The 56950-nt window shown below is 70.5% G+C and carries 54 protein-coding genes and 1 pseudogene (2 of these 55 running past the window's edge); 37 read left to right on the top strand and 18 right to left on the bottom strand.

The genetic code is table 11. From position 1 onward, the window contains the following. The 3 genes in view from AAME72_RS17470 to AAME72_RS17460 are tightly spaced (each overlapping or abutting the next) and all read left to right on the top strand, a layout consistent with a single transcriptional unit that may run on beyond the window. Positions 1 to 331, top strand: the end of a protein-coding gene (locus AAME72_RS17470) for an ABC transporter ATP-binding protein (RefSeq protein WP_348787803.1). The gene continues 866 nt to the left of window position 1, outside the view; only the last 331 of its 1197 coding nucleotides appear in the window; its start codon lies off the left edge, out of view; its stop codon occupies positions 329 to 331. Next, complete coding sequence (locus tag AAME72_RS17465; protein ID WP_348787802.1) at positions 331 to 1251, top strand: ABC transporter permease; 921 nt, start codon at positions 331 to 333, stop codon at positions 1249 to 1251. Before AAME72_RS17470 ends, AAME72_RS17465 begins: the two co-directional genes overlap by 1 nt. Beyond that, the gene (locus tag AAME72_RS17460; RefSeq protein ID WP_348787801.1) at positions 1248 to 2054 is read left to right on the top strand and encodes an ABC transporter permease; all 807 of its coding nucleotides are present in this window, start codon (positions 1248 to 1250) and stop codon (positions 2052 to 2054) included. Before AAME72_RS17465 ends, AAME72_RS17460 begins: the two co-directional genes overlap by 4 nt. Positions 2055 to 2057: 3 nt before the next feature. Here AAME72_RS17460 and AAME72_RS17455 read toward each other — a convergent pair whose 3' ends face one another. Then, the gene (locus tag AAME72_RS17455; protein WP_348787800.1) at positions 2058 to 3050 is read right to left on the bottom strand and encodes an asparaginase; all 993 of its coding nucleotides are present in this window, start codon (positions 3048 to 3050) and stop codon (positions 2058 to 2060) included. A gap of 14 nt (positions 3051 to 3064) precedes the next feature. Beyond that, a complete protein-coding gene (gene gabT / locus AAME72_RS17450; RefSeq protein ID WP_348787799.1) occupies positions 3065 to 4420 on the bottom strand; it encodes a 4-aminobutyrate--2-oxoglutarate transaminase in 1356 nt (451 codons plus the stop codon). Positions 4421 to 4457: 37 nt separating this feature from the next. Here gabT and AAME72_RS17445 point away from each other — a divergent pair, with 37 nt between their 5' ends. Further along, on the top strand, positions 4458 to 4931 hold the full coding sequence (locus AAME72_RS17445; RefSeq protein ID WP_348787798.1) for an OsmC family protein: 474 nt from the start codon (positions 4458 to 4460) through the stop codon (positions 4929 to 4931). Positions 4932 to 4948: 17 nt separating this feature from the next. Here AAME72_RS17445 and AAME72_RS17440 read toward each other — a convergent pair whose 3' ends face one another. Further along, positions 4949 to 5176 (bottom strand): hypothetical protein, encoded by a 228-nt coding sequence (locus tag AAME72_RS17440; RefSeq protein WP_348787797.1) that lies wholly within the window; start codon positions 5174 to 5176, stop codon positions 4949 to 4951. 70 nt (positions 5177 to 5246) lie between these two features. Here AAME72_RS17440 and AAME72_RS17435 point away from each other — a divergent pair, with 70 nt between their 5' ends. Continuing rightward, positions 5247 to 5714: a CGNR zinc finger domain-containing protein gene (locus tag AAME72_RS17435; protein ID WP_348787796.1), complete on the top strand. Its 468-nt coding sequence runs from the start codon at positions 5247 to 5249 to the stop codon at positions 5712 to 5714. A gap of 125 nt (positions 5715 to 5839) precedes the next feature. On the opposite strand, the gene AAME72_RS17430 is transcribed toward AAME72_RS17435, so the two are convergent. Genes AAME72_RS17430 through AAME72_RS17420 form a run of 3 tightly spaced genes read right to left on the bottom strand, consistent with a single transcriptional unit; the run spans position 5840 to position 8922 of the window. After that, positions 5840 to 6610, bottom strand: coding sequence for a lysophospholipid acyltransferase family protein (locus tag AAME72_RS17430; protein WP_348787795.1), 771 nt, complete (start codon positions 6608 to 6610; stop codon positions 5840 to 5842). Positions 6611 to 6656: 46 nt separating this feature from the next. Beyond that, positions 6657 to 7565 (bottom strand): hypothetical protein, encoded by a 909-nt coding sequence (locus AAME72_RS17425; RefSeq protein ID WP_348787794.1) that lies wholly within the window; start codon positions 7563 to 7565, stop codon positions 6657 to 6659. Between the two features lie 10 nt (positions 7566 to 7575). Next, a complete protein-coding gene (locus tag AAME72_RS17420) occupies positions 7576 to 8922 on the bottom strand; it encodes an aminotransferase class III-fold pyridoxal phosphate-dependent enzyme (protein ID WP_348787793.1) in 1347 nt (448 codons plus the stop codon). A gap of 75 nt (positions 8923 to 8997) precedes the next feature. Between AAME72_RS17420 and AAME72_RS17415 the strand changes: the two genes are divergently transcribed. From AAME72_RS17415 to AAME72_RS17395, 5 genes are all read left to right on the top strand, one after another. Then, positions 8998 to 9993 carry an FKBP-type peptidyl-prolyl cis-trans isomerase gene (locus AAME72_RS17415; protein WP_348787792.1) on the top strand — a complete coding sequence of 332 codons (996 nt, stop codon included), beginning with the start codon at positions 8998 to 9000 and terminating at the stop codon, positions 9991 to 9993. Then, a complete protein-coding gene (locus AAME72_RS17410; RefSeq protein WP_348787791.1) occupies positions 9993 to 11096 on the top strand; it encodes a 1-deoxy-D-xylulose-5-phosphate reductoisomerase in 1104 nt (367 codons plus the stop codon). The genes AAME72_RS17415 and AAME72_RS17410 overlap by 1 nt, the downstream gene beginning before the upstream one ends. A 75-nt stretch (positions 11097 to 11171) precedes the next feature. Then, positions 11172 to 12509: a site-2 protease family protein gene (locus AAME72_RS17405; protein WP_348787790.1), complete on the top strand. Its 1338-nt coding sequence runs from the start codon at positions 11172 to 11174 to the stop codon at positions 12507 to 12509. A 55-nt stretch (positions 12510 to 12564) separates the two neighbouring features. Beyond that, entirely contained in the window at positions 12565 to 13716 is a 1152-nt protein-coding gene (ispG, locus tag AAME72_RS17400; RefSeq protein WP_348787789.1) for a flavodoxin-dependent (E)-4-hydroxy-3-methylbut-2-enyl-diphosphate synthase, read from the top strand. 44 nt (positions 13717 to 13760) lie between these two features. Continuing rightward, a complete protein-coding gene (locus tag AAME72_RS17395; RefSeq protein WP_348787788.1) occupies positions 13761 to 15527 on the top strand; it encodes a proline--tRNA ligase in 1767 nt (588 codons plus the stop codon). A 41-nt stretch (positions 15528 to 15568) separates the two neighbouring features. On the opposite strand, the gene AAME72_RS17390 is transcribed toward AAME72_RS17395, so the two are convergent. The 3 genes from AAME72_RS17390 to AAME72_RS17380 are packed head-to-tail and all read right to left on the bottom strand — an operon-like array spanning position 15569 to position 18804. Next, complete coding sequence (locus AAME72_RS17390; RefSeq protein WP_348787787.1) at positions 15569 to 16645, bottom strand: FUSC family protein; 1077 nt, start codon at positions 16643 to 16645, stop codon at positions 15569 to 15571. 10 nt (positions 16646 to 16655) lie between these two features. Next, positions 16656 to 17735, bottom strand: coding sequence for a winged helix DNA-binding domain-containing protein (locus tag AAME72_RS17385; RefSeq protein ID WP_348787786.1), 1080 nt, complete (start codon positions 17733 to 17735; stop codon positions 16656 to 16658). A gap of 1 nt (position 17736) precedes the next feature. After that, the gene (locus AAME72_RS17380) at positions 17737 to 18804 is read right to left on the bottom strand and encodes a phosphatase domain-containing protein (RefSeq protein ID WP_348787785.1); all 1068 of its coding nucleotides are present in this window, start codon (positions 18802 to 18804) and stop codon (positions 17737 to 17739) included. 205 nt (positions 18805 to 19009) lie between these two features. Between AAME72_RS17380 and AAME72_RS17375 the strand changes: the two genes are divergently transcribed. The 5 genes from AAME72_RS17375 to AAME72_RS17355 all read left to right on the top strand — a co-directional run bounded on the left by AAME72_RS17375 (position 19010) and on the right by AAME72_RS17355 (position 23121). Continuing rightward, positions 19010 to 19666 carry a TetR family transcriptional regulator gene (locus tag AAME72_RS17375; RefSeq protein ID WP_348787784.1) on the top strand — a complete coding sequence of 219 codons (657 nt, stop codon included), beginning with the start codon at positions 19010 to 19012 and terminating at the stop codon, positions 19664 to 19666. A gap of 151 nt (positions 19667 to 19817) precedes the next feature. Next, positions 19818 to 20699 carry an ATP-binding cassette domain-containing protein gene (locus tag AAME72_RS17370; protein ID WP_348787783.1) on the top strand — a complete coding sequence of 294 codons (882 nt, stop codon included), beginning with the start codon at positions 19818 to 19820 and terminating at the stop codon, positions 20697 to 20699. Continuing rightward, positions 20696 to 21385: an ABC transporter permease subunit gene (locus tag AAME72_RS17365; protein ID WP_348787782.1), complete on the top strand. Its 690-nt coding sequence runs from the start codon at positions 20696 to 20698 to the stop codon at positions 21383 to 21385. Before AAME72_RS17370 ends, AAME72_RS17365 begins: the two co-directional genes overlap by 4 nt. Further along, positions 21382 to 22128 carry an ABC transporter permease gene (locus AAME72_RS17360; RefSeq protein ID WP_348787781.1) on the top strand — a complete coding sequence of 249 codons (747 nt, stop codon included), beginning with the start codon at positions 21382 to 21384 and terminating at the stop codon, positions 22126 to 22128. Before AAME72_RS17365 ends, AAME72_RS17360 begins: the two co-directional genes overlap by 4 nt. 54 nt (positions 22129 to 22182) lie before the next feature. Beyond that, positions 22183 to 23121 carry an ABC transporter substrate-binding protein gene (locus AAME72_RS17355; RefSeq protein ID WP_348787780.1) on the top strand — a complete coding sequence of 313 codons (939 nt, stop codon included), beginning with the start codon at positions 22183 to 22185 and terminating at the stop codon, positions 23119 to 23121. Between the two features lie 7 nt (positions 23122 to 23128). On the opposite strand, the gene AAME72_RS17350 is transcribed toward AAME72_RS17355, so the two are convergent. From AAME72_RS17350 to AAME72_RS17335, 4 genes are read right to left on the bottom strand one after another with little or no spacing between them, the layout of a single operon-like run. Beyond that, a complete protein-coding gene (locus AAME72_RS17350) occupies positions 23129 to 23806 on the bottom strand; it encodes a DedA family protein (protein WP_348787779.1) in 678 nt (225 codons plus the stop codon). Next, a complete protein-coding gene (locus tag AAME72_RS17345; RefSeq protein ID WP_348787778.1) occupies positions 23803 to 24393 on the bottom strand; it encodes a helix-turn-helix domain-containing protein in 591 nt (196 codons plus the stop codon). Before AAME72_RS17345 ends, AAME72_RS17350 begins: the two co-directional genes overlap by 4 nt. A gap of 28 nt (positions 24394 to 24421) precedes the next feature. Next, complete coding sequence (locus tag AAME72_RS17340) at positions 24422 to 25363, bottom strand: M56 family metallopeptidase (protein ID WP_348787777.1); 942 nt, start codon at positions 25361 to 25363, stop codon at positions 24422 to 24424. 5 nt (positions 25364 to 25368) lie between these two features. Continuing rightward, on the bottom strand, positions 25369 to 25734 hold the full coding sequence (locus AAME72_RS17335) for a BlaI/MecI/CopY family transcriptional regulator (RefSeq protein ID WP_348787776.1): 366 nt from the start codon (positions 25732 to 25734) through the stop codon (positions 25369 to 25371). A 98-nt stretch (positions 25735 to 25832) separates the two neighbouring features. Between AAME72_RS17335 and AAME72_RS17330 the strand changes: the two genes are divergently transcribed. From AAME72_RS17330 to cydC, 4 genes are read left to right on the top strand one after another with little or no spacing between them, the layout of a single operon-like run. Continuing rightward, entirely contained in the window at positions 25833 to 27245 is a 1413-nt protein-coding gene (locus AAME72_RS17330; RefSeq protein ID WP_348787775.1) for a cytochrome ubiquinol oxidase subunit I, read from the top strand. Between the two features lie 13 nt (positions 27246 to 27258). After that, complete coding sequence (gene cydB, locus AAME72_RS17325; protein WP_348787774.1) at positions 27259 to 28278, top strand: cytochrome d ubiquinol oxidase subunit II; 1020 nt, start codon at positions 27259 to 27261, stop codon at positions 28276 to 28278. 1 nt (position 28279) lies between these two features. Continuing rightward, positions 28280 to 29908, top strand: a complete 1629-nt coding sequence (gene cydD / locus AAME72_RS17320; RefSeq protein WP_348787773.1) for a thiol reductant ABC exporter subunit CydD — start codon at positions 28280 to 28282, stop codon at positions 29906 to 29908. Then, on the top strand, positions 29898 to 31577 hold the full coding sequence (cydC, locus tag AAME72_RS17315; protein WP_348787772.1) for a thiol reductant ABC exporter subunit CydC: 1680 nt from the start codon (positions 29898 to 29900) through the stop codon (positions 31575 to 31577). The genes cydD and cydC overlap by 11 nt, the downstream gene beginning before the upstream one ends. Positions 31578 to 31608: 31 nt before the next feature. Here cydC and AAME72_RS17310 read toward each other — a convergent pair whose 3' ends face one another. Then, a complete protein-coding gene (locus AAME72_RS17310; protein ID WP_348787771.1) occupies positions 31609 to 32394 on the bottom strand; it encodes an aminotransferase class IV in 786 nt (261 codons plus the stop codon). 17 nt (positions 32395 to 32411) lie between these two features. Between AAME72_RS17310 and pabB the strand changes: the two genes are divergently transcribed. The 5 genes and pseudogenes from pabB (at position 32412) to holA (ending at position 40602) form a co-directional block, all read left to right on the top strand. Next, entirely contained in the window at positions 32412 to 33755 is a 1344-nt protein-coding gene (pabB, locus tag AAME72_RS17305; RefSeq protein ID WP_348787770.1) for an aminodeoxychorismate synthase component I, read from the top strand. Between the two features lie 89 nt (positions 33756 to 33844). Next, on the top strand, positions 33845 to 36439 hold the full coding sequence (leuS, locus tag AAME72_RS17300) for a leucine--tRNA ligase (protein WP_348787769.1): 2595 nt from the start codon (positions 33845 to 33847) through the stop codon (positions 36437 to 36439). Positions 36440 to 36566: 127 nt separating this feature from the next. After that, positions 36567 to 37214, top strand: a complete 648-nt coding sequence (locus AAME72_RS17295; protein WP_348787768.1) for a helix-hairpin-helix domain-containing protein — start codon at positions 36567 to 36569, stop codon at positions 37212 to 37214. Then, positions 37214 to 38971 (top strand): annotated as a pseudogene (locus AAME72_RS17290) (ComEC/Rec2 family competence protein); the annotation flags it as partial. The gene AAME72_RS17295 and the pseudogene AAME72_RS17290, both read left to right, overlap by 1 nt. A gap of 593 nt (positions 38972 to 39564) precedes the next feature. Beyond that, a complete protein-coding gene (gene holA, locus AAME72_RS17285) occupies positions 39565 to 40602 on the top strand; it encodes a DNA polymerase III subunit delta (protein WP_348787767.1) in 1038 nt (345 codons plus the stop codon). A gap of 118 nt (positions 40603 to 40720) precedes the next feature. Here the strand turns inward: holA and rpsT are convergent, their stop codons facing one another. Together rpsT and AAME72_RS17275 are read right to left on the bottom strand one after the other, a co-directional pair. Then, positions 40721 to 40981 carry a 30S ribosomal protein S20 gene (rpsT, locus tag AAME72_RS17280; RefSeq protein WP_348787766.1) on the bottom strand — a complete coding sequence of 87 codons (261 nt, stop codon included), beginning with the start codon at positions 40979 to 40981 and terminating at the stop codon, positions 40721 to 40723. 185 nt (positions 40982 to 41166) lie between these two features. Then, positions 41167 to 42054 (bottom strand): NAD-dependent epimerase/dehydratase family protein, encoded by an 888-nt coding sequence (locus AAME72_RS17275; RefSeq protein ID WP_348787765.1) that lies wholly within the window; start codon positions 42052 to 42054, stop codon positions 41167 to 41169. A 65-nt stretch (positions 42055 to 42119) separates the two neighbouring features. On the opposite strand from AAME72_RS17275, the gene AAME72_RS17270 reads away from it, so the two are divergent. The 4 genes from AAME72_RS17270 to hemW all read left to right on the top strand — a co-directional run bounded on the left by AAME72_RS17270 (position 42120) and on the right by hemW (position 47317). After that, entirely contained in the window at positions 42120 to 43340 is a 1221-nt protein-coding gene (locus AAME72_RS17270; protein ID WP_348787764.1) for an amidohydrolase, read from the top strand. Positions 43341 to 43467: 127 nt separating this feature from the next. After that, a complete protein-coding gene (lepA, locus tag AAME72_RS17265; protein ID WP_348787763.1) occupies positions 43468 to 45318 on the top strand; it encodes a translation elongation factor 4 in 1851 nt (616 codons plus the stop codon). A 122-nt stretch (positions 45319 to 45440) separates the two neighbouring features. Beyond that, positions 45441 to 46088: a DUF1990 domain-containing protein gene (locus tag AAME72_RS17260; RefSeq protein ID WP_348787762.1), complete on the top strand. Its 648-nt coding sequence runs from the start codon at positions 45441 to 45443 to the stop codon at positions 46086 to 46088. Next, entirely contained in the window at positions 46088 to 47317 is a 1230-nt protein-coding gene (gene hemW, locus AAME72_RS17255; protein ID WP_348787761.1) for a radical SAM family heme chaperone HemW, read from the top strand. Before AAME72_RS17260 ends, hemW begins: the two co-directional genes overlap by 1 nt. A gap of 11 nt (positions 47318 to 47328) precedes the next feature. Here the strand turns inward: hemW and AAME72_RS17250 are convergent, their stop codons facing one another. Together AAME72_RS17250 and AAME72_RS17245 are read right to left on the bottom strand one after the other, a co-directional pair. Next, positions 47329 to 47709: a DUF4870 domain-containing protein gene (locus AAME72_RS17250; protein ID WP_348787760.1), complete on the bottom strand. Its 381-nt coding sequence runs from the start codon at positions 47707 to 47709 to the stop codon at positions 47329 to 47331. A gap of 87 nt (positions 47710 to 47796) precedes the next feature. Further along, positions 47797 to 48315, bottom strand: a complete 519-nt coding sequence (locus tag AAME72_RS17245; RefSeq protein ID WP_348787759.1) for a DUF4870 domain-containing protein — start codon at positions 48313 to 48315, stop codon at positions 47797 to 47799. 158 nt (positions 48316 to 48473) lie between these two features. On the opposite strand from AAME72_RS17245, the gene hrcA reads away from it, so the two are divergent. The 9 genes from hrcA to AAME72_RS17200 form a co-directional block, all read left to right on the top strand. Next, entirely contained in the window at positions 48474 to 49493 is a 1020-nt protein-coding gene (hrcA, locus tag AAME72_RS17240) for a heat-inducible transcriptional repressor HrcA (protein ID WP_348787758.1), read from the top strand. Positions 49494 to 49522: 29 nt separating this feature from the next. Beyond that, positions 49523 to 50635 carry a molecular chaperone DnaJ gene (gene dnaJ / locus AAME72_RS17235; protein WP_348787757.1) on the top strand — a complete coding sequence of 371 codons (1113 nt, stop codon included), beginning with the start codon at positions 49523 to 49525 and terminating at the stop codon, positions 50633 to 50635. A gap of 1 nt (position 50636) precedes the next feature. Then, the gene (locus AAME72_RS17230) at positions 50637 to 51365 is read left to right on the top strand and encodes a 16S rRNA (uracil(1498)-N(3))-methyltransferase (RefSeq protein ID WP_348787756.1); all 729 of its coding nucleotides are present in this window, start codon (positions 50637 to 50639) and stop codon (positions 51363 to 51365) included. A 72-nt stretch (positions 51366 to 51437) separates the two neighbouring features. Beyond that, positions 51438 to 51800: a histidine triad nucleotide-binding protein gene (locus AAME72_RS17225; RefSeq protein ID WP_348787755.1), complete on the top strand. Its 363-nt coding sequence runs from the start codon at positions 51438 to 51440 to the stop codon at positions 51798 to 51800. Positions 51801 to 51912: 112 nt separating this feature from the next. Beyond that, positions 51913 to 52923: a PhoH family protein gene (locus tag AAME72_RS17220; RefSeq protein ID WP_348790167.1), complete on the top strand. Its 1011-nt coding sequence runs from the start codon at positions 51913 to 51915 to the stop codon at positions 52921 to 52923. A 10-nt stretch (positions 52924 to 52933) separates the two neighbouring features. Next, positions 52934 to 53395 carry an rRNA maturation RNase YbeY gene (ybeY, locus tag AAME72_RS17215; protein WP_348787754.1) on the top strand — a complete coding sequence of 154 codons (462 nt, stop codon included), beginning with the start codon at positions 52934 to 52936 and terminating at the stop codon, positions 53393 to 53395. A gap of 8 nt (positions 53396 to 53403) precedes the next feature. After that, positions 53404 to 54807: a hemolysin family protein gene (locus AAME72_RS17210; RefSeq protein WP_348787753.1), complete on the top strand. Its 1404-nt coding sequence runs from the start codon at positions 53404 to 53406 to the stop codon at positions 54805 to 54807. Continuing rightward, positions 54804 to 55697, top strand: a complete 894-nt coding sequence (gene era, locus AAME72_RS17205) for a GTPase Era (RefSeq protein ID WP_348787752.1) — start codon at positions 54804 to 54806, stop codon at positions 55695 to 55697. The genes AAME72_RS17210 and era overlap by 4 nt, the downstream gene beginning before the upstream one ends. 95 nt (positions 55698 to 55792) lie before the next feature. Then, positions 55793 to 56950: the 5' portion of a histidine kinase gene (locus AAME72_RS17200; protein ID WP_348787751.1), read on the top strand. The gene runs 696 nt beyond the window's last position; 1158 of the gene's 1854 nt are visible here — the first part of the coding sequence; the start codon lies at positions 55793 to 55795; its stop codon lies beyond the right edge, outside the window.

Raw genomic sequence — 56950 nt, 5'->3', positions numbered from 1 at the left:
GCTCAGCCTGCACGCGTCGGCCGAGTCCGTCCCCTCCGGCGCGAACGCGCTCGGGCCGGGCCGGGTCACCGACGTGTCCTTCAGCGGGGTGAGCACGCAGTACCTCGTCGACGTCCCCGGCATCGGGACTGTGATCGTGTTCGCCCAGAACATGACGAGCGGCCCGGTCGCCGCGCTCGGCGCGGAGGTCTGGGTGTCGTGGGACGCCGACCACACCTTCGTGCTCGCCGACGAGCCTCCCGCGGACGGCCGCTTCGTCGACGACACCGACACCAGGGCGGTCGCCGCCCAGGCGAAGGAGCGGATGCTCTCCGAGCTGGAGGAGGCGTAATGGCGATCGCCGCCTTCACGGGCGCGCCGCCGACGCAGGACCAGGAGCCCGCTGTCCGGAGGAAGAGCGGGATCGCGCTGGTCCTGCTGCTGCCGGGCGTGCTGTACCTGGTGCTGTTCTTCCTCACGCCCCTGATCTCGCTCATCATTACCTCGTTCCAGGCGCCGGTGCCGGACGGCGACATCGGCCAGTACCAGGCCGCGTTCCAGTGGAGCAACTACACGGATTCCATCGCCGAGTACTGGCCGCAGATCATCCGCTCGTTCGTGTACGCGCTCATCGCGACCGCGGCCGCGCTCGTGATCAGCTACCCGCTGGCGTACTTCATCGGTGTGAAGATGCGGGGCAGGGCGGTGCTGCAGAACCTGCTGATGACGCTGGTGATCGCGCCGTTCTTCATCAGCTTCCTGCTGCGGACCCTCGCCTGGAAGTCCATCCTGAGCGATGACGCCTGGATCGCCAGCACCCTCAAGGGACTGTCGATCCTGCCACCGGACGCGCACATCACCGGCACGCCGTTCTCGGTGATCTTCGGTCTGACCTACAACTTCATCCCGTTCATGACGCTGCCCCTCTACTCCACGCTGGAGCGGCTCGACATCCGGCTGCTGGAGGCGGGGCAGGACCTGTACGCGAACGCGTGGACGACGTTCCGCAAGGTGACGGTGCCGCTGTCGATGCCGGGCATCGTGTCCGGGACGCTGCTCACGTTCATCCCGGCGGCAGGCGACTACATCAACGCGTCGCAGGACTTCCTGGGCGCGGCGGACACCTCGATGATGGGCAACGTCATCGAGTCGAACTTCCTGGTGCTGCAGAACTACCCGGCGGCGGCGTCGATGTCGGTCATCCTGATGGCCGTCATCCTCGTCATCGTCGGCGTCTATGTGCGGCGGAGCGGGACGGAGGATCTGCTGTGAAGCGCTTCCGGTTCACGGGCCTCGGCCTCAAGGTCTACGCGTTCCTCGCTCTCGCGTTCCTGCTCATCCCGATCGTGTACACGTTCGTGTTCTCGTTCAACGCGGCGATCAAGAACAACATCGCCTGGCGCGGCTTCACGCTGCGCAACTGGACGAACGTGTGCGATGCGGTCGGGATCTGCGACGCGTTCATGGCGAGCATCATCATCGGCATCATCTCGACGGTGATCGCGACCGTCCTCGGCACGATGATCGCGATCGCGCTGATGCGCTACCGGTTCCGGTTCCGCTCACAGACGAGCCTGCTGCTGTTCCTGCCGATGGCGAGTCCCGAGGTCGTGCTCGGCGCGGGTCTGGCCGCGCAGTTCCTCAGCCTCGGCGTGAACAAGGGCTTCGGGACGATCATCATCGCGCACGTGATGTTCTGCATCAGCTTCGTGGTGGTGACGGTGAAGGCGCGCGTCGCGTCCCTCGACCCGGCGCTGGAGGAGGCGGGCCGCGACCTGTACGGGTCGCCGAACGCGGTGTTCTGGCGGATCACGTTCCCGCTGCTGCTGCCGGGCATCCTGTCGGCAGCGCTGCTGTCGTTCTCGCTGAGCTTCGACGACTTCATCATCACGAACTTCAACGCCGGGGCGGTGACCACGTTCCCGATGTACATCTACATCGCGGCGTCGCGCGGCATCCCCGCGCAGGCGAACGTGATCGCGTCCGCGGTGTTCATCCTGACGATCCTCGTGGTGCTGATATCGCAGCTCACCGCGGCCGCCCGCGCCAAGCGGCTGGCGCGGGCGACGCAGTAGGGATCAGGCGTACGAAGCGCGGATCTCGCCGACCGGCTCGCCACGGCCGAGCACGGCGAGGTCCAGCTTCGGCGCGACATCGGCGACGGCAGAGCGGTCGACAGCGCCGGCGTCCGCGAGCAGCGAGAGCGCGACGATGGTGGCGGCGCGCAGGCTGCCGTCCAGCATCTTGAGCGTCACGGTCGTGCCGTTCGGCGCCGCCATCACCATGACGCCCTCGGCGCCGCCCTTGGCGAAGACGCCGAGCTCGTCGATCACGACGGTGTTGGCCCGGCGCGGGCCGTCGATCGCCCAGCCGTCGGCGAGCACCGCGTTCTTCAGGATGGCGGCGTTGCGGAACAGCGCGAACGGCGACGCGTCGGACGCGGTCGCGATGCGCTGGATGCCGCGGGCCAGCGCGAGCAGCGACATGGCGTGCACCGGAGCGCCGCAGCCGTCGACGCCGGTCGCGACGACCTTCTCACCCGTCAGGCGCTCCACCGTGTCGCGGATGTGGTGCTGCAGCGGATGCTGCGGGTCCAGGTAGCTCTCCAGCGGCCAGCCGTTGACCCGGCAGGCGAGGAGCATGGCGGCGTGCTTGCCGGAGCAGTTCATGAAGACGGGCGCCTTCTGCGAGCCCGCGCGGATGACCTCGTCGCGCGCCGCAGAGTCCAGCGGCCAGTCAGCCGGGCAGCGCAGCGCATCCTCGCCGACCTGCGCCTGCGCGAGCAGCTTCCTGACCACCGAGAGGTGGGCCGGGGTGCCCGCGTGGCTCGCGGTGGCGAGCACCGCGCTCGCGCCCTCGAGCGTGACGCCGGCGCCCATGATCGCCACGGCCTGGAACGGCTTCATGGTCGAGCGCGGGAAGACCGGCGCCTCCGGCGCGCCGAGCGACCGGACGATCTCGCCGTCCTGGCCGAGCACCACGGCGGAGCCGACGTGGCGGGACTCGACGAAGCCGCTGCGCTCCACGACGGCGAGCTCGACCGCCTGCGCTCCGCTGAAGACCTGGGGCATTCCGGTGTCCCCGCTCACAGGGCGGCGAACGCGTCGTCGAGCACCGAGACGGCGTCGGCGATCAGCGCGTCGGACACGGCGAGGCTCGGCAGGAAGCGGAGCACGTTGCCGTAGGTGCCGGCGTTGAGGAACAGGATGCCCTGCTGGGCGGCGGCGGCGACGATCGCGTTCACCGCTTCGGGGTTCGGCTCCTTGGTGGTGGAGGCGGTGCCCGGCTTGACGAGCTCGATGGCGACCATCGCGCCGATGCCGCGCACGTCGCCGATGATGTCGTACTTCTCCTGCAGCTTCTCGAGCGCCGGCTTCAGCGCGTTCTCGATGCGGGCGCCCTCGGCGAGCAGGTCGTTCGCCTCGATCTCCTCGAACACCGCGACAGCGGCGGCGGCGGCGACCGGGTTGCCGCCGAAGGTGCCGCCGAGGCCGCCGGGCTGGGCGGAGTCCATGATCTCGGCGCGACCGGTGACGGCCGCGAGCGGCAGGCCGCCCGCGATGCCCTTGGCGCTCAGCACCATGTCGGGCACGAGGCCGAAGTGCTCGCTGGCGTAGTAGGCGCCGGTGCGGGCCATCCCCGACTGGATCTCGTCGGCGATGAAGACGACGCCGTTGGCCGTGCACCACTCCTGGAGCGCGGCGAGGTAGCCCTCGGCGGGGACGATGAAGCCGCCCTCGCCCTGGATGGGCTCGGCGACGAGGCAGGCCAGGTCGGTCGCGCCGATGACCTTCTCGAGGTAGGCGATGGTGCGGGCCGCCGCCTCCTGGCCGGTGAGGCCGTCGCGGTAGGGGTAGGAGTTCGGGGCGTGGTAGACGTCCCCGGCGAACGGGCCGAAGCCGGTCGCGTAGGGCATCGCCTTGTAGTTCATCGCCATCGTGAGGTTCGTCCGGCCGTGGTAGGCGTGGTCGAGCACGGCGACGGCGCGGCGGCCGGTGTGCTTGCGGGCGATCTTGACACCGTTCTCGACGGCCTCGGCGCCGGAGTTGACGAGCACGGTCTTCTTGGCGTGGTCGCCGGGGGTGTGCTCGGCGAGCAGCTCGGCGACGCGGACGTACTCCTCGTACGGCGTGATGGTGAAGAGCGTGTGAATGACGTCCTGCAGCTGGTCCGCGGCGGCCGCGACGACCGCGGTCTCGGTGTGGCCGATCGTGGTGACGCCGATGCCGGCGCCGAAGTCGACGAACTGGTTGCCGTCGACGTCCACGAGGATGGCGCCGTTGGCGCGGGCGATGTACACGGGCAGTGCGGAGGAGACACCCGTCGGCACGACCGCGAGGCGGCGCTGGTGCAGCTCCTGCGACTTGGGCCCGGGGACGGCGGTGACGATGCGGCGTTCTTGCGCCACGGTGAAGACGGGCGCGCTCAGGGTCTCAGTCATGATGAGTCGAGCTTATCCCGGGTGGCAGAATCGGACCATGAAGCTCGAGCACCGATACGCCGTCGACCTCCAGTGGACGGGGAACCGCGGCACCGGCACCAGCGGGTACAAGGACTATGGACGCGACCACACGGTGAGCGCCGAGGGCAAGCATCCGGTCGAGGGCTCCGCGGACCGCACGTTCTTCGGCGACAGGGACCGCTGGAACCCGGAGGAGCTGCTGCTGGCAGCGCTGGCGCAGTGCCACATGCTCAGCTACCTGGCCGAGGCAGCGCGCGCAGGCGTCGTGGTCGTCGGCTACACGGATGCCGCGACCGGCGTGATGGAGCAGACCTCGAACGGAGGCGGCCACTTCACGGGCGTGACCCTCCGCCCCCGGGTGACCATCGCCGACCCCGCGCAGGCGGAGCTGGCGATGTCCCTGCACCACCCGGCGGCGGAGAAGTGCTTCATCGCCGCGAGCGTGAACTTCCCGGTCGGTCACGAGCCGGAGCTGCTCACGCTGGTCTGAGTCGTGGGCGTCCGGGGTCAGGCGCAGCCGAGCCGCGGAGCGGCCGCGGGGGCCGGTGCCGGCGCGACGGTCTGAGCCGGCTCGGCGCTGGCCCAGCGGTGGATGGCGGCCACCCAGCGCTCGTCGCGCGTGAGCGGACGGGGCTGGGCGATGCCGGAGTCGCGCTGTGCGCGCTCGAGCGCCGAGACCTGCTCACGCTCGGAGAGGTCGTGCGATGCGATGGACCAGAGAACCAGGGGATGCATGTTGATAACCACCTATCTGCGTTGACTGGTTATAGGTTACCGTAACCGGCTAATGAGATACAATGGTTACATGCGTACGAATGCTCCCGAGCTTGGCGCCGACTTCCTGGTCGCGTTCCTGAACACCCTCGACGTGGAGGACGGCACCGACCGGCTCGCCGACGACGCCGGCTTCGCCGCGTGGGCGGGGGAGCACGGCGTGCAGCCGGGAGACCGCGCCGAGACCCTGGGCGTCCGCGAAGCCCTGCGCGCGATCGTCGACGGCGAGGAGGCCTCGCTTCCGCCGGTCGGGCTCACCACCTCGTGCGGCGAGCACGCGGTGGAGCTGCGTGCACGGACGGCGGCGGAGGCGGCGGTCGCCAGCTCGGTGGTGCTGAGCATCCAGGGCAAGCTGCGCCGCGTGAAGCTGTGCGGGGGAGAGGACTGCCGCTGGGCGTTCTACGACGAGTCCCGCAACGGCTCCCGGCAGTGGTGCAGCATGGAGATCTGCGGCAACCGGCAGAAGGCGCGCACCTACCGCGCCAAGCGCGAGGGCTGAACCGTCTCCGGACGCCATCGCGCGTCAGCAGGCATGCTGACATGTGCGCCAAATCTCGGTACCCACCGCGACACATGCCGACATTTGGCACAGATGTGGTCGAGCGGAGGTGCCCGCGTCGGCCGCTAGAGGCGCTCGGGACGCAAGGCGCGCTTGACGCGCTCCACCGTGCTCGCCGGCGGCGATTCGTTGTAGGCGTTGGCGAGCTCCTGGCCGGTGAGGTCGTGGATCGCCGCCATGATCTCGTCCGTCGCCTGGCGCCGGGCGCGTCCGGACTCCGCCGGGCCGTAGTGCGAGACGTCGATGGGCTTCCCGAACGCGACGGTCACCCGGCGCACCCGCGGGAACGCAGCGCCGACGGGCTGCATCTCGGCCGTGCCGATCAGGCCCACCGGCACCACCTTGGCGCCGGTCGTGAGTGCGAGCCAGCCGATCCCCGTCCTGCCCTTGTAGAGACGGCCGTCGAGCGAGCGCGTCCCCTCGGGGTAGATGGCGAACGCGGCTCCGGTGTCGATGATCCTGCGCGACTGCTCCAGCGCCTCCTGGGCGGCCTGGCCGGCCCCGCGGCGGACGCCGACGGCGCCGATCGCGGTGAAGAACGCGCGGGACACCCAGCCGCGGAAGCCGGTTCCCTCGAAGTAGTGCGACTTCGCGAGGAACTGCACGCGCCGCGGCGAGGTCATCGGGATGAGGACCGAGTCGATGAACGAGAGGTGGTTGCTGGCCAGGATGATCTTGCCGTGGCGGGGGACGTTCTTGGTGCCGAGCACGCGCGGGCGGTAGACGAGCTTGGCGAGCGGCGCGACGATCCACCGCCCGACGAAGTAGAGCACGCCGGGGCGGGGGATGGCGTCGGGTTCGGCGTCGAGCCCGTCGTCGGGGTGGTTCTGGGTCACGTGACGAGCGTAATCGCGTCCGTATGCCGTGCGGGGAATGCGCCGATCAGGGGGCGAACGGGTTCATCGGCGGGCAGGGGATGCCGTTCGTGTAGACGAGGCAGGGCGGGATGAGGCCCGAGTAGCGCACCGCGAGCGGGTCGCCGAACCAGCGGTCGTAGAGGCGGGAGAAGTTCAGGTTGCCATAGGTGGAGCAGTCGCCCGCCGGACCGGAGGGATGCGCGAGCGTCTGCGCGTCCGGCTGGTACGGCGTGTAGTTGTAGAGGTTCGCCGTCGCCTGGTTCGCGATCGTGACCGTGCCGGCGCCGCACGTGGCATCCGGGTGGTACTGGATGCTGTTGCGGCCGATGCGGTACCGCCAGTCGCCGGGATGGACGGTGTACTCCCGGAACTGCCACGCCGCCCGGTACACCTGGTTGAAGAAGCCGAAGTAGCGCTTGTCGCACTCCGCGGTGTCCGGGCAGGCGTAACCCGTCGCCTTCTGATAGCCGGAGGGACTCGGCGCGGTGAGCAGCGACTGCTCCTTCTGCAGCAGCACCAGCAGTACGCGCGGGCTGATCGTGCAGGCCGCCGCGACCCGGGCGATGATGCTGCTCGCGCGCTCGCGGTCGCGGCCGGCGATGGCGTCGCAGCGCTCGGCGGAGGCCGGGGTGTCCGGCGTGTCCATCCGGAAGTCGGCGAGGCACGGGCTCCCGCCCTTCGGCCGGCACGTTCGGTCCTCGAGGAAACGCTGGATCTGAGCGGCGGTCATCGCGTCCGGATTGAAGAAGCTGTCGTCGCTGATGATCCGGCCCGGATCGAATGCGCCGTCGGAGGACACGCGCTGCGACGAGACCGCGGGAGCCGCGTCGGCCGCCGCTCCCGGCGTCACGGCCGGCGTCACGCCCGCGAGCGTCGCCGCCGCCACGAGCGTGGCGGCGGCGACGGAGAGCGCACGCCGCACGGTGCCCAGCACGAAGCAGACCTCAGCCGAGGCGGCCGAGGGCTTCCTCGATGACGGTCGCGGCGTCGTCGATCAGCTCCTCGCTGATCACGACCGAGGGAAGCAGGCGCAGGACGCTGTCCCAGCTGCCGGCGTCGAGCGGGATGACGCCGTTGGCGGTGGCATGCGCGAGCACGGCCTTCAGCGCCTCCGGGTTCGGCTGCTTCGTGCCGGGCACGACGAGCTCGATGCCGAACATCGCGCCCTTGCCGCGCACCTCGCCGACGACGGCGAACCGGTCGGCCCAGTCGCCGATCCGGGCCCACAGCGCCCTTTCGACGCGCTGCGCCTCCGCGAGCAGGTCCTCTTGCTCGAACACGTCGAAGACGGCGAGAGCCGCCGCTGTCGAGACCGGGTTGCCGCCGAACGTGCCGCCGATGCCGCCGGGCTGCACGGCGTCCATGATCTCGGCGCGGCCGGTCACCGCGGCGAGCGGGAAGCCTCCCGCGATGCCCTTGGCGCTCGTGACCAGGTCCGGCACGACGCCGTGGTGCTCGATCGAGTACCAGGTGCCGGTGCGGCCGATGCCGGCCTGGATCTCGTCGGCGACGAACACGATCCCGTTCTCGGCGCAGAACTCGGAGAGCCGCGCGAAGTAGCCGGGGGCGGGGATGATGATGCCGCCGTCGCCCTGGATGGGCTCGACGAACAGCGCGGCCAGCTCGGTGGCGCCGATGTGGGTGCGGATGTAGTCGATGGTCCGCTCGGCGGCCTCCTCGCCGGTCATCCCCTCCGGGTCGCGGAAGGGGTAGCTGATCGGCACGCTGTAGATCTCACCGGGGAACGGGCCCATCCCTGCGCGCTCCGGCCAGGGGCGGTAGGTCATCGCCATGGTGAGGTTCGTGCGGCCGTGGAAGGCGTGGTCGAGCGTCGCGATGGCGCGGCGCCCGGTGTACTTGCGGGCGATCTTCACCGCGTTCTCGACAGCCTCGGCCCCGGAGTTCACAAGGATGCTGTGCTTCTCGAAGTCGCCGGGCGTGATCTCCGCGAGCTTCTCGGCGACGCGCACGTAGTTCTCGTACGGCGTGACCGTGAACAGGGTGTGCGTGAGCTTCGAGGCCTGCTCGGCGGCTGCGGTGGCCACCGCGGGGTGCGCGTGACCGATCGTGGTCACGCCGATGCCGCAGCCGAGGTCGATCAGCCGGTTGCCGTCGACGTCGACCAGGATCGCGCCGGACCCGGACTCCATGTAGATGTTCGCGAGCGTTCCCGCGCCGCGGCTGACCGAGGCGACGCGGCGCTGCTGCAGTTCGACCGAGCGCGGACCGGGGAGCTCGGTGACGAGATGGCGTGACTGAGGGACGGAGAATTCGCGGGTCATGGCCTCCATCGTATGCGGCGCGTTCAGCCGAATCCTGTGCCGCTGTCAGGCGAGCCGCAGGCGGATGCGGCAGACTTGTCCACCGTGCGCAGATCCCTCTCCCTCACCACAGCCCTGATCGTCTCCGGACTGGCCGTCGCGTCCCTGGCGGCGTGCAGCTCGTCGTCGCCGTCGGCGAGCTCGACCGCGACCTCGACGCCCGCCTCCGCCTCGTGCCAGAACACCAAGGCGGGCAGCGTCTCGGATTCGGTGAAGGTGACCGGCGCCTTCCACGAGACTCCGACGATCACGTTCGCCACCCCGCTGAAGGTGAAGGACGTCCAGCGCACCGTCCTGATCAAGGGCGACGGCGAGAAGGTGAAGGCGGGTGAGACCGTCGGACTCGCCCTCGCCGCGTACAACGGGACGACCGGCAAGGCGATCGCTGCCGACGAGGGCTTCGGCAAGCAGGCCGCCGTCTCGGCGCCGCTCGACGACAAGAAGTTCCTGCCCGGCTTCGTCCGCGCGGCGGAGTGCCTGTCCGTCGGGTCGCGTGCGGTCGTCACCGCGACGGCCGAGCAGGCGTTCGGCACCGCGTACTCTCAGCTCAACCTGAAGAAGGACGACCCGGTCGTGCTTCTGACGGACATCGTCAACATCCCGCCGAAGCTGCCCACCAAGGCGAACGGGACGCCCGTCGCACCCACCGCGGGATTCCCGACGGTGAAGCTGAGCACGTCCGGCGAGCCCACGATCACCATCCCGAAGGCGGACCCGCCGAAGGAGACCCGGATCGCTCAGCTCAAGAAGGGCTCCGGCGAGACGGTGCTCCCCGGCGACACCGTGACGGTCCAGTACAAGGGCGTGCTGTGGCGGAACGGTCAGATGTTCGACTCGAGCTGGAGTCGCGGCGAGACCGCGTCGTTCCAGACCACGCAGGTCGTCAAGGGATTCGGTAAGGCATTGGAGGGACAGCCCGTCGGCTCCCAGGTGATCGCGATCATCCCGCCGGCGGACGGCTACGGCGCCGCAGGCCAGGGCGAGATCAAGGGAACAGACACCATGGTCTTCGTGATCGACATCCTGGGGACGACCCGCTGATGTCCGTCCGCCGCGTCGTCATCCTCGGCTCCACCGGTTCCATCGGCACCCAGGCGCTGGATGTCGTCGCGGCGAACCCGGACCGGTTCCGGGTCGTCGGCCTCAGCGCCGGACGCAACGGCGAGCTGATGGCCGAGCAGGCCGAGCGCTTCGGCGTCGCGGACACCGCGCTCGGCGCGGAGGACTCCGAGCGGCTGGTGCGCTCGATCGAGGCGGACGTCGTCCTGAACGGCATCACCGGCTCTGTCGGCCTCGGGCCGACCCTTGCCGCCCTGGAGACCGGGGCGAGCCTGGCGCTGGCGAACAAGGAGTCGCTGATCGTCGGCGGCGAGCTGGTGAAGCGGGCCGCGGCGCCCGGCCAGATCGTCCCGGTCGACTCCGAGCATTCGGCGCTCGCCCAGGCGCTCCGTTCGGGATCCGCGTCCGAGGTCCGCAGGCTCGTGCTGACCGCCTCCGGCGGCCCGTTCCGCGGGCGGACCCGCGACTCGCTGCGGGAGGTGACACCGTCCGAGGCGCTCGCGCATCCCACCTGGGACATGGGCCTCGTCGTCACCACCAACTCCTCGACCCTGGTCAACAAGGGGCTCGAGGTGATCGAGGCGCACCTGCTCTTCGACGTGCCGTACGAGCGGATCGACGTCACGGTGCACCCGCAGTCGGTCATCCACTCGATGGTCGAGTTCGTCGACGGATCGACCATCGCCCAGGCGTCGCCGCCGGACATGCGGCTGCCGATCTCGCTCGGCCTCGGGTGGCCAGACCGCGTGCCCGGTGTCGGCGTCCCGCTGGACTGGACGACCTCGCACACCTGGACGTTCGAGCCGCTCGACGACGAGGCGTTCCCCTCCGTGGCGCTCGCCAAGCGCGTCGGGGCCGCCGGGTCCACCTATCCCGCGGTGTTCAACGCCGCCAACGAGCAGGCCGTCACCGCGTTCCACGCCGGCGCCATCGGCTACCTGGACATCGTCGACACGGTGGAGCGCGTCGTCGACGCCCACGAACCGGCCGCCGAGCTCACCCGCGAATCGCTGGCGGAGGCCGAGCGCTGGGCGCGTGCCGCCGCCGACGCGGCGATCGCCGCCGACGGCGCTCGACGCGCCTAGAGGTGGCGTGACCTCTTAGCCCGCACCCACCCCGTTGGCGGCTGGTTCCAAGCCTGCCGCGACTAGCCTGTACCCGTGGATTCCGTGCTGCTGTTCATCCTGGGCGTCGTTATCATCCTGATCGGCCTCGCCCTGTCGATCGCGCTGCACGAGATCGGCCACCTGGTTCCCGCGAAGCTGTTCGGCGTCAAGGTGACCCAGTACATGATCGGATTCGGGAAGACGCTGTTCTCGTTCCGCCGCGGCGAGACCCAGTACGGCGTCAAGGCCATCCCGCTCGGCGGCTACATCTCGATGATCGGGATGTTCCCGCCCGGCAAGGACGGCAGGGCCGGCCGCAACTCCACCACCGGCTTCATGCAGGCGATGGTGCAGGACGCCCGCACCGCGAGCGCGGAGACGGTGGCGGTGGGCGAGGAGGATCGCACCTTCTACCGGCTGCCGGTCTGGAAGCGCATCGTCATCATGTTCGGCGGACCGTTCATGAACCTGGTGATCGGCATCGTGCTGTTCGGCGTGCTGCTGATGGGATTCGGGACGCCGCAGAGCTCCACGACCATCGGCTCGGTGAGCCAGTGCGTGCTGCCGGCGACGAGCGCGACGACCACCAAGACCTGCACCTCCGCCGACCCCGCGGGCCCCGCGGCCGCGGCCGGCCTGAAGCCGGGCGACACGCTGGTGAGCATCGACGGCACGAAGATCACGTCGTGGGCGCAGTCCACCGCGATCATCCGCGAGTCCGCCGGACGGACGCTCTCGGTCGTCGTGGAGCGGGACGGCGTCGAGCGGACGGTCGCCCTCACCCCCAAGACCAACCAGGTCGCGAAGACCGATGCGGCGGGAAAGATCGTGACCAACCCGGACGGCAGCACCGCCGTCCTCACCGTCGGCTTCGTCGGTATCGGCGCCATGCCGGAGCTGGTGCCCCAGCCGATCACGGCGGTGCTGCCCGCCGTCGGCGAGCAGACCGGCGCGGTGGTGAACGTCTTCCTCCATCTGCCGCAGCGGATGGTCGATGTCTGGAACGCGGCGTTCGGGTCCGGCGAGCGCGACCCGAACGGGCCGGTCAGCGTGGTCGGGATCGGGCGCGCGGCGGGGGAGCTGACCGCGCTGGACGGCGTCCCGCTGATCGACAAGATCTACACGATGCTCGGGATGCTCGCCTCGCTGAACATCGCGCTGTTCGTCTTCAACCTCGTGCCCCTGCTGCCGCTGGACGGCGGCCACATCGCCGGCGCCCTCTGGGAGGGCTTCCGCCGCACGATGGCGAAGCTGTTCAAGCGCCGCGACCCCGGACCGGTCGACATGGCCAAGCTGATGCCGCTCACGTTCGCCGTGGTGATCGTCCTCGGCGGGATGAGCGTCCTGCTGATGTACGCGGACATCGTCAAGCCGATCAATCTGTTCGGCTGACCGCGCTCACGAGCAACGCCCAGCCGGCTCCCACCGGCGCGCGTAGGATTGTCGGGTGGCAGCAATCAATCTGGGGATGCCCAAGGTCCCCGAGACTCTTAGCCCCCGTCGTAAGTCCCGTCAGATCCGCGTCGGCAAGGTCCTGGTCGGCGGCGACGCCCCCGTCAGCGTCCAGTCGATGACCACGACGCCGACGACGAACATCAACGCGACCCTGCAGCAGATCGCCGAGCTCACCGCCTCCGGTTGCGACATCGTTCGCGTCGCCGTGCCGAGCCGCGACGACGCCGAGGCGCTGCCCATCATCGCGAAGAAGAGCCAGATCCCGGTCATCGCCGACATCCACTTCCAGCCCAATTACGTCTACGCGGCGATCGACGCCGGCTGCGCCGGTGTGCGCGTCAACCCGGGCAACATCCGCAAGTTCGACGACCAGGTCGGCAAGATCGCGGCCTACGCCAAGGCGGCCGGTGTCTCGCTGCGCATCGGCGTCAACGCGGGGTCGCTCGAGCCGAGCCTGCTGCAGAAGTACGGCAAGCCCACCGCGGAGGCGCTCGTCGAGAGCGCCGTGTGGGAGGCGAGCCTGTTCGAGGAGCACGACTTCCACGACTTCAAGATCTCGGTCAAGCACAACGACCCGATCGTCATGGTGAAGGCCTACCGCCAGCTCGCCGAGCGCGGCGACTGGCCCCTCCACCTCGGCGTCACCGAGGCAGGTCCCGAGTTCCAGGGCACCATCAAGTCGGCGACCGCGTTCGGCATCCTGCTGGCGGAGGGCATCGGCGACACCATCCGCGTCTCGCTGTCGGCTCCTCCCGCGCAGGAGGTCAAGGTCGGCCTGCAGATCCTGCAGTCGCTGAACCTGCGCGAGCGCAAGCTGGAGATCGTCTCGTGCCCGAGCTGCGGTCGCGCCCAGGTGGACGTGTACTCGCTCGCGAACAACGTCACGGAGGGCCTGCAGGGGATGAGCGTCCCGCTGCGCGTCGCGGTCATGGGCTGCGTCGTCAACGGTCCGGGCGAGGCGCGCGAGGCGGATCTCGGCGTCGCGAGCGGCAACGGCAAGGGCCAGATCTTCGTCAAGGGCGAGGTCATCAAGACCGTCCCCGAGGCCGAGATCGTACAGACCCTCATCGCCGAGGCGAACCGCATCGCCGCCGAGATGGAGGACGCCCCCTCGGGCGAGCCGACCGTCACCGTCGGCCACTGACGCGGGTAGCGGGAGGCGCGCGACAGCACCGATAACATGGGACGGTGCCTACTCGCCTGACCAACTATTTCCTCCGTACTCTTCGTGAAGATCCCTCGGACGCCGAGGTCGCCAGCCACAAGCTGCTGATCCGCGCCGGCTACATCCGACCGCAGGCAGCCGGCATCTTCGCGTGGCTGCCGCTGGGGTTGCGGGTGAAGGCGAAGATCGAGGCGATCATCCGCGAGGAGATGGCCGCCGCCGGCGCGCACGAGGTGCACTTCCCGGCGCTGATGCCGCGCGAGGCCTACGAGGCCACCGGCCGCTGGGAGGAGTACGGGGACCTGCTCTTCCGCCTCCAGGATCGGAAGGGCGGCGACTACCTGCTCGCCCCCACCCACGAGGAGGCGTTCACGCTGCTCGTGAAGGATCTGTACTCCTCGTACAAGGACCTGCCGCTGGCGATCTACCAGATCCAGGACAAGTACCGCGACGAGGCCCGGCCGCGCGCCGGGCTGCTGCGCGGCCGCGAGTTCACGATGAAGGACGCGTACTCGTTCGACGCGACCGACGCCGGGCTCGACGCGAGCTACCAGGCGCAGCGCGACGCCTACGAGCGCATCTTCACACGGCTCGGCCTCGAGTACGTCATCGTCCAGGCGGACGCCGGTGCGATGGGCGGCTCCCGCAGCGAGGAGTTCCTGCACCCGACCCCGGTCGGCGAGGACACCTTCGTGCGCTCGGCCGGCGGCTACGCCGCGAACGTCGAGGCGTTCACCACGGAGGCGCCTCCCGCCCGCTCCTACGAGAAGCTGACGCCGCAGGAGGTGCTCGACACCCCGAACACCCCGACGATCCAGACGCTCGTCGACGTGGCCAACGAGAAGCACCCGCGGCCGGACGGCCGGGCGTGGACGGCCGCGGACACGCTGAAGAACGTTGTGCTCGCCCTGACCCACCTGGACGGCACGCGCGAGCTGGTCGTCGTCGGCCTTCCCGGCGACCGTGAGGTCGACATGAAGCGCGCCGAGGTGGCGTTCGCGCCCGCCGAGGTCGAGGCGGCGACCGACGAGGACTTCGCCAAGAACCCCGGTCTGGTCAAGGGCTACATCGGCCCCTGGTCCGCCGACGGACCTGTGCTCGGCGAGGAGGCCGCCACCGGCATCCGGTTCGTCGTCGACCCCCGCGTGAGCGACGGCTCGGGTTGGATCACCGGTGCCAACGTCCACGGCAAGCACGTCTTCGGCCTGGTCGCGGGGCGCGACTTCGGCTGGGACGGAGTGGTCGAGGTCGCCGAGGTCAAGGCGGGCGACCCCGCGCCGGACGGCTCCGGCCCTGTCGAGCTCGCCCGCGGAATGGAGATCGGCCACGTCTTCCAGCTCGGCCGCAAGTACGCGGAGGCGCTGGGCCTGAAGGTCCTCGACGAGAACGGCAAGCTCGTCACCGTCACCATGGGCTCGTACGGCATCGGCGTCACGCGCATCCTGGCGATCATCGCCGAGGAGAACAACGACGAGAAGGGCCTCGCCTGGCCGGAGACCGTCGCGCCGTTCGACGTGCACGTCGTGGCCGCCGGCCGCGACCAGGTCGCGTTCGACGTCGCCGAGCGCGCCGCCCTCGACCTCGAGGCCGCCGGCCTCGATGTCCTCTACGACGACCGCCCGAAGGTCTCTCCCGGCGTCAAGTTCGGTGACGCCGAACTGCTCGGCGTTCCGCGCATCCTCGTCGTCGGCCGCGGCGCAGCGGACGGCGAGGTGGAGCTCTGGAACCGCCGGACGGGCGACCGCAGGACGCTGCCCCTCATCGAGGCGATCGCCGAGCTCACGGCCTGATCGCGGCGGCGCGACGCACCCGCCGACACCGGCGCCTGTTCTCAGGCGCCGGTGTCGTCGTCTCCGGTGATCTCCGAGTGGATCCGCCGCAAGTCCTCCATGAGCGACCCCAGCAGCACCCAGTGCCGCGGGTTCGGCGTGGCGACGACCAACGGCGCCGTCAGGACGGGGATGCCCGCCGTCTCGGTGCCCGGCTCGTGAGCGGGCGCGTCCGGATCGCGGCTCAGCAGCCGCAGGTCGTGGGCCGCACGCCGCAGCTCCTCCGCGATCGCGCTGAGCGTCGGCTCGTCGACCAGGCTGTCGTCGTAGTGGTCGTGGAACGCGCGGGTCATGCCGAGCGCCCGCGTGATCAGCGGCTTCAGCCGAGCGAACAGGTCGACGTCGTGCTGGAGCACGGCGCGATGGCGTGACTGGCGCGGGTTCAGTGTCAGGCTCTCGTCGGCCGCGGTGAGCGCCGCCTCCGCCTTCTTCTCCATCGGCCGGAGCAGGCGCGCCTCGATGAGCAGGGCATCCCGCTCGCCGGGGGTCTGCGGCGACACCAGCGCCTGGGCCAGGCGGTCGAGGGTGGCGGCGATCTCGGTGCCGAGCCCGAGGACGGCCGTGCGGGCGGGCCCGGTGAGCACCGGAGGCACGACGGTGATGTTGATGACGACGCCGATGACCGCGCCGAGGACCGTCTCGATGATGCGCGCGAACGCGTACTCCGGGTTGGATGCGCCGATCGCCAGGACCAGCATCGCGGTGATCGGCACCTGGTTCGCGGTGCCCGGCGTGAGCTTCAGCGCCCAGGCGATCAGGAGGGAGGCGACGACCGCGACGAGCACGATCCAGCTGTTCGTGCCGAACGCGAGCCCGATCACGTAGGCGACGATCACGCCGACGATGACCCCGAGCGAGCGCTCGATCGCCCGGCCGACCGACTGGTTCACGCTCGGCTGCACCACCAGGAGCGCGGCGATCGTGGCGAAGACCGGGAGCTCGCCCGGCACGAGGACGCCCGCGACGACCCAGGCCAGGATCATCGCGGCGGCGGTCTTGGCCACCTGCAGGAAGGGGACCCTGGTCGTCGCCCGGATGTTCGCCGGCAGGGGGATCTTGACCGGGAACTTGGGAGCCACGTCCTCCAGGTTAGTCGGCGAAGCGGCGGTAGGCCCGAGCGCTCCTGGCGAGTGCGGCCCGCTGCCCGGCGCCGAGCTCGCCGAACGGACGCGCCTCGGGCTCGCCCTTCGCGCCTCCTGTCCGCCAGGTTCCGACGATCCGCCCGCGCGCGACGATGATCGGCTGGAAGACGCCGTTGCCGCCCGGGACGATCGCCGCGGCGTGCTCGTCCTCGAGGATCGGCGAGCGGTCCTGGAAGCCGAGGAGGTACTCGTCGAAGCCCGGGAGGAGGTGCACGGCGTCGCGCTCGGACCGGCGCTCGGGATGGGCGGCCGCCCGGTCGGCCAGCTCGGCCGTCACCAGGTAGCTCGTCCCCTCCACCTCCAGCGTGGTCACGGCGTCGCCGAGCACCGCGAGGCCGCGCTTGGCACCCGCGACCGTCCCCTTGGTCCACCAGACGAAGTCCTTGAGCGTGGCAGGGCCGTGACCGGTGAGGTAGCGCAGCAGGAACTCGGCGTGCGCCTCGTCCTCCTCGAGCGACCTGCCCTGCGGCGCCCACTCGTCGAGCAGCACGAGCGCCTGCTGGGTGCGATGCGTCGGCCCCCAGCAGACCACGCCGGTCTGCGCGAGGTAGTAGATGAGGTGGTAGCCGCGCTGGCCCGCCGTGGCGATCCCGTTGCCCTCCCAGAGGGCCATCAGGTCGGCCCGGCCGATGCTTCGACCGCCTTCGAGCTCGGCGACCAGGAGGTCGCGTGCGCGGCCGAAATCGTGATCGGCCAGCTCCAGCTCGGCGTGGCGTCGCGCGAGACCGGCGACCATCCGCTCCGTCGTGACCGACAGCATCCAGCGCAGATCCTCGGTAGGGACGAAGTGCAGCGTGCCGCGCATCGGCCAGGAGCGGACGATCCGGCCGGCGTCCAGGTCGGCGAGGACGTCGGAGCGCGTCGCGTCCGTCGTGCGGAGGCCCAGCGCCCAGCACGCGGCGCCGAAATCCTGCGCCTGCACGGCGAGCATCCTGCGGACGACGTCGGCGGGGGAGTGCTCGCGATCGCCGTCGATCGCCTGCGCCAGTCGGCGCATCCTGAGCACGTCGGTGCGGGAGGCGGTCATCTCAGGGGAGCAGCCCGAGCTCGGTGAGCTGCTCGCTCAGGCCGGCGCCGTCGGGCGCGTAGACCCAGGGCGCGCCGGAGATCTCGCTGTGCTTCTCGGCCTTCGACCGGCCACCGGCGAGCACCGCCTCCCCGCTGGAGAGCTGGCGGATGGCGACGGCGGCGACATTGTCCGGATGCGCGGTGGAGAACTCGCCGTAGAGCTGCTCGTCGTGCTGGCCGTCGTCGCCGATCAGCAGCCACTTCAGTCCGGGGAACTCCTCGGCGAGCCGGGCGAGACTGGTCTGCTTGTGCTCCCTGCCGCTCCGGAACAGCCGGTCGTGCGTGGGCCCCCAGTCGGTGAGCAGCAGCGGGCCGGCGGGGAAGAGGTTGCGGGAGAGGAAGCGCGTGAGCGTCGGCGCGACGTTCCAGGCACCGGTCGAGAGGTAGATCACCGGGGCGCCGGGATGCGCGGCCGAAAGCCGCTCGAGCAGCACCGCCATGCCGGGCGTCGGGACGCGGGCGTGCTCGTCGAGCACGAAGGTGTTCCAGGCGGCAAGCAGGGGGCGGGGGAGTGCGGTGACCATCACGGTGTCGTCCACGTCGGAGACGATGCCGAAGGTCGCCTTCGGGTCGACGACGTAGACGGGCGCCTCGAAGACGCGCGTCGACTCCGGGGTGGAGAGCCGGACGGTGTGCCAGCCGGGAGCGAGCTGCACGGGGACGACGGTGTCGATGACGCCGCCGCGATCGGGCATGACCTCGTGGGTCACGCCTTCGATCTCGATGGTGACGGGGGCGTCGGCCACGGGCACGGAGATGAAGGAGCGCCATCCCCTGATCGACTCCTCGCGCCTGCGGTGCTTGCGCTCGGCCCTGCTGCCCGGCTTCGGCTCCCTGACGAGGAGGACGCGGCCGAGGATCCGCACCCAGGTGGGCGAACCGTAGCCCGTGTACGGCACCACGGTCGCGAGGAAACCGCGCTTGCGGGCGCGGCGCGCGCGGAACTCGTGGAACGCATCCTCGATGCGGGCGGCGCGGTGCATGATCGGCTCGACGCTCGCGGCGCGCTTGGCTGGGGTAGCGGTCATAGAGGTACCAGTTTCTCATGCCGTGCAGGATCGCCTCTGCGCGTCCCCCAGATCTGGGGGCGCATTCTGCGGCGCGTCGCAGGTTTTTCCCGAGCAAAGGTGAGGTTTCCCCGAATATGATCCGTTGTGTGCGACGACACCGCCGTCGCCGGGCTGGGGGGCCCGTAAGACGTATCGTGGACGACAGAAAGAAGGAGTCACCCTCGTGCCCATCAACGACCTAGTCGCCGGTCAGAACACCATCGGAGCGCCGCTCGTGCGCACCGAGCCGATCCAGGAGCGCAGCGCGGCGAGGATCGACGCCCTGCTGGACGCGGCGGCCGAGGTGGTCGACGAGATCGGCTTCGACCGGCTGACGACCGCGATGGTCGCCGAACGCGCCGGTGCGTCGATCGGGACGGTGTACCGCTACTTCCCCGACCGCATCGTCCTGCTGCAGGGCCTCCGCGACCGCGCGGTGCTCCGCTACCGGCACTCGGTGGTCGCCGCCATCCACGCACAGAGCCCCGCGCACTGGTGGAACGCCGTCGAGTGCGCGATCGACGCGTTCGTCGGGATGTTCCGTGACGAGCCGGGGTTCCGCATCATCCGGTTCACCGACGCCGAGCGCGCCGGAAGCGCCGAGGAGGAGGTGTCACGGGACGTCTCGTTCGCGACGCAGTTCGCCGAGATCCTGGCCGACGAGTACGGCCTTCCCGCGGGCGACGACCTCGCCTTCCGGCTCGAGGTGGTCGTGGAGATGATGGATGCCCTGATCAACCGGGCGTTCGTCGTCGACCCCGCGGGTGACGAGCGCTACATCGCCGAGGCCCGCACGGTCGCGCGTGAGTATCTGGAGAGGCGCTACGACGCCGAGAACTGATCGCCGTGAGCGGGAATGTCGGTGGCCGGTGGCAGGTTGTCGACATGGCACGACCCGCCACAATTCGACTCAATGCGTTGAATATTCGGCCGAACGCTGTTTGGGTGGAGGGGATGTCCCCGAATTATCCGCGACGGAGAGTTGAGACCCGATGATCGAGTTCCGCTCGGTGACGAAGCGGTTCCCTGACGGGACCGTTGCGGTCGACGACTTCTCGCTCGTCATCCCGTCCCGCAAGATCACCGTGCTGGTGGGCTCCTCCGGCAGCGGCAAGACGACCATCCTGCGCATGATCAACCGCATGGTCGACCCCACGAGCGGCACGGTCGAGATCGACGGGGAGGACGTGCAGTCGCTGAAACCGGTCCACCTGCGTCGGAGCATCGGCTACGTGATGCAGAACTCCGGGCTTCTTCCGCACCGCAAGGTCGTCGACAACATCGCCACCGTCCCGCTGCTGCGCGGTGAGAAGCGCAAGAGCGCCAGGAACAAAGCCCTCGAGCTGATGGACACCGTCGGGCTCGAGCGCTCGCTTGCGGACAGATACCCCGCACAGCTGTCCGGCGGCCAGCAGCAGCGCGTCGGCGTCGCCCGCGGGCTCGCGGTCGACCCGAACATCCTGCTGATGGACGAGCCGTTCGGCGCCGTCGACCCGATCGTCCGCGACGATCTGCAGAACGAGCTGCTGCGCCTCCAGCGCGAGCTCGACAAGACCGTGGTGTTCGTCACGCACGACATCGACGAGGCGTTCCGGCTCGGCGACCAGGTGGTGATCTTCCGGAAGGGCGGGATCGTCGCCCAGAAGGGCACGCCCGCCGAGATCCTGGCCGCGCCCGCCGACGACTTCGTCGCGACGTTCGTCGGCGCGGACCGCGGCAAGCGCGCGCTGCACATCGAGCAGACCCCGACGGGGTCGGTGCTCGTCGACAGCGACGGGCGAACCGCCGGCGTGCTCAGCGCCGGCGGATCCGAAGCAAAGGCCACGACCGTCCCGGTCGTGGGTGCTGCGGCGCAGGGTGAGGACCCGACGTGAGCTTCTTGTGGTCGAACCTCGGCCAGGTCTGGAATCTCACGGTCTCCCACGTGTGGTTGAGCGCCATCCCGATCGTCCTCGGGTTCGTGGTGTCGTTGCCGATCGGGTGGGTGGCGAACCGGTACCGGCTCAGTCGCCCCGTGCTGCTGACGCTGGGCGGCATCCTCTACGCGATCCCGTCGCTGCCGCTGTTCTTCGCGATGCCCGCGCTGATCGGGACGAAGATCCTCGACCCCGCGAACGTCGTCATCGCGCTCAGCATCTACGCCGTGGCGCTGATGGTCCGCACGACCGCCGACGCCCTCGCCTCCGTGCCCGGTGACGTCGTCCAGTCGGCGAACGCGATCGGGTTCTCGGGCTGGCGCCGGTTCTGGTCGGTGGAGTTGCCGCTCGCCGGGCCCGTGCTGCTCGCCGGGCTGCGCGTCGTCTCCGTCTCCACGGTGAGCCTGGTGAGCGTCGGCGCGCTGCTCGGCGTCCCGAACCTCGGCCAGCTGTTCACGGACGGCATCAACCGGTCCTACCCGGAGGAGGTGCTGGTCGGCATCGTCATGATCATGATCGTCGCGCTCGTGTTCGACCTCGTGCTCGTGCTGCTCGGCCGGCTGCTGCTGCCGTGGTCGCGGCTCGACGAGCGCAGCGGCCGCCTCGGCAGGAACGCGGCGATGAAGGCGGTGACGGGCGCATGACCGATTTCGTGGCCGCGTTCGGCTGGCTGTTCGACCCGGTGAACTGGGCCGGTCCGAGCGGCATCCCTGCACGCACGGGCGAGCACATCGTGTACTCGCTGCTCACGCTGCTGCTGGCCGGAGCGATCGCGTTGCCGGTCGGCTTCGCGATCGGGCACACCGGACGCCTCCGCGGCCTCGCCGTCGGCGTCTCCGGCGCGCTGCGGGCCGTGCCGACGCTGGGACTCGTCGTGTATCTGGCGCTCATCACGTCGAACATCACCATCGTCCCTCCGCTGATCGCGCTGACCATCCTCGCCATCCCTCCGCTGCTGGCGGGTGCATACTCCGGGCTCGAATCCGTCGACCGCCGGACCATCGACGCGGCCCGCGCGGTGGGGATGACCGAGTGGCAGATCTTCACCAAGGTGGAGCTGCCGCTGTCTCTCCCGCTCGTCATCGGGGGTCTGCGCTCCGGCGCACTCCAGGTGATCGCGACCTGGACGGTCGCGGCGATCCTCCCGGTCGGTGGCCTCGGCCGCTTCCTCTTCGACGGGCTCGCGGTCCAGAACTACCCCGAGATGCTCGGCGGCTCCATCATCGTGGTCGTGCTCGCCCTCGTCGTCGACGGCGTGTTCGCCCTCACCCAGAAGCTCGTCGTGCCACGCGGCGTCGTCGCCGGGCGCGTGTCCGGCGAGGGCAAGACCAAGGACCCGTGGCGCGCCTTCGGCATCACCGTCCCCGGGCGGCAATCCGTTCCCTGATCCCCTTACGAACCTGCACCGATCCCATCGCACAGTCGAAAGAGAGAGAATCACATGTTCGCATCCACCAAGAGCCGGCTCGCGGCCGGCGTGCTCGCGGCGGGGGCCCTGCTCGCCCTCAGCGCGTGCTCGTCGGGCGGAGGCGCGTTCAACTCCGACAGCCCGACCTCCGCGTCCGGCGGCGGCAGCAGCAGCGTCACGATCGGCTCCGCCGCCTTCGGCGAGTCCGAGATCCTCATGCAGATCTACGGCCAGGCCCTGGCCGCCAACGGCGTGACCGTCAACTACAAGCCGAGCATCGGCCAGCGCGATGTCTACCTGAAGGCGCTCCAGGACGGCTCGATCGACCTGATCCCGGAGTACTCGGGCAACCTGCTGCAGTTCTACGACAAGAACAACACCGCCTCCTCCAGCGACGACGTCTACGCCGCGCTCAACGACGCCCTGCCGAAGGGCTTCGAGGTGCTCGACCAGTCCAAGGCCCAGGACGCGGACTCCTACAACGTCACCAAGGAGTTCTCGGACAAGTACAACGTGACCAGCCTGGAGGACCTCAAGAACGTGAAGGTCCCGCTCACGGTCGGCGCGAACCCCGAGTTCGGGACGCGTCCGTACGGCATCCCGGGGCTGAAGTCGGCCTACGGCGTCACCGCGACGCTCAAGCCGATCAGCGACTCCGGCGGCCCGCTCACCGTGGCGGCGCTGAAGAACGGCGACGTGCAGCTGGCGGACATCTACACGACCACCCCGGCCATCAAGGACAACGGGTTCGTCGTCCTCAAGGACCCGAAGAACCTGATCGCCGCGCAGAACATCCTGCCGCTGATCAACAGCTCCAAGGCGTCCGCGAAGGTCAAGGAGGTGCTGAACAAGGTCTCGGCCGAGCTCACCACCGACGACCTCATCACCATGAACGGCGAGAACCAGGGCTCGAGCAAGACCCAGCCCGACGTGATCGCCAAGGAGTGGCTGAAGGATCACCCCATCAAGTAGGCGCGGATCACTCCACGTCGGCAAGCGGCGGCTCGGGTTCCCGGGCCGCCGCTTCCATGTGTGCGGCCTCCCGCTTGCCGAGGATCTTCTTGACCAGGAAGACGACGAGCACGAACGCGGCGATGATCGCCACGAAGACGTAGCCGGCCCAGTGCAGCTCCTGGGAGAGCTCACGGTAGCCGCCGGCGGTGAGCGAGCCTACCGTGACGTAGGCGAGCGCCCAGAGCACGCAGGCCGGCGCCGTCCACGCCATGAACGTGCGGTAGCGCATCGGGCTCATCCCCACCGTCAATGGGATGAGGGAGTGCAGCACCGGCAGGAAGCGCGAGAGGAACACCGCGATGCCGCCACGGCGTGCGAGGTAGGCCTCGGCGCGATCGAAGTTCCGCTGACCGAGCCTGCGGCCGAGGCGGCTGCGGCGGATGCGCGGGCCGAACCAGCGGCCGAGGCCGAACCCGATCGACTCGCCGCACAGGGCGCCGGCGACGACGGCGACGACGAGCGCGATGTACTCGACCGGCCCGCCCACGGCGGTGCTCGCGACCAGCACGACGGTGTCGCCCGGCACGATGAGGCCGATCAGCACCGAGGTCTCCAGCAGGATGCCGAGACCGGCGAGCAGGGTCCGCAGCACCGGGTCCACCGACTGGACGAGGTCGAGGATCCAGGTGAGCGCGTCGTTCACGCGGGGCCGGCCGTCCGGATCAGCGAACGGAACGCGTCCAGAGCCGTCGCCATGTCGGCGGTCTCGTCGAGCATCCACTGCACCTGCATCCCGTCGGCGACGGCGACCGCCAGCCGGGCGAGCGAGCGCGGATCGGCGTCGGACCGGACGCGCCCCGCCTGCTGCTCGGCGCGGATGTGCTGCTCGAGGCCGGCGACGATCGTCGCGTAGCGGTCGACGAAGTAGGCGTGACCGGGGTGGTCGGGGTCCGCGGCCTCGGCGGAGATCGTCGCGTAGAGCTGGACCAGGCCCGGCACCTCGGCGTTGTGCCGCACGATGCCCACCAGGCCGTCGAAGGCGTCCGTGCCGTCGATGTCGAAGCCGGTGCTGCGCGAGTCGACCTCGTCGCGCTTGCGCAGCACCTCGGCGAAGAGCTCCTCCTTGGAGGAGAAGTGGTGCAGCAGCCCCGCCTGGCTCAGCCCGACCGACTCGGCGATCTCGCGCAGCGACGCCTTGCGGTAACCCTTCTCCGCGAACACCTCGAGCGCGCGCGCGAGGATCTCCTCGCGCTTCGCGATCCCCTTGGCGTACCCTCTCCTGGCCGTCATACCCACCAGGCTACTGGGCGCCCGCTGGTCAACTGGTGAGGACGAGCACCGGCGGCACGACCACGAGCAGCACGCCGACCGTGACGACGAGGGCGCGCAGCGCGGGCCCGACGGTGCGGTGCCCGGTGGTCAGCCGATCCTCGCGCGCGACCAGCGCCGCCCGCCGCTGCTCGGGGGTGCGCCGGTCCTTGGGTGCGCCGAGCGCGGTGCCGGCGCTGCCGGTCTCGTCGACGATGCGAATGGCCTCGGCCAGCACCGCATCGCCGGAGCTGCGGCGGGCCGTGTCGTCGGCCAGCATCTCCACGAGCAGGGCGACGGCGTCCTGCGCACGCGTGGCGATCGGGAACCAGGGCAGCGCGCGCTTCCATGAACGGAAGGCGTCGAGGAGCAGGTGGTGCTTCTGCCGCAGGTGGGCGCGCTCGTGGGCGACCACCGCGTCCAGCTGCTCGGGGCTGAGCAGGGCGATCATCCCCTCCGACAGCACCGTGACGCTGCGCGCGCCGGGCAGGCAGTACGCGGCGGGCGCGGGGTGGTCGATGACGCGCGTGCTCGGCGCGTCGGGCAGGGGCGAGCTGAGCAGGCTGAGCAGTTCCATGTGCCGGTGGCGTTGTCGTCTGCTGCGCACGGAGGTGAGGGCGAGGTTCAGGACGAGGTGGGCGGTCAGCAGCACGGCGGCGCTCAGGGCGAACGTGTGCAGCAGCGTCACGCCGGCAGGCAGCGGGCCCGTGAAGAGATGGGAGGCCGCTCCGCCGATCCGGCTCCAGAGGTCGTCGCCGAACGGCTGCAGGCCGGCGAGCAGCAGGGAGCCGATCATCGAGATGCCACCGGCGAGGGCGATCGACTGCCACAGCCCGAGGGCGAGGACGGGCGCCGCCGACGGCCACTTCGCGCGCGCGAGCAGCAGCGGCACCGGCCACGCCAGTGCCAGGGCGAGCGCGCCGAGGACGAGCGCGGTCGTGTCGACCGGCATGGAGGTCAGTTGCGGGCGTCGAGCAGGCGGCGGAGCATCTGCGCCTCGGACTCGTCGACCGAGCCCACGAAGTAGGCGAGGGCCTCTGTGCGGTCGGTGGAGGAGGCGAGGACCTCGCGCATGAGCTCGGCGACGTGGTTCGCCCGGCTGAGGCTCGCGGTGTAGAGGTGCGGCCGCGCCTCCCGGTCGCGCTCGACGAGGCCCTTGTGCTCGAGGCGGGACAGCACGGTGAGCACGGTGGTCAGCGCCGGGGCCTTGTCTCCCTTGCGCAGCACCGCTAGCTTGTCGCGTAGTTCGTTGGCGGTGATCGGGGCGTCGCCCGTCCAGAGGACGTCCATGACCGCCTTTTCCAGGTCTCCGAGATTCGCCACGGATCAAGAGTAACGCGCCAAGGCTGAGAATGTTCTACACTCTGTAGAAGTCGGAAGTTCTACACGGTGTAGAACGGCGACCGAGAGGGTTCGCATCCGTGAACGAAATCCTGGATCCGCTGCTGCTGGCGCGGTGGCAATTCGGTCTCACCACGATCTATCACTTCCTGTTCGTGCCCATCACGATCGGCACGGTGACGATCGTCGCGCTGTTCCAGACGGCCTGGTACCGAACGGGAAAGGTGCACTACCTGCAGCTGACCCACTTCTTCGGCAAGATCTTCCTGATCAACTTCGCCATGGGCGTCGTCACCGGCATCGTGCAGGAGTTCCAGTTCGGGATGAACTGGTCCAACTACTCGCGGTTCGTCGGCGACATCTTCGGCGCACCCCTCGCGCTGGAGGGCCTGCTTGCCTTCTTCCTGGAGGCGACGTTCATCGGGTTGTGGATCTTCGGCTGGGACAAGCTGCCACGCGGCCTGCACCTCGCGACCATCTGGATCACCGCCGCGGGCACCATCCTGTCGGCGTACTTCATCCTCGCGGCGAACGCGTTCATGCAGAACCCCGTCGGGTACACGCTGAACGGCGAGCGGGGCCGCGCCGAGCTGACCGACATCTGGGCGGTGCTCACCAACAAGGTGGCGCTTGCCGCCTTCCCGCACACCATCTTCGGGGCGTTCATGGTCTCGGCGGGCCTCGTGATCGCCGTCGCCGCCTGGCACCTCTCACGCTCGCAGCACCTGGACACCATGCGTCCCGCGCTCAAGGCGGGTCTGTGGACGATGGTCATCGCCGCGGCGGGAAGCGTGCTGAGCGGCGACCAGCTGGGTCTCGCGATGGTCCAGACCCAGCCGATGAAGATGGCCGCCGCCGAGGCGATGTACAACACATCGACGGGCGCGGACGCGTCGTTCTCGATCTTCACCCTCGGCACGCCGGACGGCGTCCACGAGCTCTTCTCGATCCGCATCCCGTACCTGCTGTCGTTCCTCTCGACGCACACTTTGAACGGGACCGTCGAGGGCATCAACGACCTGCAGGCGCAGTACGTACAGCTCTACGGACCCGGCGACTACACGCCGATCATCTGGGTCACCTACTGGTCGTTCCGCTGGATGATCGGCCTCGGGATGCTGCACGCGGTCATCGCGGTCGTCGGCCTCTGGCTGACGCGGAAGGGGCGGATGCCGCAGAAGCGCTGGGTCTGGAAGGTCGCGATCTGGTCGATGCCGTTGTCGCTCGCGGCGATGATCGTCGGCTGGATCTTCACCGAGATGGGTCGCCAGCCCTGGATCGTCTTCAGCCTGATGAAGACATCGGACGGCGTCTCGCCCGGCACGACGGGCCTGGAGGTGCTGATCTCGCTGCTGGCGTTCACCGCGGTGTACGGCGCCCTCGCCGTCGTCGAGTTCAAGCTGATCAAGCGTGCGGCCCAGAAGGGTCCCGCCCCTGTCGAGGAGCACCTCGACGACGAGGGCAAGCACGTCCCGGTCGCAACGGTCTACTAGGAGGAGACGCACAATGGATCTCGCAGTTCTCTGGTTCGGCATCGTCGCCTTCTTCTTCATCGGCTACTTCGTGCTCGACGGCTTCGACTTCGGTGTCGGGATGTCCCTGCCGTTCCTCGGCAAGGACGACGTCGACCGCCGTGTCCTCATCAACACCATCGGCCCGGTCTGGGACCTCAACGAGACGTGGGTCATCGTGGGCGGCGCCGCTCTTTTCGCGGCGTTCCCCGAGTGGTATGCCACGCTGTTCAGCGGGTTCTACCTGGCGTTGCTGCTCATCCTGATCGCGCTCATCCTGCGCGGCGTCTCGTTCGAGTACCGCCACCAGGGCAAGGGCGACCGCTGGAAGAAGTGGTTCGACGGGATGATCGTGGTCGGCTCCGCCGTCCCCGCGTTCCTCTGGGGCGTCGCGTTCGCGAACATCGTGCAGGGCGTCGCGCTGGACGCCGACCACAACTTCACCGGCACGCTGTTCGATTTGCTGAACGGCTACGCCCTCCTCGGCGGTCTGACGACCCTCCTGCTGTTCTTCACGCACGGCGTGGTGTTCGTCTCGCTGAAGACCGACGGCGACATCCGGGAGCGGGCGCGCCGGCTCGCGACCCGGTCCGGCGTCCTCACGATCGTGGTCGCCGCCGCGTTCCTGCTCTGGACGGGGATCGCGCACTTCTCGGTGGTGTTCCTGGTGCTCGCGGCCCTGGCCGCCGTCGCCCTCATCGTGTCCTGGCTGATGAACCTGCGGGGCGCGGAGGGCTGGTCGTTCGCGTTCATGGCGGCGACGATCGCGCTCGCGGTGGTCGCGCTGTTCGCGGCGCTGTTCCCGAACGTGATGCCCTCGGTGCCGAACCCGGAGAACAGCCTCACAATCGCCAACGCGTCCAGCTCGCAGAACACGCTCACGATCATGACGTGGGTGGCGGCGATCTTCCTCCCGCTGATCCTGCTGTACCAGGGCTTCACCTACTGGGTGTTCCGCAAGCGCGTGACCCGCGCGAGCATCCCCCAGGAGACGCCGGAGCCGGCGGCCGTCTGACGTGCGCCCCCTCGACCCCCGACTCCTCCGCTATGCGGGCGCCGCGCGCACGACGCTCGCCGCCGGCGGCGTGCTCGCGGTGCTGCAGACCGCGGCCGTTGTCGCCTTCGCGTGGCTGGTCACTCAGCTGATCGTGCGGGCGATCGCCGGCGAGCCGTTCGCGGCGCTCAGCCCGCTGCTCGCGGCGCTCGTGCTCGTCGTGCTCTGTCGCGGCCTGCTGCTGTGGCTCGCGGAGGCGGTGTCGGCGAGGGGCGGGGCGCGGGTGGTCGCCGAGCTGCGCGACCAGCTGATGGCCGCGATCGGACGGCTCGGGCCGGCCTGGGCCGCCCGGCGCAGCAGCGCGGACGTCGCGCTGGTCGCCGGCCGGGGGATGGACGCGCTCGACGGCTACTTCGCCAAGTACCTGCCGCAGCTGATCCTGACCGCGATCGCGACGCCGATCCTGGTCCTGGTGATCGCCTGGCAGGATCTGACCAGCGGCATCATCGTCGTGGTGACGCTGCCGCTCATCCCGGTCTTCATGATGCTGGTCGGCTGGGCGACGCAGGCCGCGCAGCAGCGCCAGTGGGCAGCGCTGTCCCGACTGTCCCGCGGGTTCCTGGACGTGGTCGGCGGGTTGTCGACGCTGAAGCTGTTCGGGCGTCAGCACCGCCAGGAGGCCCGCATCCGCGAGGTGAGCGACGAGTACCGGGTGCGGACGCTCAAGGTGCTGCGGATGTCGTTCCTCTCCGGTTTCGTGCTGGAGCTCGCGGCGAGCCTGTCGGTGGCTCTGATCGCGGTCGCGATCGGCCTGAGGTTGCTCGGCGGTTCACTCGACCTGTCGGTCGGCCTGTTCGTGCTGCTCCTGGCACCCGAGGCGTTCCTGCCGCTGCGGAACGTCGGGGCGAGCTATCACGCAGCGACCGAGGGGATCGAGGCGGCAAGCAACGCGTTCGCGGTCCTCGATGAGGCGCGGGAGGCGGCAGCGGTCGCGAGCGTCGCGACACCTGCGGACGAGCCGGGGCTCCGGTTCGATGCGGTGACCGTCGAGCGCGACGGTGTCGCCGTGGCCGGGCCGTTCTCTGCGCGCGTCGCGCCCGGGACGCTGGCGGTGCTGCGCGGACCGAGCGGCTCCGGCAAGTCGAGCCTGTTCGCGGCCGCGCTCGGTTTCGCTGCCGTCGACGGTGTCATCGCCGCCGGCGACCGGGAGGACGCCGAAGGCCGGCGCGACGCGATCGCGTGGGCCGGCCAGCGTCCCGGCCTGATGCAGGGCACTGTCGCGGAGAACGTCGCACTGGGGGAGGAACGGCCGGATCCGGCGCTCGTCTCTCGCGCCCTCGCCGAGGCGGCGATCCCGGAGCTGGACCCGGCGCTCGAGCTCGGAGCGGGCGGCACCGGCCTCTCCGGCGGCCAGGCGCAGCGGGTCGCTGTCGCGCGGGCGCTGTACCGGCTGCACGCCCGTGGATGCCGCGTGCTGCTGCTGGACGAGCCCACGTCCGCACTGGATGCGGTGACCGAGTCCGCGCTGCTGACCTCACTCCGGCGGATCGCGGACGCCGGCACCGCCGTCCTGGTGGTGAGCCACCGGGACGCGGTTGTCGCTGCCGCCGATTCCGTCCTGGACACGGAGGTGACCGTCGATGTCCGCTGAGCACCAGGCCACGCGCCGCATCCTGCGCCAGGCGCTCCCGCCGGCCCGCCGGTTGTGGGCGGCGATCGCATTCGGTGCGCTCAGCGCCGGATGCGCCGTCGCACTGCTCGCCGTCTCCGCGTGGCTGATCACCCGCGCCGCGGAGCAGCCGGCGCTGATGTACATCTCCGCCGCGGTCGTCGGTGTACGCGCCTTCGCGCTCGGCCGTGCGTTCTTCCGCTACCTGGAGCGGCTCGCCGGCCACGACGCTGCCTTCCGGCAGCTCGGCGGGATCCGGTCGGACATGTTCGCGCGGCTGGTGCCGCTCGCGCCCGACGGACTGCGCGGCACTCGCGGCGGCGACCTGCTTGCGCGGCTCGCCGGCGACGTCGACGAGCTTCAGGACTACGCTCTCCGCGTCATCCAGCCGCTTGTCAGTGCCGGGATCGTGGCCGTCCTGAGCGTCGCGGGCGTGTTCCTGCTCCTCCCGGAGGCGGCGGTCGGTCTGCTCGTGGCCCTGGCCGGCGCCTTCGTCGTCGGCACGCTGGTCAACCGGTGGGCGGCGGGAAGCTCCGAGCGGCGGATCGCGCCGCTGCGCGCCGCCCTCACCGACGCGGTACTCGACACGGTCCGCAACGTGGATGTGCTGTCCGCGTTCGGCGCGCTGCCCGCGGCCCAAGAGCGGGTCCGGTCGGCCAGCGAACGGCTGACCGCAGCGGTGCGCACCCGCGCCGCGGGACTCGGACTCACGGCGGGCGCGGTCTCGCTGTTCGCCGGCGCCGCGACGATCGTCGGACTGGGCACCGGTGTCCCCGCGCTTGCGGCGGGACGCCTGGACGGTCCGCAGCTCGCTGTGGTCGCCCTGCTGCCGCTGGCGGTGTTCGAGGTGTTCGGCACGATTCCGCTCGCCCTCGGCGCGTGGCGGCGGGTCCGCGCGAGCGCGGAGCGGATCGCGGAGGCGGCCCCCGACCGTGTGCCGGCGGGGATCCCGGTCGACGCGGCGGACGCCGCGGGCTTCGAGGCCCAGGGCGTGCCGTCCGTCGTCATCGCGGGCGCCTCGGCGACCTGGCCGGACGAGGCCCGGCCGGTGCTGCACGACGTCGACCTGCGGCTCGACCCCGGCGAGCGCGTCCTGCTCACGGGGCCGACCGGCGCGGGGAAGACGGCGCTCGCACACGTCCTCACCCGGCTGCTCGACGTGGACGGCCGCTTCGAGCTGGGCGGGACGGCGGTCACGGACATCCGTCAGGACGACGTGCGCCGCGTGATCGGGCTGTGCGAGCAGCAGCCGTACCTCTTCGACGCGGACCTGCGGCAGAACCTGCTGTTCGCCCGCGAGACGGCGACCGACGACGAGCTGCTCTCGGTGCTCGACCGGGTCGGGCTCGGGGAGTGGACGCGCGAGCGCGGCGGTCTGGACACGACCGTCGGTGAGCGCGGCGCCCTCGTCTCCGGCGGTCAGGCGCAGCGCATCGCGCTCGCCCGCGCGCTGCTGGCCGACTTCCCCGTGCTCGTTGTGGACGAGCCGACGGCGAACGTCGACCCGGCGGTGGCCGTGCGCATCGTCGAGGACATCCTCACGACCGCCGCCGAGGACGGCCGCACCGTGCTGCTGATCTCGCACACGGAGGTGCCTGAACGTCTGATCACGCGCCGCATCCACCTGGAGTCGGGCACCCTGGTCGCCTGACCTCGAGGGCCGCCGCGCCGAGAGGGATGCGCTACGGGAGCGGGCGCGCCAGCGCGGCGAATCGCGCACGCCAGGCCCGGGTCCGGGCCTCGTCGCGCGCCAGCGCCGGCCCGTCCACCCACGCCGTCACCTCGCGGATGCCGTGCAGGGCGTTCACGGCCCACAGGTTCGCGCCGGCGAGCTCGGACGGGCGCACCGTCTCCTCGTCGACCGGCACGCCGAGGGCCGCGGCGATCCCGCGCACGGTGCGGGCGGCGACGCTGTCAACGCGCTCGAGCTCGAACGGGGGAGCGTAGAGCGTGTTCCCGCGCCACCACAGCAGCGCGCTCGTCGTCCCGTCGGAGACGTGCCCGTCATCCAGGATGACCGCCTCCTGGGCGCCGCGCTTCTGCGCCTGCTGGCGCAGCACCCCGAGCCGGGCGATGTCCGGGCCCTTCAGGTGCGGCAACTGCCGGGGGTCGGAGGGGGCGGTCGCGACCACCAGTGTGTCACCGAGCGCGGGCGCCGAGCGCAGCCGGAACCGCAGCCGCAGCACATCCCGCGACCGCACCAGCTCGAACCGCGGGAACCACTGGCCGGACCGCGGCAGCAGGGTCACCGCGGTATCCCAGAACGCGGCGGCGTCGGCGCGATCGGCGTGCCCCTGCTCGCGCGCGGACTCGAGGAAGCGCGAGCGGTGCAGGCGCAGCGCGAGCACACGCCCCTCGTCCACCAGGAACGAGTCGGCGGCGAGCAGCTCGGTCTCGGCGAGCTCGCAGTCGTCGCGGACGGCCAGCTCACCGGCGGCCCAGTCGTACAGGGTGGCGGTCGCGTCCATTCGCCTAGGCTAATGCAGTGCCCCTCCCGCCCCGTGTGCAGCGGCTCGACGCCGTCGTCGATCCGGCCGACGCGTTCGCCGCGCTGTTCGGCGGGGGCGACGCCGTGTGGCTGGATGCGGGGCCGGGCGCGACCACCGGCCGCAGCATCCTCGGCACGGGGACGCGCGTCGTGACCGGGTCCGATCTCGGCGTGCTCGACGAGGTGCGCGCTCCCCTCGCCGGCCGCGCGGACGAGCATCCCGTCGGCTGGGTGGGCTGGATCGGCTACGAGGCGGGGGCCGCCTCCCTCGGCGTGCCGCACGCGCGCGACGGTGGCGCGGACATCGCGATGCTCTTCGTCGACCGCCTCGTCGTCGTCGATCACGCCGCGGGCACGCTCGACGTCGTGGACGCGCGGGAGTCGTCGGACGGCGACGACGGCTGGCTCGCCGAAGCGGTCCGGCGCCTGCGCGGCGCGGCGGGGGCGGCGGACGCGTACGAGGCCGCTCATCCGGTACCGGCCGCCCTGGCCGGGTGGCGTCACGGAGACGAGGACTACCTGGCCCGCATCCGCGCCTGCCAGGACGCCATCCGCGCCGGAGACGCCTATCAGCTCTGCCTCACCAACACCGCGACGGGGGCGACGGCCGCCGACCCGCTCGCCGTCCACCTGCGCCTGCGCCGCTACAGCCCGTCCCACCACGGCGGCCTGCTGCGGATCGGGGGCGACGCGCTGGTCAGCTCGTCGCCCGAGCAGTTCCTGCACGTCGAGCCGGACGGCGCCGTGCGCACCGAGCCGATCAAGGGGACGCGGCCGCGCGGATCAACAGAGGCGGAGGACGCGCGCCTGCGGCAGGAGCTCCTGGCGAGCGAGAAGGAGCGCGCGGAGAACGTCATGATCGTCGACCTGATGCGCAACGACCTGGGCCGTGTGTGCGAGGTCGGCTCGGTGGCGGTGTCGCGCCTGCTCGCCGTGGAGTCGTACGCACAGGTCCACCAGCTCGTCAGCACGGTGGAGGGGCGGCTCCGACCGGGGCTCGGCGCCGTCGACGCCATCGCCGCGTGCTTCCCGGCCGGGTCGATGACCGGGGCGCCCAAGCTCAGCGCCATGCGCATCCTCTCGCGCCTCGAACACGGGCCGCGCGGCGTGTACGCGGGATGCTTCGGGCGGCTCGGGACGGACGGGTCGGCCGATCTCGCGATGGTGATCAGGAGCATCCGGTTCCTGGGCGGGACGGCGACCGTCGGCGCGGGGGGCGGGATCACCGCGCTGTCGGTGCCGGAGGAGGAGCTCGAGGAGGTGCGGGTGAAGGCCGCCGCGCTGTTCCGTGCTGTCGGCTTCGAGCGCGCTGGGAACGGACTGAACGTCGTCAACGTTTAGTACTCTGGAAGCTCGGGCTGAAGGCCCGACGTCTTCTCGCCGCGCGATACGTCATCAGAGGGCCGCGGCGCCATTCGAGAGAGAGTCACGTGGCACACGAGCACGATGCAGGAACGGCACCGGTCCAGGAGACCGGTGCGCACTACGACTTCGCCGAGATCCAGCGCAAGTGGCTTCCCGTCTGGGACGAGCTGAAGCCGTTCGCGACGGACGACCCGGACGACAAGCGCCCGCGCAAGTACATCCTCGACATGTTCCCGTACCCCTCCGGCGACCTGCACATGGGTCATGCGGAGGCGTACGCGCTGGGCGACGTGATCGCCCGCTACTGGCGCCACCAAGGCTTCAACGTGCTGCACCCGATCGGCTGGGACGCGTTCGGCCTGCCCGCCGAGAACGCCGCCATCAAGCGCGGCCTCGACCCGCGCGGCTGGACCTACGACAACATCGCGCAGCAGAAGGCGTCGATGCGCCGATACGCGCCGAGCTTCGACTGGGACCGCGTCCTGCAGACCTGCGACCCGTCGTACTACAAGTGGAACCAGTGGCTGTTCCTGAAGCTGTACGAGAAGGGTCTGGCCTACCGCAAGGCGTCCCAGGTCAACTGGTGTCCGTTCGACCAGACCGTGCTCGCCAACGAGCAGGTCGTGAACGGACGCTGTGAGCGCTGCGACAACCTGGTCACCAAGAAGAAGCTGACCCAGTGGTACTTCCGCATCACCGACTACGCGGACCGGCTGCTGGACGACCTGAACCAGCTGGAGGGCGCCTGGCCGTCCAAGGTCATCTCGATGCAGCGTAACTGGATCGGCCGCTCCACCGGCGCCGACGTCCAGTTCACCATCGAGGGCCGTGACGAGCCGGTCACCGTGTACACCACCCGGCCCGACACGCTGTACGGCGTCACGTTCATGGTGGTCGCGCCGGACTCCGACCTGGCCGCGGAGCTGGTGCAGGACGCCCGCCCGCAGGTGCGCGAGCGCTTCGACTCCTACCTGGAGGCGGTGCGCGGCACGACCGAGATGGACCGGCTGAGCACCGAGCGCGAGAAGACCGGCGTCTTCCTGGAGCGGCACGCCGTCAACCCGCTGACTGGCGAGCGCATCCCGATCTGGGCGGCGGACTACGTGCTGAGCGACTACGGTCACGGCGCGATCATGGCCGTGCCCGCGCACGACCAGCGCGACCTGGACTTCGCACGCGCGTTCGACCTGCCCGTGCGGGTGGTCGTCGACACCACGCAGCCGGTGACCGGCGCGATGCCGATCATCGCGACGGACCCGGAGACGGGTGAGCCCATCCTGCCCGCCGACGCTCCCCTGGAGAACCCGGCCGAGACCGGCGTGGCCCTGACCGGCGACGGCAGGCTGGTCAATTCCGGGCCGTTCGACGGGCTGAGCAAGTCGAACGCGATCCGCCGCGTCACCGAGGCGCTGCAGGGCTCGAACCTGGGCGCCCCGGCGAAGAACTTCCGCCTGCGCGACTGGCTGATCTCGCGGCAGCGCTACTGGGGCACGCCCATCCCGATCATCCACTGCGAGCAGTGCGGGGAGGTGCCCGTTCCGGAGGATCAGCTGCCGGTGCTGCTGCCGCCTGCCGAGGGCCTCGACCTGCAGCCGAAGGGCACCAGCCCGCTGGGTGCGGCGAGCGACTGGGTGAACGTCAGCTGCCCGAACTGCGGGGGAGACGCGAAGCGCGACACCGACACGATGGACACGTTCGTGGACAGCTCGTGGTACTTCCTGCGCTTCCTGTCGGCGAACGACGACACACAGGCGTTCGACCCGCGCGAGGCGGAGAAGTGGGCGCCGGTCGACCAGTACGTCGGCGGAGTGACACACGCGATCCTGCACCTGCTGTACGCGCGGTTCATCACCAAGGTGCTGTTCGACCTCGGCTCGATCAGCTTCACCGAGCCGTTCACCGCCCTGCTGAACCAGGGCATGGTGCTGATGGACGGCTCCGCGATGAGCAAGTCGCGCGGCAACCTGGTGAAGCTGTCCGAGCAGCTGGACGAGCACGGCGTCGACGCGGTGCGCCTGACCATGTCGTTCGCGGGACCTCCCGAGGACGACATCGACTGGGCGGACGTGTCGCCGTCCGGCAGCGCGAAGTTCCTGGCACGCGCCTGGCGCGTCGCCCACGATGTCACGAGCGCACCCGATGTTGTCTGGAAGAGCGGCGACCAGGCCCTGCGCCGGGTGACGCACCGCTTCCTGGCGGACGCGCCCGGTCTCGTCGAGTCGTTCAAGTTCAACGTGGTTGTGGCCCGCCTGATGGAGCTGGTGAACGCGACACGCAAGACGATCGACAGCGGCGCCGGCCCCGCGGACGCTGCGGTGCGCGAGGCGGCAGAGGTGACGGCGATGGCCCTGAACCTGTTCGCGCCGTACACGGCGGAGGACATGTGGTCGCAGCTCGGCTACGAGCCCTCCGTCGCGCTGGTGCCGTGGCGCAAGGCCGACCCGACGCTGCTGATCGAGGAGTCGGTCACCGCGATCATCCAGGTCGACGGCAAGGTGCGCGACCGGGTCGAGGTCTCGCCGAAGATCTCCGGCGACGAGCTGGAGGCGCTCGCGCGCGGGTCGGAGGCCGTGGCCCGGTCGGTCGGCGACCGCGAGATCGTCAACGTGATCGTCCGCGCGCCGCGGCTCGTGAACATCGCCACGCGGCCGCGCGGCTGAGGGTTCCGGTCCAGACGGGCCCGGTGCGCGCGACGGCGGTCCTCCACAGGAGGGCCGCCGTCGGCGTCTGTCCCCGGATTCCGGGCCGAGGCGTCCGCGCGCCGGTCGCGCCGCCTAGTTTCGGGGGATGCGACACCGGGACGACGAGCAGGACCAACGGCCGAGACACAGGCTGCGGGTCACGGTCGGTGCGGCCGTCGTGCTGCTCGTCGCGGCGTTCGCGATCGCGGTCGTCTCGTCCGCGCTCGGGAGCGGTGGGAGCGCGCCGGTCGCGTCGTACGCCGCGGCGAGCCGCGCCCCGACGCCGTCGGCGGCCGCCTCGGCGAGCCCGGGAGCCGTCACGCTGTTCGTGCACGTCGCCGGCGCGGTGCGAACTCCCGGGCTCGTCGAGCTCCGTCCCGGCGCTCGCGTCGTCGACGCCGTGACGGCGGCCGGTGGATTCGCGGAGGACGCCGACCATGACGGCGTCAATCTCGCGCGCCCTGTCCAGGACGGGGAGCAGCTGCGCGTCCCGCGCGTGGGCGAGGCGGTGACCGCTGCACCCGGGGACGGCTCGTCGCCAGCCGGCTCGCCGCCGGCGCGCGGCCTTGTGGACCTCAATGCGGCGACGCAGGAGCAGCTGGAGGACCTGCCGCGCATCGGGCCCGCGCTTGCGCAGCGCATCCTCGAGTGGCGGGAGGCGAACGGGCGCTTCGCCGCCGTCGAGGACCTGATGCAGGTGTCCGGCATCGGCCAGAAGGTCTTCGACGGTCTGAAGGATCGGGTGCGGGTGTGATGCCGGACCTGAGGCTGGCGATCCCGGCGGCCGCGCTGTGGGGGACGGTCGCGGTCGTGATCGCGATTCCCGACCTCGCCGCGCCGGCGGCGGCCGCCGCCGGCCTGGTGTCGGCCGGCCTCGTCGGCTGGGCGGCGCTGCTGCGGAGTGCGCACGGCGGCGGAACCCGTGTGCTGCTCGCCCGTGCGGCCGTGGTCGCCGTGGCCTGTGCTCTCGGGCTCGCCGCGATCGCGGTGCAGGCGCCAGGGCGCACCGCCGATCGACTCGACGCGGCGGGCGACTCCGGCTCCGCGGTGCGGCTCTCGTTCCGGGTGGAGAGCACGGCGCGGAGCGCCGTCGGCGGCTTCGACGGCGAGCCGCGATGGCGGCTCCGCGGCACGTCGACGGAGGACGGCGTCCCCGTGGATGTGGTCGTCATCGGGAGCGCAGAGGAGGTGCGCGGCTATGCGCTGGGAACGACCCTCGGCGTATCGGGGAAGGTGCGCACCGCGGCAGCCGGCGACGCCGTCTCGTACCTCGTCTACGCGGACGAACCGGCGGAGTTGCTGTCGCCGGCACCCGCGTTGCTCGCCTGGGCGGCGCCCATCCACGCGCTGTTCGCTCACGCGGCGCAGGCGACTCCGGGGGAGGGCGGCGACCTGCTCCCCGGTCTCGCGATCGGCGACGAGACGGCGGTCGGCGACCGGCTCGACGCCGCCATGAAGGCGAGCTCGCTGAGTCACCTCACCGCTGTGTCGGGGGCGAACTGCGCGCTCGTGACGGGACTCGCGTTCTTCCTTGCGGCGCTGGTCGGGCTCGGGAGGCGTGCGCGGATCGCGTCGGCCGCGGCGGTGCTCGCCGCATTCGTCGTCCTCGTCGGGCCGGGTGCCAGTGTCCTGAGGGCGGCGGTGATGGCGGGCGTCCTGCTCGTCGCGCTGGCGCGCGGACGCCCGGCGGACGGCCTCCCCGCGCTCGCGCTCGCCACCGTCGTGCTGCTCGTGCACGATCCCTGGCTCTCACGGGACTACGGCTTCGCGCTGTCCGCTCTCGCGACGGCGGGGCTGCTGCTGCTCGCCGGTCCGCTCGCGACCTTGCTCTCACGGTGGATGCCGCGTGCGCTCGCGGCCGCGGTCGCGATCCCGGCCGCCGCGCAACTCGCCTGCCAGCCCGTGCTCCTGCTGCTGAGTCCCGCGCTCCCGCTCTACGGCGTGTTGGCCAACCTGGTCACCGCGCCCGCGGCGCCCGCCGCCACGGTACTGGGCGCTCTCGCGTGCGTCGTGCTGCCCTGGGCTCCCGCGCTCGGTCAGGGGCTGGTGTGGCTCGCGTGGCTGCCGTCGACGTGGGTGGCCCACGTCGCGCTGCGGGCAAGCACCCTGCCCGGTGCGGCCCTGCCGTGGCCCGCGGGTGGCGTCGGTGTCGCCCTGTGCCTGATCGCGGTCGTCGCGGTCTGCGTCGTCCTCGCGCGCCGCCGGGCGCCGCGGCTGGTCGTCTCGACGGCCGTCGTCGCCCTCTCCGGCGGTGGCCTCGTGTACACGGGCGTCGTGGCCGGGACCGCGGTCGGTGGCGCTGTCGCCCTCCCGAACGACTGGCAGGTTGCGGCGTGCGAGGTCGGGCAGGGAGACGCGCTGCTCGTGCGCAGCGGCGGCGAGGTGGCGATGATCGACGTCGGCCGCGAGCCCGAGCCGGCGGTGGCGTGTCTCGATCGGCTCGGCGTCTCCAGAGTGAGCGTCCTCGTACTGACCCACTACGACGCGGATCACGTCGGCGGGCTGCACGGCGTGCTGTCCCGGGTCGACCGGGCGTTCGTCGGCGCACCGGACCGTGCGGCGGATGAGGCCGTGCTCCGAGATCTGGCGCAGGCCGGGGTCGAGACCACCCGGGCCGTCGCGGGCATGGACGGGCGACTCGGCGACGTCTCCTGGCGCCTCGTGTGGCCGCCCGACGCCGACCCCGCGCCGACGGGCAACAGCGGCAGCCTGGTTCTCGAGACGGAGGGCGACGGGCTGCGCTCGCTCTTCCTCGGCGACCTCGGGGAGGAGGCGCAGGATGCGCTGCTGGCGACAGGGGCGACGGCACGGGTGGATGTGGTGAAGGTCGCACACCACGGGTCGTCCGACCAGAGCGAGCGGCTCTACGCCGCCCTCGGCGCCCGGCTCGCCCTGGTCTCGGTGGGTGCGGACAACGGCTACGGGCATCCCACCGCACGGGCGCTCGCCATGCTGGCGGCGTCCGGCAGCGTGGTGGCGCGCACGGACCGGTCCGGGCTGCTGCTGGTCTCGCCCGGCCAGGACGGGCCGCGAGTCTGGGAGGAGCGGCGGGCGGACGCGCGTGCCGGTGGTCGCCCGTATCCTGGATACGGACGAGGAGGAACGTGGCGACCAGAGGCAGCAGCAGAGCCGGCGCGAGCAAGGGGCGGACGGCCAGCGCCATTCCGCAGCTCCCGTGGAACCAGATCCGGCCGGCTCCGATCGTCCTGGTCTCCGGCACGGAGGGCTTCCTCGCCGACCGAGCCGGCCGGATGCTGCGCGATGCGCTCAAAGCCCAGGACGCCAGCCTCGAAATCAGCGACATCTCCGCCGCGGACTACGCGCCGGGAGAGCTGCTCACGCTCGCGAGCCCCTCCCTGTTCGGCGAACCGCGACTGATCCGGGTGGACTCCGTGGAGAAGTGCGGGGACGCGTTCCTCACCGAGATGCTCGACTACCTGTCGGCTCCCGCCGACGGCACGGTCGTCGTGCTGCGGCACGCGGGGGGCGTGCGAGGCAAGAAACTGCTGGACGCGATCCGCGCCGGCACCGGCGGCGGCATCGAGGTCGTCTGCAGCGAGCTGAAGAAGGACGCCGAGAAGTACGAGTTCGCCCAGGCGGAGTTCCAGGCGGCGGGCCGCAAAGTCACGCCGGGGGCGTTGCGGGCGATCACGTCGGCATTCGCCGACGACCTCGCCGAGCTGGCCTCCGCGTGTCAGCAGCTGCTCTCCGACTCCGCCGAGCAGATCACCGAGGCGACAGTCGACAAGTACTACGGCGGACGGGTCGAGACCAACGCGTTCGCGGTCGCGGATGCGGCGATCGCGGGCCGGCACGGCGAAGCTCTCGTGACGATGCGTCACGCGCTCGCGTCCGGCGCCGACCCGGTGCCGATGGTCGCCGCGTTCGCGAGCAAGATCCGCACGATGGCGAAGCTGTCCGGCGCGCGCGGCGGCTCCGGTCAGCTCGCGCAGCAGTTCGGGCTCGCCCCGTGGCAGGTGGACAGGGCCCGGCGGGATCTGGCCGGCTGGAGCGAGGACGGGCTCGGGCGGGTGATCGAGGTGCTCGCCGAGACCGACGCCAACGTGAAAGGCGGCGGCCGCGATCCGGTGTTCGCGCTCGAGCGGATGATCCGGATGGTGAGCGCGCGCGGGCGCGGCTGAGTCCACGCTGCGCGGGCGCTGAGCGTGCCCGGACATGCAGCGAGCCCCCGTTTCCAAGGCCGGGGCCGTGGGACGGGGGCTCGTCGCGGCGCGGGTCAGAACCCGCGTGGTCGGTGCGTCAGAGCGCGGAGACCTGCTTGGCGATGGCCGACTTGCGGTTCGCCGCCTGGTTCTTGTGGATCACGCCCTTGCTGGCGGCCTTGTCGAGCTTCTTGGTGGCGAGACGCAGCGCCGCGGTCGCCTTCTCCTTGTCACCGGCGACGACAGCCTCGCGCGCGGCGCGCACGGCGGTCTTCAGCTCGCTCTTCACAGCCTTGTTGCGCTCCTGCGCCTTCTTGTTGGTGCGGTTGCGCTTGATCTGCGACTTGATGTTTGCCACGGATGATTACTTTCGTTCGTAAGGTGAGTTTCGGATGTGCCGCTCAGCGAGAGAGGGCGCCTCGCGGCGTTCGTGCGGTCACACCACACGCAAGCCAACAAACAACTTTAGCAGCGCGTGCGCGTCGGCACCAAAACGCGGTCGCCGCCGAGGGCGAGGTCGGCGGCGACCGCAGGGGCGCGGGGTCAGGCCCGCGCCGTCTCGGGGGCGTACGAACCGGCCGCGATCTCCTCCGCGAGCGCGGGGCCGTTGGGCTCCCAGCCGAGGTCGATGCGCGCCTTCGAGCCACGCGCCTGCTGGTCCAGCAGCAGCGCCTCGGCCAGTCCGGCGCCCAGTCGGTCGGCGGTCTCCTCCACGCTCGCGGGCGCGACTCCGCCGGCGACGCCGGCCGCCCGGGCGGCGAGCTCGCCGAGCTCGCGCACCGTCGGGTTCGCGCCGCTCGCTCCGATGTAGACCGCGCCGGCCGTCCCGTTCTCCAGCGCGAGCACATAGAGCGCGGCCAGGTCGTCGACGTGGACGGTCGCCCAGTGCTGCGACCCGTCCCCGATCAGGGTGAGGGCCGGCGCGAGGCCGTCACCGAGCGGGGCGTCCACGATGAGGCGGGCGAGGCCGGCGCCGTAGCCGTAGACGATGGAGGGCACGACCACCGAGCCGCAGACCCCCGCGGCGCCGAGCACGACCGCCTCGGTCGCACCGCGCCAGGCGGTCAGCGCGGGAGGAGCGGCGGGGGAGTCCTCGGCGATGTCCGCGTTGGAGCCGTACGTCCAGATCCCGCCGGTGTGCACGAAGGGCTTTCCGCTGTCCGCCAGCCCGGCGAGGACCGCGTCCACGAACACCGGGTCCACATCCTTCGCCGACGCGAGGTGGATGACCCCGTCGCTCTCCGCGGCGAGGCGCGTCACGAGGTCGGCGTCCGTCGCGTCGCCGACCACGGCGGCCGCACCCGCGGCCCTCACCGCCTCGGCCTTCGCCTCGTCGCGCACCAGCGCGGTGACGGAGTGGCCCTCCTCGAGGAGGCGGGGGAGGACGGAGGATCCGATATAGCCGGTCGAGCCGGTCAGGAGAATGCTCATGCGTGGGGACAACGCAGCGCCGCCGGTCGCATTCCCGCACGTCGCGCGAGCGTAGGCTCGAGCCCATGACCGCATCCAGCATCGCCATCGTGAACGCCCACGTCGTCCCCGTCGTCGGGGAGCCCATCGAGAACGGGACCGTGCTGGTCCAGGACGGCAGGATCGCCGCGGTCGGCAGCGCGTCCGAGGTCACCGTCCCCGAGGGCGTCCGCGTGCTCGACGCCGCGGGCAGGTGGGTGCTCCCCGGCTTCGTCGAGGCGCACGGTCACGTCGGCATCCACGAGGAGGCCAACGGTCCCGCCGGCGACGACACCAACGAGATGACGACGCCGAACACCGCCGCCGTCCGCGCCATCGACGCCGTCAACATCGACGACGAGGGCTTCCGCGACGCCCTCGCCGGCGGCGTGACCGCGATCGTGGTGAAGCCGGGATCCGGCAACCCGATCGGCGGCCAGTCCGTTGCCCTGAAGAGCTGGGGCGGCCGGACCATCGACGAGCAGGTCATCCGCGCCGCTGTCAGCGTCAAGTCGGCGCTCGGCGAGAACCCGAAGCGCGTGTACGGCGGCAAGAACCAGACCCCGAGCACGCGGCTCGGTGTCGCCATGATCATCCGAGAGGCCTTCGTCGAGGCGCAGAACTACCGCGCGCAGCGCGACGACGCCGAGCGCGAGGGCAAGCCGTTCGCGCGCGACCTCGCGAAGGAGACGCTGGTGCGTGTGCTCGATGGCGAGCTGGTCTGGGACCAGCACACCCACCGTCACGACGACATCGCGACCGCGATCCGGCTCGCCGACGAGTTCGGCTACCGGCTCGTCGTGAACCACGGCACCGAGGGCCACAAGATCGCGGACGTGCTCGCCGAGCGCGACATCCCCGTCATCTTCGGCCCGATGTTCACCTCCCGCTCCAAGGTGGAGCTGCGCGATCGCGCCATCGGCAACCTGGCGAAGATCGCCGCCGCGGGCGTGCGCGTGGCGATCACCACCGACCACCCCGTCGTCCCGATCAACTTCCTGGTGCACCAGGCCTCGCTGGCGGTCAAGGAGGGGCTGCCCCGGCAGACCGCGCTCGAGGCGCTGACCGTGAACCCGGCGAGCTTCCTCGGCCTCGACGATCGCGTCGGCGCGCTGAAGCCCGGCCTCGACGGCGACGTCGTGGTGTGGTCCGGCGACCCGCTGGACGTGAACTCGCGCGCCGAGCACGTCTTCATCGACGGCACCGAGGTCTACCGCTGGGAGGACGGCGCCGGCCGCGTTACCGAGCGCTCCGAGCGCTTCGCCTGACGCAGGCGCACCCGCCACCGAACCGCCGAGTACGCGGATTCTCTCCGTACTCGGCGGTTCCGGGGCGATTTCCTGCGTAGTCGGCGGTTCGGGGCGCGGGCGGAGTTCATGGGAGAATGGCGGCACGATGTCACCACGAGCTTTGAAGGCCCTCGAGCCCGCCGCGACCGATCCGGCCTCCATCCGCAACTTCTGCATCATCGCCCACATCGACCACGGCAAGTCGACGCTGGCCGACCGGATGCTGCAGATCACCGGCGTCGTCGCCGAGCGGGACATGCGCGCGCAATACCTCGACCGCATGGACATCGAGCGCGAGCGCGGCATCACGATCAAGAGCCAGGCCGTGCGGATGCCGTGGGCGCTGGACGGCGACACGTTCGCCCTCAACATGATCGACACGCCCGGCCACGTCGACTTCACCTACGAGGTGTCCCGGTCGCTCGCCGCGTGCGAGGGCGCCATCCTGCTCGTCGACGCGGCACAGGGCATCGAGGCCCAGACGCTCGCGAACCTGTACCTGGCGCTCGAGAACGACCTGACGATCATCCCCGTCCTGAACAAGATCGACCTGCCGGCGGCCGACCCGGACAAGTACGCCCAGGAGCTCGCCAGCCTCATCGGCGGCAAGCCCGAGGATGTGCTGCGCGTCTCCGGCAAGACCGGGATGGGCGTCGACGCCCTGCTCGACCGCGTCGTCCAGGAGATCCCGGCCCCGGTCGGCGCCGCCGACGCTCCGGCTCGCGCGATGATCTTCGACTCCGTGTACGACAGTTACCGCGGCGTCGTCACCTACGTCCGCATGGTGGACGGCAAGCTGAGCCCGCGCGAGCGAGTCCAGATGATGTCCACCAAGGCGACCCACGAGATCCTCGAGATCGGCGTCTCCTCGCCGGAGCCCACGCCGTCGAAGGGGCTCGGCGTCGGCGAAGTCGGCTACCTCATCACCGGCGTGAAGGACGTCCGCCAGTCGAAGGTCGGCGACACCATCACTTCGGCCGCGAAGCCCGCGACGGATGCTCTCGCCGGCTACACCGAGCCGAAGCCGATGGTCTTCTCCGGGCTGTACCCGATCGACGGAAGCGACTACCCCGAGCTGCGCGAGGCACTCGACAAGCTCAAGCTGTCGGACGCCGCGCTCGTCTACGAGCCGGAGACCTCCGTCGCGCTCGGTTTCGGCTTCCGCTGCGGCTTCCTCGGACTGCTGCACCTGGAGATCATCACCGAGCGGCTCTCCCGCGAGTTCGGCCTCGACCTGATCACCACCGCGCCGAGCGTGATCTACGAGGTGACCACCGAGGACAAGAAGGTGGTCACGGTCACCAACCCGAGCGAGTTCCCGACCGGCAAGATCGACAAGGTCGAGGAGCCGGTCGTCAAGGCGGCGATCCTGGCGCCGAAGGACTACGTCGGCGTCATCATGGAGCTGTGCCAGAGCCGCCGCGGCACGCTTCTCGGCATGGAGTACCTCGGCGAGGACCGCGTCGAGATCCGCTACACGATGCCGCTCGGCGAGATCGTCTTCGACTTCTTCGACAACCTCAAGAGCCGCACCGCCGGCTACGCGTCCCTCGATTACGAGCCTTTCGGCGAGCAGGAGGCGGACCTGGTCAAGGTCGACATCCTGCTGCAGGGCGAGCAGGTGGATGCGTTCAGCGCGATCGTGCATCGCGACAAGGCCTACGCCTACGGGACGATGATGGCCGGGCGCCTGCGGGAGCTGATCCCGCGGCAGCAGTTCGAGGTCCCCATCCAGGCGGCGATCGGCGCCCGCATCATCGCTCGCGAGAACATCCGCGCGATGCGCAAGGACGTGCTCGCCAAGTGCTACGGCGGCGACATCACGCGCAAGCGCAAGCTCCTCGAGAAGCAGAAGGAGGGCAAGAAGCGCATGAAGATGGTCGGCCGCGTCGAGGTCCCCCAGGAGGCGTTCATCGCCGCGCTCTCCGGCGACACCGAGAAGAAGGACAAGAAGTAGCCCGCGCCTGACCACGTTCGGTACGACTGCCCCCGCGCGCGCACGGTCGTGACGTGCCGAACAGCCACAGTCACGACGCGCCCGTCGGGACGCGTCCAGCCGCGTCGAAGTAGAGTTGCAGCATGCGCAGGACCACCTTCACCGATCAGCCCGTCACGTACGGTGCCGTCGGCGGCACCCAGGCGGACGACCTGCTCTACTACCCGCCGAAGGGCTACCGGCCGCTCGAGCGGAAGGTGCGGCTGGGCAGTGGCGAGGAGCGGTTCGAGTCCGCGGCCGCGGCCCTGATGACCTGGGGCGTGCAGCGCGGCAGCGGCATCCAGGTGACCGACGTTCACGAGGGCACCGGCGTGCAGTACGAGGGCATCGAGTTCAACGCGGACGGGTCGCCGCGTGGGATGCGCGAGCACCGCGTGGAGGAGGACGTCTTCGCCGACGACGGTTCTCCGTACATCCGCAACGGCATGACCGCCGTGCTCAAGATCCCGTTCGGACCATTCCACGTCAAGGCGCCGATCCGCGTGGTCTACGTCGTCGACGAGCCGCACCGCAAGGGCTTCGGCTACGGGACGCTGCACGGCCATCCCGAGAGCGGCGAGGAGGCGTTCCTGGTCGAGCTCCGCGACGACGGGACGGTCTGGTTCGTGCTCCGGGCGCTGTCCCGCCCCTCCAACACCTTCTACCGGGTCGTGTACCCGGTGCTGCGGATGGAGCAGAACCGCTTCACCAAGAAGTACCTTCGCTCCCTGCTCCCGGCGCGGTCCGTCTGATGCCGAGTGCTCTGCCGCTGGGCGACCCCGCCCCGGCCGACGGCCTGCTGCCCACCGGGGCGGCCGACGACGCGGACACCCGCGACTTCGGCGTCTACCTGCACGTGCCGTTCTGCCGGGTGCGCTGCGGATACTGCGACTTCAACACGTACACCGCCACCGAGCTCCGCGGCGTCTCGCAGTCCGACTACGCCGGGCACGCGGTTCGCGAGGTGGAGTTCGCCGCCCGCGCGCTGACCGCGAGCGGCCTGCCCGCGCGAGAAGTCTCGACCGTCTTCTTCGGCGGCGGGACTCCCACGCTGCTCCCGCCGGGCGACCTCGGCACGATGCTCGGCGCGGTGCGGGATGCGTGGGGCCTGGCGCCCGGCGCCGAGGTCACCACCGAGGCGAACCCCGACTCCGTCGACGCCGACGACCTGCGCCGGCTCGCGGACGCCGGCTTCACCCGGGTCTCGTTCGGGATGCAGTCCGCCGTGCCGCACGTGCTCGCGACCCTCGAGCGCACGCACGATCCCGAGCGCATCCCGCTCGTCGTGGAGTGGGCGCGCCAGGCCGGCCTGCAGGTCAGCCTCGACCTCATCTACGGCACGCCGGGGGAGTCGCTGGTGGACTGGGAGCGCTCGCTCGACACCGCGCTCGCCTGCGCCCCCGACCACGTCTCCGCCTATGCACTGATCGTGGAGCCGGGCACGAAGCTCGCCCGGCAGATCCGCTCGGGGCAGGTGGCCGAGCCGGACGACGACCTCGAGGCGGACATGTACGAGCTCGCCGACGCACGGCTCTCGGCGGCGGGGTACGGCTGGTACGAGGTCAGCAACTGGGCGAAGGACGACGCGCACCGCTCGCGGCACAACCTGTCCTACTGGCTGGGTCACGACTGGTGGGGGATCGGCCCCGGTGCGCACAGCCACGTCGGCGGCGTCCGCTGGTGGAACGTGAAGCATCCCGCCGCCTATGCGCAGCGGGTGCTCGCGGGGGCGTCTCCCGCCGCCGGCCGTGAGACGCTCGACGCCGAGACGCGGCGGGTGGAGCGGGTGCTGCTGCTCACCCGCATCCGGGACGGGCTGAGCGTGTCCGAGCTGGAGGCTCCCGGCAGGACCGCCGTCGCCGGCCTGATCGCCGACGGCCTGGTGGACGCGAAAGCCGCCCTCGCCGGGTCGGTGGTGCTGACCCTGCGAGGGCGGCTTCTGGCGGACGCCGTTGTTCGGCGGCTGCTGCCCGAGGACTGAATCCTCGCCGCTCAGCTGACGAACTTGATGGCCACCGGGTAGACGTAATACGCGCCCTGGTTGGCCTTCACGGCCGCGATGATGCTGAACACGATGTTGACGACCCACACGGCGAGCAGGATGAGCAGGCCGATGCCGACGATCGTCAGGATCCAGCCGACCACATAGGCGATGAACAGGGTGATCTGGAAGTTCAGCGCGGTCGCGGTGTGTGCGCGCACGAACGGTCCGCGGTCCTTCAGCACGAGGTAGCCGATGAGCGCGGGGATCCAGTTGAACAGGATGCCGCCGACGTGGACCAGCGTGGCCCAGAGCTTCTCGTCGGCCGGGCTCAGCTGCTGTGCGGCACCTCCGTACGGCTGCTGCGGCGGCGGCGGGGGCGTTGCGGACATGGGTCTCTTCTCCTCCATGGGGGACGGTTGACGGCTCTCAGCCTAGGGGGCCGAGGGGGAATCTGAGAAGACGCCGAGAGTGTTTCCCTACTTGATGAACCGGAAGTTGATGGGGTAGCGGTATGTGCCTCCGCTGTTCACCCGCACGAACCCGAGGATCGAGAACACCAGGTTCACGATGTACAGGGCCCACGGGATGAGCAGGCTGAACAGCAGCCAGCCGATGCCGAAGGTGAACGAGCCGATGATCACGCCGATGATCTGCGAGGCCACCCAGGCGATGATCCAGGTGATCTGCCAGTTCAGGGCCTCCTTCGCCTCCTGATCGGTCAGCCGGCCGCGGTCCTTGAACACGAGCCAGATGATGAGGGAGGGCAGGAACCAGAGTATGCCGCCGAGGTGCGCGAAGGACGCCCACTGCTTGTCCTGCTCGGCGGTGAGCGGCGCCCCGGGAGTTGCGGCGTACGGCTGCTGGGGAGGGACGGCGCCAGCGGGCTGTCCGGCGGGCGCTCCGTATGGCTGGGAGCCGTATGGCTGGGAGCCGGCGGGCTGTGACGGGGGGACGTCGTCCCGGCCGTCGGCCGGGGGCTGATTCGGGTCTGTCATGTCGGAACCCTTTCCTGGTCGGTTGCGACCTCTGTCGAACCGGTGGGCACACAGTACTGCCGGCCGACACCGTGGACAATCATCCGTTGCAGCGTTTCCGCGCGATATGATTAGCACTCAGGAACGTTGAGTGCTAAGGAACGACGGGAGGCGGTCGCATGGTCTCGGAACGGAGCCTCGAAGTGCTTCGCGTGATCGTCCAGGACTACGTCGAGTCGCGGGAGCCCGTCGGCTCGAAGAGCATCGTCGAACGTCACTCGTTCGGCGTCTCGGCGGCGACGATCCGCAACGACATGGCGCTGCTCGAGGAGGAGGAGTTGATCGCGGCTCCGCACACCTCGTCGGGCCGCGTCCCCACCGACAAGGGCTACCGGCTGTACGTCGACCACCTGGCGGAGGCGCGCCCGCTGAGCCCGGCACAGCGCACGGCGATCGAGACGTTCCTCGGTCAGTCGCTCGACCTGGACGACGTGCTCTCCCGCACCGTCCGGCTGCTGTCGCAGCTCACGAACCAGGTCGCGCTGGTGCAGTTCCCGTCGGTGGCGCGCTCGCGCATCCGGCACATCGAGCTGGTGGCGCTCGCGCCGCGTCGGCTCCTCAGCGTCCTGATCACCGACTCGGGCGCGGTCGAGCAGCGGGTGATCGAGCTGACAGAGGAGCTCGAGGACGCCGACATCGCCGAGATCCGCGGTGCCATCAACGGGGCGGCGGCCGGGCTCTCGCTCGCAGACGCCGCCGCGCGGCTGCGTCAGCTTCCCGACGCGCTCACCGAGCGCACCAGGGCGCTCGTCGCGCCCGTGGCGAGCGCCCTTCTCGACCAGATCGCTGCGAACCGCCAGGAGAAGCTGATGATGGCCGGCGCTGCGAACCTGGTGCGCACCGAGACCGACTTCCCGGGAACGATCACGCCGGTGCTCGAGGCGATCGAGGAGCAGGTGGTGCTGCTGCGCCTCTTCGACGAGATGGCGCACGACCAGCACGGCGTCGCCGTCAGCATCGGTCGCGAGAACGCCGTCTTCGGGCTCGCTGAGACCTCTGTCATGTCCAGCGGCTACAGTTCGGCGGGATCGGACATCGCCCGCGTCGGACTGCTCGGCCCGCTCCGGATGGACTACTCGGGCAACATGGCCGCCGTGCGCGCCGTCGCCCGCTACCTCTCCCGCCTCCTGGGCGACTGAACACGAAACGAAAAGAAGGAACAGCCTCCGTGGCCGACCACTACGAAGTCCTCGGCGTTGACCGCAACGCCACCCCCGATGAGATCAAGAAGGCGTACCGGAAGCTCGCGCGCGAGCTGCACCCGGACGTGAACCCGAGCAGCGAGGCGCAGGAGCGCTTCAAGCTGGTCACGCACGCCTACGACGTCCTCAGCGACCCGCAGCAGCGTCAGCAGTACGACCTCGGCGGCTCCACCGGCTTCGGCGGAGCGGGCGGGGCGGACTTCACGGGCTTCGGCGACATCTTCGAGACGTTCTTCGGGGGCGGCGGAGGGTCGCAGCGCGGCCCGCGGTCGCGTCGGGAGCGCGGCCAGGACGCCCTGCTGCGCGTCGAGGTCGACCTCGACGAGGTCATCTTCGGCACGCACCGCGACCTCGAGGTGGACACCGCCGTCGTCTGCGAGACCTGCAACGGCTCCTGCTGCCAGCCGGGCACCGCGCCGGTGACCTGCGACATCTGCCACGGCACCGGCAGCATCCAGCGCTCGGTGCGCTCGCTGCTCGGCAACGTGATGACCTCCAGCCCCTGCGGCACCTGCCGCGGCTACGGCACCGTCATCGCGACGCCGTGCGTCACCTGCCAGGGGCAGGGCCGGGTGCGCGCCCGCCGGACCGTGCCGGTGGACATCCCCGCCGGTGTCGACACCGGCCTGCGCCTGCAGATGCCCGGATCCGGCGAGGCCGGTCCCGCCGGCGGCCCGAACGGCGACCTGTACCTCGAGATCAAGGTCAAGCACCACGATGTCTTCAGCCGCGACGGCGACGACCTGCTGTGCACGCTCGAGGTGTCGATGGTGGACGCGATCCTCGGCACGGTGGCGAACGTCAAGGCGCTGGACGGCGACATCCGGCTCGAACTGAAGCCGGGGACGCAGAGCGCCGACATCGTGACGGTGAAGGACCGCGGCATCACGCACCTGCGCGGCCAGGGCCGCGGCGACCTGCGCGTGGGCATCCAGGTGGTCACCCCGACGAAGCTCGACCACAAGGAGAAGGAGCTGATCAAGAAGTTCGCGGCCAGCCATACGGCGGCGGAGCCCTCGCTGGCGCGGTTCCAGCAGGGGCTGTTCGCGAAGCTGCGCGACCGGTTCCTGAACCTCTGACATGAGCTCGCTGTACCTGCGCGAGGACCTGGCCGACGTCGAGGAGGGCGCCCGGCTGTCACTCACCGGCGCCGAGGCGAAGCACGCGGCGACCGTCAACCGCACTCGTCCGGGTGAGACCATCCTGATCGGCAACGGCCGCGGGCTTGTGGCGGAGGGCGAGGTGCTCGTCGCGACGAACACCGAGCTGACGATCGACGTCGCGAGCGTGCAGCGCGTGCCGCGGGCCGAGCCGTCGATCACGCTCGTGCAGGCGCTCGCGAAGGGCGACCGGGACGAGCTGGCCGTGCAGGCGGCGACGGAGCTCGGCGTGGACGCGGTGCTCCCGTGGGCCGCGGCCCGTTCCGTCTCCCGCTGGGAGGGGCAGAAGGTCGCCAAGGGCAGGGACAGGTGGGGAGCCATCGTCCGCGAGGCGAGCAAGCAGTCCATCCGTGCGTGGACGCCGGAGGTCGGCGAGCTGTCCTCGACACGGCAGGTGGCGGCGCTCGGTGCGACGCACCGCCTGCTGGTCCTCGAGCCGAGCGGCACCGCCCGGCTGACCTCGGTGCGGCCGGACGGCCGCCCGCTCGCGCTGGTGGTAGGACCCGAGGGCGGGATCGCGCCTGCCGAGCTGGACGCCTTCCGGGACGCGGGTGGGGAGATCGTGCGCCTGGGATCGACGGTCCTGCGCACCTCGACCGCCGGCCCCGCCGCCCTCGCCGTGCTGAACGCCGCGCTCGGGCGCTGGTGACGCCGGACGAGCGCGTGCGCCGTCAGCGATCGCGGGGGAGCGCGAGAGCACCTGACGAATAGGATGGGTGTCATGGAAACCGCTCAGCCCTCGATCTTCTCGCGGATCATCGCCGGGGAGATCCCCGCCGACATCGTCTTCGACAGCGAGCGGATCATCGCGTTCCGCGACATCGCCCCGAAGGCGCCCGTGCACCTGCTCGTGGTGCCGAAGACCGAGGCGTATCGGGACGTCGTGGAGCTCGCCGCGGGCGACCCCGCCCTGCTCGCGGAGCTGGTCGCGACGGCCAAGCGGCTCGCCGACGAGCACGCGGACGGCGATTTCCGTCTGATCTTCAACACCGGCGCCGGCGCGGGACAGACCGTTTTCCACGTCCACGCGCACGTTCTGGGCTCGCCGGAAGGCGGGCTCGAGGAAGGAAGCCTTGCCGACTAACGAGCCAACCCAGGACGATCCGACACGGGACGATCCGACACAGCAGGAACCGGCACAGGGGGGACCGGCCCAGGTCGGCGCCGAGGCGCGGCTCAGTGTCGACGGCATCCAGATGGTGCGGCTGCTCGGCCCGCAGGACCGGCTCCTGACGACGCTCGAGCGTCAGTATCCGCTCGTGAACGTTCACGTGCGCGGCAACGAGATCAGCCTCACCGGCGACCCGGTGCAGGTGGAGGCCGCCCGGCGCCTGCTGGAGGAATTGCTGCAGATGGTGCGCAACGGCCAGGAGATCAGCCCCGCGGAGGTGACGAGCTCGGCGCGCATGCTGCAGAACGGGCTGAATCTCAGCCCGTCCGACGTGCTCGGTCGGGCCATCCTCACCGCGCGCGGCAAGAACATCCGGCCGAAGACGCTGGGGCAGAGCCAGTACGTCGACGCGATCGACCACAACACGATCGTCTTCGGCATCGGCCCCGCCGGTACCGGTAAGACCTACCTGGCGATGGCCAAGGCCGTGCAGGCGCTGCAGCGCAAGGAGGTCAACCGGATCATCCTCACCCGTCCGGCCGTCGAGGCGGGGGAGCGGCTGGGGTACCTCCCCGGCACGCTGACCGACAAGATCGACCCGTACCTGCGCCCGCTGTACGACGCGCTGAACGAGATGCTGGACCCGGAGCTCGTCCCCAAGCTTCTTGCGGCAGGCACCATCGAGGTCGCGCCGCTCGCCTACATGCGCGGGCGCACGCTGAACGACTCCTTCATCATCCTCGACGAGGCGCAGAACACCACGCCGGAGCAGATGAAGATGTTCCTGACCCGTCTCGGCTTCAACTCGAAGATGGTCGTCACCGGTGACATCACCCAGATCGACCTGCCGAACGCGGCGAGCGGCCTCCGCCTCGTGACCCGCGTTCTCGGCGACATCGACGACATCCACTTCGCGCGCCTGACCAGCGAGGACGTCGTGCGGCACAGCCTCGTCGGCCGCATCGTCGACGCGTACACCGCGTACGACGCCAAGCAGCAGGCGCGCCAGTTCGAGCGCGAGCAGGCCGCCGAGTTCGCGAACCGCGCCGAGCGCCGCCGGCCGAACCCGCGCGACCACCTCCCGAAGCGACGATAGGACCGCACCCGTGAGCATCGAAGTCAACAACGAGTCGGCCATCGAGGTCGACGAGGCCGTCCTGCAGCGGCTCGCCGGCTACGCGCTGGACATCATGCACGTGCACCCGGACGCGGAGCTCGCGATCGTCCTCGTGGACGAGGCGGCCATGGAGCAGCTCCACGTGCAGTGGATGGACGAGCCCGGCCCGACCGACGTCCTCAGCTTCCCGATGGACGAGTTGCGCCCCGGCACCGAGGAGGAGCCGTCGCCCGCCGGTCTGCTCGGCGACGTCGTGCTCTGCCCGCAGGTCGCGCAGATGCAGGCGGAGACAGCGGGGCACACCCTCATGGACGAACTGCTGCTGCTGACGACACACGGCATCCTGCACCTGCTCGGCTTCGACCACGCGGAACCCGCCGAGGAGCGGGAGATGTTCGGCATCCAGCGCGACATCCTGGTGGGCTTCTCCCGCTACGACCGACAGCGGTAGGCGGCCGGATGCTCCAGGCGCTGTTCTTCGTCGTCGCCTTCCTGCTCGTCGCCTTCGGCGGTCTGATGGCCGCCGTGGACGCGGCGCTCAGTGTGCAGTCGCGCGGCGACATCGCCGACCTCGCCGAGACCTCGCGGGCGAAGAAGTCCCTGCGGGCGATCGCGGAGGATCCCGGCCCGTACCTGAACGCCGTCAACTTCAGCCGCATCATCTCCGAGACGACCGCGGCCGTGCTCGTGACGCTCGCGTTCGAGCAGATCTTCGAGGAGTGGTGGATCTCGCTGATCCTCTCCGCGCTGATCATGACCGGTGTCTCCTTCGTGCTGGTCGGGGCGAGCCCGCGCAGCGTCGGCCGGGCGAACTCGACGTTCCTGCTGCGGCTTTCGGCACCGATCGTGCGATTCGTGCGCGTCGTGCTCGGCCCGATCCCGGGCGGGCTGGTCGCGCTGGGCAATCGGGTCACGCCGTCGCGTGCGCGCTCCGCCCCGGTGACGAGCGAGGAGCAGTTGCTCAGCATCGTCGATGAGGCGACGGAGTTCGACGTGCTCGAGGAGGACGACCGCGAGCTCATCCACTCCATCTTCGAGTTCAGCGACACCGTGGTGCGCGAGGTGATGATCCCGCGCACGGACATGGTCACCATCGACACGACGGCCGGGCTCGGGACGGCGATGGGGCTGTTCTTCTCCACGGGCGTGTCCAGGATGCCGGTCATCGACGGCGACCCTGACGAGGTGATCGGCGTCCTCTACCTGAAGGATGTCGCCAAGCTCAGCTTCGAGAGCGCGCTCGGCGCCGACGCCATCACGATGGGAGAGCTGACCCGCCCCGCGCTGTTCGTCCCGGAGTCGCAGAAGGCCGACGCGCTGCTGCGCGAGATGCAGCGGGAGTCGAACCACCTCGCGATGGTCGTCGACGAGTACGGCGGGATCGCGGGGCTCGTCACCCTGGAGGACCTGATCGAGGAGCTCGTCGGCGACATCTCCGACGAGTACGACCACGAGCCGGACCTGATCCAGGAGCTCGGCGCCGGGCGCTACCGCGTCGCGACCCGGCTCGCGATCGACGACCTCGGCGAGCTGTTCGACATCGAGATCGAGGACGAGGACGTCGACAGCGTCGGCGGGCTCGTGTCGAAGGCGCTGGGACGGCTGCCCGAGGTCGGCTCCACGGTCGCCGTGCACGGACTGCTGTTCACCGTCGACCGGATCGAGGGCAGGCACAAGCACGTCGCGACCGTCCTGGTCGAACGCGACCCTGCGCTCCTCCCGGTGCCGGAAGAGCGGCAGGCGCGGTCGAAGACCGAGCGCCACGGCCGCCCGGACAAGCACCAGCGCACCGACAAGCAGCGCACAGAGAAGCCGCGCCATGAGAAGCGCACCGACAAGCAGCCCAAGGAGGCCCGCTCGTGACCACCTACCACGCCGGATTCGTCTCGTTCGTCGGACGGCCGAACGTCGGCAAGTCAACGCTCACCAACGCCCTCGTCGGCGAGAAGGTCGCGATCACCAGCTCCAAGCCGCAGACCACCAGGCGGGCCATCCGTGGCATCGTCCACCAGAAGCAGGGCCAGCTCATCCTGGTGGACACGCCCGGCATCCACCGGCCGCGCACGCTGCTCGGCGAGCGGCTGAACACGCTCGTGCAGTCGACGCTCGGCGACGTGGACGTGATCGGGTTCTGCGTGCCGGCCGACGAGAAGATCGGCCCCGGCGACCGGTTCATCAACGACCAGCTCGACGACTACCCGAACGCGAAGAAGGTCGCGATCGTGACCAAGATCGACCGGGCGGGCAAGACGCAGGTGGCGGAGCAGCTGCTCGCGGTGTCCGCGCTGCGCGAGTGGGAGGCGATCGTCCCGATCTCCGCGGCCAGCAGCATCCAGCTGGACACGCTCACGAGCGAGCTGATGCGGCTGCTGCCGGAATCGCCCGGCCCGCTCTACCCGGACGATGCGGTGACCGACGAGGGCCTGGAGGACCGCATCGCCGAGTACATCCGCGAGGCCGTGCTCGAGGGCGTCGAGGACGAGCTGCCGCACTCCCTCGCGGTCACCATCGACGACATGGTGGAGCGCGACGACAAAGACCTCGTCGAGATCTACGCCAACCTGTTCGTCGAGCGCGACAGCCAGAAGGCGATCGTGATCGGCAAGGGCGGCAGCCGGATCCGCGACGTCGGCGCTGCTGCCCGCGCGCCGATCGAGGCGCTGCTCGGCCGCCACGTCTTCCTCTCGATCCGGGTGAAGGTGGCGAAGGACTGGCAGCGCGACCCGAAGCAGCTCGGCCGCCTCGGTTTCTGAGCCGGCGGCTTCCGTGTGCCGCCTGGCGTACATCCGCAGGATGATTCCGTCGGCCGGATGCGGGTCCCGGCCGTGTGTCCCCGTACCGTAGAAGGATGCCGGACCGCACACGCCTGACCAGCGCGCTCGCTCCGCACCGCTGGGTGCTGGAGCCCGCGCTGGCGCTCGCGCTGTTCCTGGCCTGGTTGGTGAGCGGCCTGCCGTTCGACCTCACCGCCTCCCTCGCCGTCCTGTTCTACTGCGCGGGCGTCGCGGTGTCGCGCGTTCTGCCCGGCGTCGCGCTCGGGCTGACGTGGTTCGCGGTGCTGGCGGAACTGACCGAGTCGGGGATCATGCCGGCGCCGTACCGGGTGATCTCGGCGGTGGCGGTGCTGATCGCGCTGTTCGGGCTGGCGTCGCACGGCGGCCCGGTCGCGCGCTGGCTCGGCTTCACCTCCGGCCTGCTCTGGGCGCCGGCGATGGCCTACCTCTTCACCGTGCGCGGCGAGATCAAGTTCCCGCAGCTCGGCCCGGTCATCGGCGGCTACTACACGAGCCAGGGCGTCGGACTGCTGCTGATGAGCCTGCTGCTCGCGGTCGTGTTCGTGACCGCATGGCTGCTCGGCTACCTGGTGGCCCGGCAGCGGGCGACGGCGACGCAGGGCTCGTCCGTGCTCGTCTGGCTCGCCTCCTCCGGCGGCGTCGCCGTGACCCCGGAAGACCCCGACCGTGCGGGGCTGGTGCACCGGCTCACCAGGAGGCAGCTCGGTTTCGATGTCGGCGGCGCGGTCGCCTTCGTCGCCTTCTGCCTGGTGACCGACCTCCCGCTCGCCCTCTCCGACGGCGGCAGGAGCACCTACGTCGTCCTCATGATCTTCGCCGTCGCGGTGGCGCTGCGCCGGATGTCGCCTGTCGTCTCCCTCGCGCTCGCGTGGCTCGCTGCGGTGCTGCAGATGGTGACCGGCCACAACATCCTGGTCAGCGACATCGGCGTGCTGATCGTGCTCTACGCGACGGCGGCGTACGGCGACAGGGTGGTCAGGTACGCGGGGCTCATCTCGGCGGGCGTCGGCGCCTTCGTCGCGGCGCTGTACCTGTCGCTCACGTCGGCGCTCAGCCAGGGCTACTTCGACCTGCTGTCCACGTCGTTCACCAGCTTCGCCCTCCAGTTCGCGTTCCTCTTCGTCGTCAGCGCGACCGTGCTCGGGCTGTCCTGGGTGCTCGGGCTGCTCATGCGAACCTGGCGCAACGCCCGGTTCTCCCGGCACGCGCAG

Source organism: Leifsonia sp. NPDC080035, assembly GCF_040050925.1.
Classification (GTDB): Bacteria; Actinomycetota; Actinomycetes; order Actinomycetales; family Microbacteriaceae; genus Leifsonia.
Note: the sequence above shows the minus strand (reverse complement) of the source record. Positions and strands in the feature narration are given on the sequence as shown.

Bases quoted from the DNA above. Each gene is read 5' to 3' on its own strand.
- AAME72_RS17465 (WP_348787802.1), top strand. From the start codon at position 331: ATGGCGATCGCCGCCTTCACGGGCGCGCCGCCGACGCAGGACCAGGAG.
- AAME72_RS17455 (WP_348787800.1), bottom strand. From the start codon at position 3,050: ATGCCCCAGGTCTTCAGCGGAGCGCAGGCGGTCGAGCTCGCCGTCGTG.
- gabT (WP_348787799.1), bottom strand. From the start codon at position 4,420: ATGACTGAGACCCTGAGCGCGCCCGTCTTCACCGTGGCGCAAGAACGC.
- AAME72_RS17445 (WP_348787798.1), top strand. From the start codon at position 4,458: ATGAAGCTCGAGCACCGATACGCCGTCGACCTCCAGTGGACGGGGAAC.
- AAME72_RS17440 (WP_348787797.1), bottom strand. From the start codon at position 5,176: ATGCATCCCCTGGTTCTCTGGTCCATCGCATCGCACGACCTCTCCGAG.
- AAME72_RS17435 (WP_348787796.1), top strand. From the start codon at position 5,247: ATGCGTACGAATGCTCCCGAGCTTGGCGCCGACTTCCTGGTCGCGTTC.
- AAME72_RS17420 (WP_348787793.1), bottom strand. From the start codon at position 8,922: ATGGAGGCCATGACCCGCGAATTCTCCGTCCCTCAGTCACGCCATCTC.
- AAME72_RS17410 (WP_348787791.1), top strand. From the start codon at position 9,993: ATGTCCGTCCGCCGCGTCGTCATCCTCGGCTCCACCGGTTCCATCGGC.
- AAME72_RS17385 (WP_348787786.1), bottom strand. From the start codon at position 17,735: ATGACCGCCTCCCGCACCGACGTGCTCAGGATGCGCCGACTGGCGCAG.
- AAME72_RS17380 (WP_348787785.1), bottom strand. From the start codon at position 18,804: ATGACCGCTACCCCAGCCAAGCGCGCCGCGAGCGTCGAGCCGATCATG.
- AAME72_RS17370 (WP_348787783.1), top strand. From the start codon at position 19,818: ATGATCGAGTTCCGCTCGGTGACGAAGCGGTTCCCTGACGGGACCGTT.
- AAME72_RS17360 (WP_348787781.1), top strand. From the start codon at position 21,382: ATGACCGATTTCGTGGCCGCGTTCGGCTGGCTGTTCGACCCGGTGAAC.
- AAME72_RS17355 (WP_348787780.1), top strand. From the start codon at position 22,183: ATGTTCGCATCCACCAAGAGCCGGCTCGCGGCCGGCGTGCTCGCGGCG.
- AAME72_RS17345 (WP_348787778.1), bottom strand. From the start codon at position 24,393: ATGACGGCCAGGAGAGGGTACGCCAAGGGGATCGCGAAGCGCGAGGAG.
- AAME72_RS17340 (WP_348787777.1), bottom strand. From the start codon at position 25,363: ATGCCGGTCGACACGACCGCGCTCGTCCTCGGCGCGCTCGCCCTGGCA.
- cydB (WP_348787774.1), top strand. From the start codon at position 27,259: ATGGATCTCGCAGTTCTCTGGTTCGGCATCGTCGCCTTCTTCTTCATC.
- cydC (WP_348787772.1), top strand. From the start codon at position 29,898: ATGTCCGCTGAGCACCAGGCCACGCGCCGCATCCTGCGCCAGGCGCTC.
- AAME72_RS17310 (WP_348787771.1), bottom strand. From the start codon at position 32,394: ATGGACGCGACCGCCACCCTGTACGACTGGGCCGCCGGTGAGCTGGCC.
- AAME72_RS17295 (WP_348787768.1), top strand. From the start codon at position 36,567: ATGCGACACCGGGACGACGAGCAGGACCAACGGCCGAGACACAGGCTG.
- AAME72_RS17275 (WP_348787765.1), bottom strand. From the start codon at position 42,054: ATGAGCATTCTCCTGACCGGCTCGACCGGCTATATCGGATCCTCCGTC.
- AAME72_RS17270 (WP_348787764.1), top strand. From the start codon at position 42,120: ATGACCGCATCCAGCATCGCCATCGTGAACGCCCACGTCGTCCCCGTC.
- lepA (WP_348787763.1), top strand. From the start codon at position 43,468: ATGTCACCACGAGCTTTGAAGGCCCTCGAGCCCGCCGCGACCGATCCG.
- AAME72_RS17260 (WP_348787762.1), top strand. From the start codon at position 45,441: ATGCGCAGGACCACCTTCACCGATCAGCCCGTCACGTACGGTGCCGTC.
- hemW (WP_348787761.1), top strand. From the start codon at position 46,088: ATGCCGAGTGCTCTGCCGCTGGGCGACCCCGCCCCGGCCGACGGCCTG.
- AAME72_RS17250 (WP_348787760.1), bottom strand. From the start codon at position 47,709: ATGTCCGCAACGCCCCCGCCGCCGCCGCAGCAGCCGTACGGAGGTGCC.
- AAME72_RS17245 (WP_348787759.1), bottom strand. From the start codon at position 48,315: ATGACAGACCCGAATCAGCCCCCGGCCGACGGCCGGGACGACGTCCCC.
- hrcA (WP_348787758.1), top strand. From the start codon at position 48,474: ATGGTCTCGGAACGGAGCCTCGAAGTGCTTCGCGTGATCGTCCAGGAC.
- AAME72_RS17230 (WP_348787756.1), top strand. From the start codon at position 50,637: ATGAGCTCGCTGTACCTGCGCGAGGACCTGGCCGACGTCGAGGAGGGC.
- AAME72_RS17225 (WP_348787755.1), top strand. From the start codon at position 51,438: ATGGAAACCGCTCAGCCCTCGATCTTCTCGCGGATCATCGCCGGGGAG.
- AAME72_RS17220 (WP_348790167.1), top strand. From the start codon at position 51,913: ATGGTGCGGCTGCTCGGCCCGCAGGACCGGCTCCTGACGACGCTCGAG.
- AAME72_RS17210 (WP_348787753.1), top strand. From the start codon at position 53,404: ATGCTCCAGGCGCTGTTCTTCGTCGTCGCCTTCCTGCTCGTCGCCTTC.